Genomic DNA, 57671 nt, shown 5'->3' with positions numbered 1-57671 from the left:
AGATCGCTGGTCGGGCCACGCCACCAGGGAGCTCTTCCCATCGCGGCTTTGCTTGGTGCGATATTGCTCCTTGCCGCTGACACGATCGGCAGGGCCATGACAGATCCCATCGGCATTCCCGCCGGCATTGTTGTAAGTATCATCGGTGCGCCCTATTTTATGTACTTAATGGCTAAAAAATAGTTCATCTGGAGGAGAGGCACATGAAAAAAGATGGCCTGTACGATGTTACGATCATCGGGGGAGGGCCGGTCGGGCTGTTTAGCGCATTTTACAGCGGCATGCGAGAAATGAAAACCAAATTGATTGAATCCGGGCCGGAACTGGGCGGCAAAGTCTCCATGTTTTTTCCAGAGAAAACCATCAGAGATATCGGTGGCATCCCGGCAATCACTGGTGCTGATCTCGTCGAGCGGCTCAAGGAGCAGGCGCAAACTTTTGCACCGACAATCATTTGCGGACAGCGCATTTCAGGACTGGAACGGTTGGAAGACGGCACCTTTCTATTGACCAGCACCCAAGGAGACATCCACCATACACGAACCATTATCCTGACAGTGGGTCACGGTATTTTTGAACCGATCAAACTGGATATAGAAGGCGCGGAACGTTATGAACAGAGCAATTTGCACTATTCGGTGGGCGAATTGGACAAGTTCAAAGATAAGCACGTTCTCATTTCGGGAGGCGGAAACGCAGCGGTGGATTGGGCTAACGAATTGCTGCCGATCGCCAAAAAGGTGACGGTTATTCACCGCAGAGATGAATTCCGGGGCCATGAACAGCATGTCACCCATATGAGCGAAGCGGCAGTCACGTTGACCCCATACGCGTTGAAAGCGTTACATGGGGAGTCTGATCACATTCAAAAAGTGACGATTGAACACTTGGAAACAGGAGAAACGCGCGAGCTGGAGATCGATGAGTTGATCGTAAATCACGGAATCAGGGGAGATTTAGGCGGAATCAACAATTGGGGACTGGAAATGAAGGACGGGCATTTTGTAGTGAACAACGCGATGGAAACGAATATTCCCGGTATTTTTGCGGCCGGGGACGCAGTGACCTATCCCTACAAATTGAAGCTCATCACGGGAGGTTTCACAGAAGGGCCGGTCGCTGTGAACAGCGCAAAGAAACATTTGCAGCCGGAATCGCCATTGGCTGATTTATATTCCACCCATCACGATAAGTTCGTTGATGCCTGATGAACACCTGATTGGCTAAACGGCTCAAAACCTTCTATGGGAAAAGTGACAGGATTATAATCTTGTCACTTTTTTATTTTCATTTCGGGCAATAAGTCATGTTGAGCGCGCCTATGCGAGCAAATGCTATGTGCTATTGCAAAGCAATTACCTAGGCCATGTCAGTTGCATGACGGTTGTTCGATAGCGATTCACATTGCATGACAAAAACCACATCTTTTTCACGGACGTAAAAGATGAGAATGGAAAAAAAGGGCGAGTTGGGTATATCTTCCAACTTTGCCCTTTTGTTGTTGTGTCGAAGCTGATTTGAGCGATGGATTATTGAGAACGGATCGTTTTGACCAAGAGCAACACGCTGATCAGAAAAACGCAAGTGATGGAACTGCCAGCAATCAGCAAATGGGACAGCGAGACGCCTTTGTTCAATATCATAGGGATGAAGCCTTGGGAGATAGGAACCAATCCGGTTGAAGCCATGGTGAACAAGCTCATTACTCTGCCCATTTTGTCCATGTCAATGATCGATTGTAATGCGGTGACCATGGTTGTGTTGGCAAAAGAGGAAAAGATCCCCGTGAACAGCAGGGCGATAATGGCCGGAATCAGTTCTTTGGCAAAACCGAGCCCCATCATGCTGAAGCAGAAGAAGAGCATGAAGATATAGGACCACATGGCCCGTTGTTTCGTGATATTGATCATGCCGATGACGATCGCGCCGATCAAGGACCCGGCGGTCAAAGAAATTTCAAGGTAGGTGAAATCCATCGCGGTTCCGTTTAGTGTTTCCGTCACAAACGTGGGAATAGCGATAGACAAGGGACCGACCAAGAAAAAGACAGAAATGGCATTTGTAAGCAGAATGGAAAACTTGAATCGGTCCTCTTTTATGTAAAGGAACCCTTCCTTGATTTCTGCCAACATCGATTGTTTTTCCTCTGATACTTCATCTGGCGCCGATTGCTGTGGCTGATCGCGGACGCCCAGCAAGAACACGGAACCAAGCAGCAGCATGACGCTGATGAGGCCAAAAGACCAATCATATGAGCCCCAGGTGAGAGACATTCCGGCGATGACAGGTCCGACGAGCACGCCGACTTGCTGGATGGTGAAGTTGTAGCTGTTGGCCGCGCCCAATTGCGAATCGGGAACGATTGTCGGAATGATGGAGGATGCCGCAGGCCAGTAGAATGATTCCAAAACTCCGAACAACAGGGCAAAAATGATCAAGATGGTGAAGGTCAATTGATCAGAAAGAAATAGAAATGTCATGGCCAACAATAGCACAAATCTGAAGAAATCAGAGTAAAACATGATAAGGGACCGTTTGAAGCGGTCTGCTACCACGCCCCCCACACTCATCAGCAACAAGCGTGGGATCGCTGTGGCCATCAATACATAACCAAGCATCGAAGGCATTTGCAAATGTTTGGAAACATACCAAGTTTCAATCATCAGATAGGTGGAAGTGGCCAAGCTGCTAAAGATGATGGAAATGATCAACATCAAAAAAGAACGATTTTTTAACAGAGGAGTGGGCGACGGTTTCTCTTGTGTGACACTCATTTCTTTCGATAAGGATTCATTCATCATTTAGACCTCGCTTTTACAAAAGAAGTTGAGCCACATGACCAAAATCCGCCAAAATGTGAAACGCAAGATTGTCCAACGGAATCGAGCGTGTTGAAAAGGTAAATAGTCCTTGTAGGAGAGCGAATCTCTTCCCGTCCGCTCGTTTTTTCCTCGGGTATCCCTTCGCTGAATAGGAGTAGAAAACCATCGTGATGCATCAATACATGTTCCCAGTCAAGTGATAGGCGAAACCCACTTCAGGCAGATTAGCACACTTGTGGCGGAATGTGTTTATCTTCTAGATTATAGTGATAATATACATATTCTATATAGTTTTCGTTTATTTAAAAAATCCCGCTCCACACCAAATATCATATATAATAACAATTTAAAAAACAACAAAAATCTCCTTTTTTAATGAAATGAGAGTCTGCTTCATAATTGTTCCCTTGTATTTTTTTAATAAATGAACATTGGTCATTCATAAATTTTATGGTTTATTTAGGATGTGATGGTGGCATATAATAGCTGTTGGGTCTGATATGACTAGTTTTTTTAAAGAAGTGCTGTTCGCGAAGGAATTTATATGTAAAAAAACAATATTTCTTATTAATTGTCTGTTAAGTTGTTGACGAATGGAAATTTATATATTTAAATTAATGGTATCGAATGTAGTAAAGATTGTCTATGTAATTTATAACACAACTGCATGAATTTATGCTCATAACATCTCAGCTGTTAAGCAGAGGTGATGGTTTCTTATTACACTGGACTTACAGGCATACCCAAAAACGTGGAATTAGGGAATAATTGTTTTTGTTTGGTATGGGAAAGGTGGGATGGGAAACGGAAATGTTGAAAGAAATGGTTTTCTATTTTTGAAGATCACTGTCAGCCTGATTTAATATTGGCAAATAGGAAGAGCGCATCCCAGGCCAACTTTTCTTTGCCGAGTCTGAGCTTGGGGGGCTACGAAAAGATTGAATGGTACATATGGTTGGGCGCTCATCGAACTTAGAGCGGCATTTGTTTTTAGTGTTTTAATAGGAAATTAGAATACGGAAGATTGGATTTATTCGTAAAAGGCATATAAATGTGCATGGTGCAGGTTTGCTCTGATCGGGGGTGAGCGATTGATACGTTCTCAACCGGAAGGATTGCAACCTGTTTGATGATGCTTTTGGCGGTGGGGAGGATGGTTGTTCCTGTCCATATCTGTGCGCGAGATACTGCCAGTTGTTACGAAGATCATGTGTTGGAGGTGATGCACCACTACATAGACATCATGATGAATTGGAATGCCTTTAAGAAGAATCAAATCTGATCGCCGCCTTTGTTGGCGCGATTAGGCGTGTCTGATGAATAGCACAGAGAGGATAAAAAGTTAAGGGGTGGAAACAGTGTCGCCTTATACGCAAAACAAAGAGGTTTTGTCAAAGGATCAGGCGTATGATTGCGACTTGATCATGCAAGTGCAAGGCGAGGTAGATGCGGAATTATTCAAATACTTACTTGATGCATTATATAATGAACATTCCGCCGATGGGCGACCGCTAACATTTAGCGAAGATGACTTGCGCGGGCTGTCGGCGGAGCAAAAAGCGTCAATCATCCAAGCGCATCGGCGCGGTGAGGGGGAGAAGACGGATTCTGCTTCCCTGCAGGTGATTGTCGTTCAGGATGACGGCGGGATCAGCTGGCTCATTTTCCGATATGATCGGCAAGCGATCGACGGAAAAACGCTGAACCTGATGATCCGTAAAGCGTTTGGCGCCTACAACCAACAACGGTTGGGCCAAGAACCGAAGCACCTGTCCGCGTTTCATGAGCAACGGATGGAGCAGTCGCTGGAAGTGGCGAAAGCATACTGGAGCGGACGGTTTGCCGACTATGAACACAAACCGTTTTTCCCCGCCATACCCGTCGATTTGGAAAAGGATGGTTTGACGTCTCTCTCTGTAACCTTGCACTTGGACAGCGAACGAACGGACAAATTGTCGAAGGTCGCTGCCCAATTGGATGTGCCATTGCCCACCATCTTGCACGGGGTCTGGGGCGTTTTACTGCAAAAGTATGGGAACGCGGATGATGTGTCATATTTGTCCATGAAACCGGAGCGTTTCCCGTTGGCCCGGGATGTGCGTCAGGCGATCGGTCTGTGTGTTGACGCGACACCGGTTCGTGTTTACGGAGACAACCCATCCTTTGCGGCCATCGTGGCTGATTTGCACCGTGACTTGGCTAAGGGGCGGGAACACGGTGGATTGCATCTGGCTCAGCTTGCGGATTGGACGGGATTGGCCGTCGAATCGTTCGATCATTTCTTCGTCTGTGATCTTGACTCGGAGCAGCTCAGGGGTGTGCAAGACGATCTGACCCTGATCGGTGCCGAACGGTCGGAGCAAGCTTCATTTAAGCTCAAAGTGGTGGCAACGAAAGCTGAAGATGGATTAAGCATTGATTTCATTTATGATTCAGCAAGCTATCCCCAGACATTTGTGCAAAATATGGCTGGGCATGTGGAGCGGATCATCGAAGCAGTCATCCGGAATCCGCATGTACTGGTGAGTGAAATCGACCTCTGCACTGAAGAGGAAAAACATACCATGCTCTCGGGTTTCAACCCGGACCCAGTGAGTTATCCCAAGCATAAAACAGTGCAAGCGTTATTTGAAGAGCAAGTTGAACGACATCCAGAGCGAATTGCATTGAAATACGAAAACCAAACGGTTACTTACAATGAGTTGAATCGACAAGCTAACCAGCTGGCACGGGTGTTGCGCGCGCGCGGGGTGAAGCGGGGCGACAAAGTGGGACTGATGGCCAAGCGCTCTCCAGAAATGGTTATCGGCGTACTTGGCATCATCAAAGCGGGTGCTGTCTATGTTCCTCTCTCCCCCGATTATCCGGAGGAGCGCATCCGATACATGGCCGAAGATTGCCAAATGTCGCTGTTGCTCAAACAGCCGGAAGCCATGCCAGAGTTTGCCTACGAGGGTGAGATTTGCCCCTTGGTGAGGGATATCTGGATCGGGGAAGACGACAGCAATGTGGAAGATGTCAACACCAGCGACGATTTGATTTATGTGATTTACACTTCGGGATCGACAGGCAAGCCGAAAGGGGTGCTGATCCGGCATTACAACTTGACGCGCACGATGATTAACTGTGGTTACATTGAGATCGCAGAAGATGACACGATATTGCAATTATCCAATTTTGCTTTTGACGCTTCTGTGTTCGATATGTTTGGCGCGCTGTTGCATGGTGCCAAGTTGGTGCTTGTACCCGAAGAGGTGCTCATGGATCTCAAGCAGTTGACCCGGTTGATCAAAGAGGAAGCAATCACTGTCAGCTTTATGACGACCGCTTTGCTCAACACGTTGGTAGATTGGGACCCACATGCACTCGCTGGGCTTCGCAAAATTATCTTCGGCGGGGAGAAAGCATCACTCAAACACGTGGAGAAAGCATATGCCGTGTTGGGGGATGGGCAGTTGATGAATGCATACGGCCCCACAGAAACATCGGTTTTCACCACGATGTATCCGATTAAAGCATGGGACGCGCAAAAGGGCATTCCGATCGGTAAACCGATCAATCATTCCCGCGTCTATGTTTTAAACAGACACAATCAACTACAACCGATCGGTGTTGCCGGAGAGCTTTGCATCAGTGGCGACGGAGTAGGTGCCGGTTATTTGAACCGTCCAGACCAGACGGCACAAGTGTTTGTGGACGATCCGTTTACGCCGGGTGAAACGATGTATCGCACAGGGGATTTGGTTCGTTGGCTACCGGATGGCAATCTGGAATTTTTGGGCCGTATGGATGGCCAAGTGAAAATCCGGGGACACCGGATCGAGTTGACGGAGATTGAATTGAAATTGCTTGAACATCCGGCTGTGCAACAAACGATTGTGACCGCAGGCAAGGATGAGGATGGTCATTCTTTCTTAAGTGGCTATATCGTTTTGGACAAACCATGCGAGATGGCGGATATCCGCCGGCATTTGGCGACAACCTTGCCGGAATATATGGTGCCTACGTACTTGGTGGAACTAAACGCCTTGCCGCTGACGGCCAATGGCAAAGTGGATAAACGGGCATTGCCTGATCCGCGATTGCTTGACAGCGAGCCGACAGAAGAGCTATCCGCTCCCACCAACGAAACGGAACGCAAGCTGGCGGCCATTTGGGAAGACATTTTAGGCATTAAGCGGATTGGCATTACTGACCATTTCTTTGAATCGGGCGGGCACTCACTGAAAGCAATGCAGCTGATTGCGCGAATTCGAGATCAATTCGGTGTGGAAATGTCTTTCCAAGATGCGTTTGATTATCCGACGATCAAAGAGATGGCTTCGTATATTGCTGGAGCTAATCAATCACATGTCACCATGATCCAACGCGCTGATGAGCAAGATTATTATCCTGTGTCGGCTGCGCAAAAACGGCTGTATGCATTGCAACAATGGGAGAACGTGGGAACGGCGTACAACACACCGATCTTGTTGGAAGTGGAAGGTCGGTTGGATGTTAAAGCCTTGACGGATGCACTTAACGCCTTTGTCGATCGTCATGAAGCGCTGCGTACCTCCTTTACGTTTGTGGATGGAGAGCTGGTGCAACAGATTCATCCCCGCTTGGAAGTGGAGATGAAACACGTCACCGTGTCGGATGAGGCTGAGCTGGAGTCACTTGTGCAAGGAATGATTCAGCCGTTTGATTTAAGCCAGGCACCGTTGTTTAGGGCGGGTGTGTTCAGTCTGTCCGATGAGCGGCATGTGCTGGTGCTTGATATGCACCACATCATTTCAGATGGGATTTCGCACAGCATTTTGTATCGCGAACTGGGGGCGCTTTACCAGAAACAATCGTTGCCGGAACTGCCGATCCAATACAAGGATTACGCGGTATGGGAGCAAAGCCGGGATGTAGCGAACGAAGAGAAAGAGCGGTACTGGCTGGAGCAGTTTGCCGGGGAAGTGCCGGTGCTGGAATTGCCAACTGATTATCCGCGCCCGTCGATGCAACAGTTTGATGGGGAAGTGAAGACCTTTTATCTGCCAGAAGAGGTGGAAGCGCAGGTCAAACAATTGGCCAAAGAGCAGAAGAGCACCTTATTCATCACCTTGCTCGCTTCCTATTATGTGCTCTTGTCCAAGTATTCGGGGCAGGATGATATTATTGTCGGTTCGCCGATCGCCGGCCGCACCCAAAGCGAGCTGGAACCGATCTTCGGGATGTTTGTTAACACCTTGCCGCTAAGAGCTCATGTACCTGGTGAAGAACGTTTCACCAGCTTCCTGAAGAGATTGCAAGCGCAGATGCTGGAAGCATATGAACGGCAGGATTATCCGTTTGATGAGCTGGTCGGCAAATTGGGTTTGCAACGCGATCTGAGCCGCAACCCGTTGTTTGACACCATGTTTGTGTTGCAAAACATGGACTTGTCCATGATCCAAATCCCAGGGCTCACTTTCCGCCCGTATCCGATTCAGGCTAAAAAGGTGCAGTTTGATTTGGCTTTGGTGGTGACGGAGGAAGAGCGACTTCAGTTTCAGGTGGAGTACAACACCGCGCTGTTTAAGCGGGAAACGGTGGAGCGCATGATCGGCCATGTGGAGCAAGTGTTGCGCCAAGTGACGGCCAATCCGGAGATTCCTGTGCGGGAGATCAGCCTGATCACCGAGCAGGAGAAGCAACAGGTGTTAGAAGTGTTTAACCGCACTGAAGCGGAGTATCCACATGACAAAACCTTGCCAGAACTCTTTGAGGCGCAGGTGGCGCGGACACCGGACGAACCGGCGTTGGTGTTTGGCGAAATCCAGCTGACATACCGGGAATTGGATGAGCAAGCAAACCGCTTGGCCCGGGCGCTACGGAAGAAAGGCGTACAACCGGAACAATTTGTAGGCATTCTGCTGGAGCGGTCTCCAGAGATGATTATCGCTCTGTTGGGTGTGCTGAAAGCGGGGGCAGCTTATCTCCCAATCGATCCTGAGTATCCTCAGGAACGGATTCGTTACATGCTGGACGACAGCCAAGCCAAGTGGCTTATCACCCAGCAGGGAGTGGATGTGCCAGCGGAGTTTGCGGGTGAGACGATCCGCATCGAAGAGAGCGAATGGCGAGAGGAAGAAGGGACGCCACTTCCCGTAGTCAACACCCCTGAACATCTGGCATACATGATTTATACCTCGGGTTCTACCGGGAAGCCGAAAGGAGTCATGATCGAACACCGGGGTGTGGCCAATTTGCAGCTGATGGCTGAAACGTATGGCATCGGCCCGGGAAGTCGAGTGTTGCAGTTCTCCTCGATCAGTTTTGACGCGGCGGTGGGCGATATTTTCCACACCTTGCTCAATGGAGGCGCGCTCTATCTGATCAAGAAAGAACAATTGTTGGATGGAACCGGATTTGTGCAATGGTTGAAAGAGCAGCGGATCACCTCGATGCCGTTTATCCCGCCGTCCGTGTTGCGTACGCTGCCGTATCTGGATTTGCCCGACCTGACTACCATCAGTACTGGGGGAGAAGCGTGCTCACCGGATTTGGTGAAAGTCTGGGGACAAGGACGCACGTTCCTGAACGCTTACGGCCCGACGGAAGGGACGGTAGATGCGACGATCGGTGTGTGCTCTCCGGAAGCGGAAACGATCACGATCGGAACCCCGATCCGCAATAAGAAAGCGTATGTCTTAAGTCCAGAAGGACAATTGCAACCGATCGGTGTGCCGGGCGAATTGTGCATCGGTGGAGAAGGATTGGCGCGCGGGTATTGGAACCGGCCCGACTTGACCGCGGAGAAGTTTGTACCCAATCCGTTCCGTCCGGGCGAGCGGATGTACAAAACCGGAGACTTGGTGCGGTGGTTGCCGACAGGGGAGATCGAATACTTGGGACGGATCGACGATCAGGTGAAGATCCGTGGGCACCGTATTGAAATCGGTGAGATCGAGACCATGCTGTTGGAAATGGAGCAGGTGGAAGAAGCCGTGGTGTTGGCCAGAAACGACAAAGGAAGCGGTGCTTACCTCTGTGCGTATATCGTCTGGAAAACACCTGGTTCGGTCAAAACCTTGCGTGATGACTTAAGCGCTATCTTGCCGCATTACATGATTCCGTCCTACTTTGTAGAGATGGACAAAATTCCGCTGACCCCCAACGGTAAAGTGGACAAAAAAGCGTTGCCTGAACCGGAGGGACGGGTGCAGACCAGCGCGGAGTATGTCGCACCGCAAACGCCGATGGAAACACTTCTAGCACAGATTTGGGAAGAAGTGCTGGGCGTCGAGCGTGTCGGAATCGAAGACAACTTCTTTGAATTGGGTGGCGATTCGATCAAGGCGATCCAAATCTCAGCTCGGTTGCACCAACAGCAGTGGCAGTTGGAGATGAAAGGATTGTTCCGCCATCCCACCATTCGGGAGCTGGCACCGCGCATCACCAGCAAGGCGGAAACATCGGCGGAGCAAGGTGTTGTGACCGGCAATGTGCCACCCACTCCAATTCAACAATGGTTTGCTGAACTGAACAGCCAAGCATCGCATCACTACAATCAAGCGATGATGCTTCATCAGCCGGAAGGATGGGACAGCGAGCGAGTGAAGTCCACGCTGACTCGACTCGTGGTACACCATGATGCACTGCGCATGACTGCGGCGTTTACGGACGATGGCTTGGTGCTGATAAATCAAGGCTTGGAAGCAGACGGCTTCACACTGAGCGAGTATGATTTCACAGGTGTGGCGGACGTACGCGCGGCGATTGAACAGGAAGCCAACCGTCTGCAACAGTCTATCGACTTGGAGCAAGGCCCGTTGGTTAAAGTGGGGCTGTTCCACACTGCTGACGGTGATTATCTGCTGCTGGTGATTCACCATCTGGTGGTAGACGGTGTTTCTTGGCGCATCTTGTTGGAAGACTTCACGACTCTGTATGAGCAAGCAGACGCATCCTTGCCGCTGAAAACAAGTTCCTTCCAAGCATGGGCGCGGAAGTTGCGCGAATACGCTGTCAGCCCGCAGCTGTTGGCGGAGATTCCGTACTGGAAGCGGGTAGAAACGGCACAAGTGCCGGCGTTGCCGAAAGATCGCGAGCCAGCGACGGAAATCTATATGAAGGATCGCGATTCGGTGCGCGTTCACTTGTCAGACACGGAAACGGCGGCTTTGCTCACGCAAGCGCATCGGGCTTATCACACAGAAGCAAATGATTTGCTGATCGCCGGTTTGAGCATGGCCCTGAAAAGGTGGACTGGGCAAGACAAAGTGGCTCTGTATTTGGAAGGACATGGTCGCGAAGAGCTGTTTAAGGAGATCGACTTGACCCGGACAGTGGGTTGGTTCACGTCCCTGTATCCCGTGGTGTTGGACATGGCTTCAGATGAGATGGGGCGGATCGTGCCGACAGTGAAAGAAACCCTGCGCCAAGTGCCTAACAAAGGAGTAGGCTACGGGATATTGCGGTACTTGACTCCGGCCGAAATGACCTCCGACTTGTCTTTCAGTTGCAAGCCGGAAATCAGCTTCAACTATCTCGGTCAATTTGACCAAGGCGGGTTGGACCCATCATCGATGCCGACCGGGGAATGGTTCAGTCCGGAGACGCCAGTCGATGTGGCCATTGAGATCAACGGTTGGGTCACCGAAGGGCAACTTACGCTGGAATGCAGTTATGATCGCACTGCGTTCACTGAGCAAACGATCCATCAGTTGCTGAACGAAGTTAAACGAAGCTTACATGCGTTGGCCGAACATTGCTTGGCACAGCCAGAATCACTGCGGACGCCAAGTGATTTCAGCATCGGTTCCTGTTCGTTGGAAGATTTGGAGCTTGTACGCAACATCGTGGCCGAGGCAGAGATTCAAGATTTGTATCATCTGTCGCCCATGCAAGAAGGTATCTTGTTCCACGCTTTGAAGGACAAAGAGAGCGAAGCGTATTTTGACCAGATCACTTTCCGCATGGAAGGCGTTCTCGATCCTGAGCGGTTGAAGAAAAGCTTGGATTCGCTCATTCAAAAATATGATGTGTTCCGGACGGTGTTCATCTACGACAAGGTCAAAAAGCCGATCCAAGTCGTGTTGAAACACAAAGAGGCGACGTTCAGATATGAGGACATCCGTCATCTGGCTCCGGCGGAACAAAGCGCACACATCGAAGCGTTCAAGCGGCAAGATCGGTTGAAAGGATTTGATCTGACACGTGATGTGATGATCCGGTTTGCTTTGTTCCAAACGGGTGACCGTCATTATCAAATGGTGTTCAGTTCCCATCACATCCTGATGGATGGTTGGTGCTTCGGAATCATTGTGGAAGATTGGCTGAACTTCTATATCGACGCGCAGCAAACAGAAAGCGCCGCTCCCTACAGTGAATATATTCGCTGGTTGGAACGTCAGGATGACCAACAAGCGACCGCTTACTGGAAAGAGTATCTGCACGGATACGAACAAGCTGTCTCGATACCGCAAGATACGCTGGACGGGCGTCGAGGAAGCGAGCCCAAAGCAGAGCTGGACTTCCGTTTGGACAAGGAGCTGACAGAGCGGCTTACACGTACGGCGGCACGGCAACGCGTTACGTTGAACACGATGTTCCAAGCAATCTGGGGCGTGTTGTTGCAACGCTATAACGATACGGATGATGTCGTGTTCGGAGCGGTTATCTCTGGACGGCCGACAGAGATCCCCGATGTGGAAAAAATGGTCGGCTTGTTCATCAACACCATCCCGGTACGGGTGCAAGGGCAGAGAGACACCTCTTTCACCGATCTGCTGGCTGAGATGCAGGAAAATGCGTTGGCGTCTGAACGGTACGGTTATAAATCATTGGCGGAAATCCAAGCTGGTACTGATTTGTCCGGAGCGTTGTTTAACCACATTTTGGTGTTTGAGAACTATCCATTGGATCAAAACCTGTTTAGCAAGCGGGCGGATGAGCTCGGGTTTACCATTACGGGGTTGGATGTGTTTGAGCAGGAGAACTTTGAATTAAGCGTAACCATCTATCCTGGTGAGCAACTGCATCTAAAAGTGCAATATGACCAAGCTTTGTATTCGCAAGACAAGATCGAACGGCTGTTCACCCATTTGCAAACAGTTATGGAACAAGTGGTTACGACTCCTGAGATGAAGTTGGCAGAGATTGAAATCGTATCTGAGGCGGAGCGGACGCAACTTCTGACAGCGTTCAACCGCACGGACCGCCCTTATCCGCAGGACAAAACGTTGCATGAATTGTTTGCGGAACAGGTGGCTCGTACCCCAGATCACCCGGCGGTTGTCTTTGAAGATGTCAGCTTGACTTACCGAGAGCTGCATCAAAGATCCAATCAATTGGCAAGATCACTGCGTGATATGGGGGTTACACGCGACCAATTTGTGGGGATGTTGACGGAGCGCACGCCTGATATGATCGTCGGCCTTTTGGCGGTGTTAAAGGCGGGCGGGGCTTATGTCCCGATCGATCCCGATTATCCGCAAGAACGGATCGCCTTTATGTTGCAAGACAGCCAAGCCCGGTTGTTGTTAACCCACAGCCATATTCAGGTTCCTTCTGATTTTGCTGGCAAAGTGATCCGATTGGATGAGCCCAGCTGGTACGAGGGAGATGCTTCGGAGTTGGAGCAGATCAACCAGCCGACCGATTTGGCTTATATGATCTACACCTCCGGTTCCACTGGCAAACCCAAAGGCGTCATGATTGAGCATCTCGGGGTGTGCAATCTCAGTGCGATGGCTGACCTGTATCAAATCACTGAGGGAAGTCGGGTGTTGCAATTCGCTTCCATCAGCTTTGACGCTTCCGTATCTGAGATTTTCCCGGCCTTGCTGACCGGAGCGACACTTTATCTGGTTCGTAAAGAGCAGCTGGTACCCGACCGGTTTGTACAGTGGCTGAAAGAGGAGAAAATCAACTTCTTGGGACTGTCGCCATCGGCGTTACAAACGTTCCCATATGCGGAATTGCCGGATTTGCGGACGATTTTGACAGGTGGGGAAGCTGTCACCAGCGATCTGGTGAAGCGCTGGGCCCAAGGCCGAACCTTCATCAATGCTTACGGGCCGACGGAAGTGACAGTGGACGCCACGTTGGGATATTGCCGCGCTGAAGACGACAAACCGACGATTGGCACGCCATTCCCCAACAAAAAGGTATACATCTTAAACCGGCACAACCAATTGCAACCGATTGGCGTACCAGGAGAGTTGTGCGTCGGCGGGGTTGGCTTGGCACGAGGCTACTGGGGTCGTGAAGATTTGACGGCTGAGAAGTTTGTGCCCAATCCGTTTAACCCTGAGGAGAAAATGTATAAGACCGGCGATTTGGCTCGTTGGTTGCCCAATGGAGAAATCGAGTACCTTGGCCGGATTGACGATCAAGTGAAGATTCGTGGACATCGCGTGGAATTGGGAGAAGTGGTTGAGCGCCTCCTGCAATTGGATGGTGTGCGGGAAGCAACGGTCGTGCCTTATCTTGACCATCAGGGATATGCGTACCTGTGCGCGTATACGGTCTTGGCGGAAGGGATGACAGTGGCGCAGGTTCGGGAACAATTGGCGGCACAGTTACCCAATTATATGGTTCCGACCCAGTTTGTAGAGATGGACGCCCTGCCGCTCAACGCCAATGGCAAAGTGGACCGAAAAGCTTTGCCGAAACCCGATTCGCAATCCCAAACCCAGCGCGAGTATGTCCCACCTGCTGATGAATTGGAACACAAATTGGCGGAAATCTGCCAACAACTGATGGGGCTGGAACGCGTCGGGATGAACGACAACTTCTTCGAGCTGGGAGGACACTCGCTGCTGGCGATGAGCTTGGTGTCGCAAGTGCACAAGGTGTTGAACATTGAGATTCCGCTCAATGTGATCTTCACCAGCACCACGCTGAAAGAGTTGGCTCAATACTTGCGTGATGCGGACAAGGGCGCTTATGAGGCGATTGTGCCGGCAGGAGAGCGGGAAGCTTATCCGGTTACCTCAAGCCAAAGAAGAATGTTTGCCATTGACAGTTTGGGCAATGCTGGCACGGGTTACAACTTGACCGCCACCCTCATGATCGAAGGAGAGCTGGACCCCGAGCGCTTGCGTGCAGCGTGGAATCAACTTGTGGAGCGGCATGAGCCATTGCGCACCTCTTTCCACTTGTCCGATGGGGAATTGGTGCAACAAATCCACCCATCCGTCACTTGCGACATCGAACGGATGGAAGTGGAGGAAGCGAAGGTAGATGCCTTTATCGGCGAGTTTGTGCAGCCGTTTGAGTTGCATCAGGCGCCTTTGGCCAGAGTGGCTTTGGTTCGCCTCACTGAAACCAAGCACCTGTTTATCGTCGATATGCACCATATCATCACCGATGGTTTGTCTGTAGGCATCCTGTTTGATGAGCTGGCGCAATTGCTTCAAGGCAAATCGCTGCCTGAGCTCAAAGTGCAGTACAAGGATTACGCTGTATGGCAAAAATCTTTTGCCGCGTCGGAAACATACCAAAAACAAGAAGCGTTTTGGTTGGATGCGTTTAAAGGGGAATTGCCAACCCTGTCCTTGCCGACGGACTTTGTTCGGCCGCCGGTGAAGCAATTTGACGGGGGTTTGATCCGCTTTGAGTTGGATGAAGAATTGACCGCAGGGCTGAAACGCGTAGCCATGGAAAACGGGACAACCATGTATATGACGTTGTTGGCGGCATATAACGTGTTGTTGTCCAAGTACAGCGGACAGGATGACATTGTCGTCGGTAGTGCCATTGCCGGCCGGAACCATCCGGATGTGCAATCCATTTTCGGGCTGTTTGTCAATACATTGGTCTTGCGCAACCATCCACAGCCGCAACAAAGCTTTACCCAATTCTTGCAAGCGGTGAAGGAGCGGACGCTCCAATGCTTTGACCATGCCGATTATCCGCTGGAAGACCTGATCGACAAGTTGCAGCTGCGTCGGGACATGAGCCGCAACCCGCTGTTTGACACCATGTTCAACTATGAGGGAGATGATGCCCTGTCGGCGGAAGTTCCCGGACTAAAGCTGAGTCATTATGATTTGCAGGAGAAAGTAGCCGCGCAATTCGACTTGACTTGGACGGTTTATGAGGATGAGGACCGCTTGCGATTCGCTTTGTCTTACGCCACCAGCCTGTTTAAACAGGAAACGGCGGAACGGATGGTTTCTCATTTCATCCATCTTTTGCAACAAGTGGTTAATCATCCGGACAGCACACTGGATGACATGGCGTTGATCACCGAGGCAGAAACGCAACAGATCTTGCACGTGTTTAATAACACGCGGGTGGAATATCCCCCGGCCAAACCGTTGCCAACGTTGTTTGAGGAACAAGTGGCACGGACTCCCGACCGGATTGCGATTGAGTTTGGCGACGGGAAATGGACGTATGCCGAAGTGAACGCCCGTGCAAACCGCTTGGCTCGGATGCTGCGCGCCAAAGGTGTCGGTCCCAACCAAATCGTCGGCTTGCTGGCAGAGCGTTCACTGGAGATGATGATCGGCATCCTGGGAATTCTCAAAGCCGGTGCGGCGTATATGCCGATTTCGCCTGAATTCCCAGCAGAACGGATCGCCTACATGCTCGACAACAGTGAAGCGCGCTTGATTTTGTCACTGAGCAAGTTCCGTGACTTGGCCGGTACTTTCGACGCTGATGTACTCTATCTGGACGAACTTGCGTTGGAGCAAGGGGAAGCTGATAATCTGCCAGCCACGGCTACCGTGAGAGATTTGGCATATGTCATTTACACTTCGGGGTCTACCGGAAAGCCCAAAGGGGTCATGATCGAGCATTACACGGCGTATAACCGGATCGAATGGATGGCGCGCCAATATGCGTTTGGCCCGGAAGATGTCATCTTGCAAAAAACGCCGATCGTGTTTGACGTGTCGGTGTGGGAGTTGTTCTTGTGGTTCTTCGTCGGTGCCCGTGTGCACTTGTTGGAGCCGGGCGGTGAGAAAGCGCCGGAGATTATGATCAGCACGATAGAACGGTATGGCATCACCACCATGCACTTTGTACCGTCCATGTTCCATCTGTTCTTGGAACACCTCCATGAAGCCAACTTGCCTCGCTTGTCCAGCTTGCGGCGGGTGTTCACCAGTGGGGAAGCGCTGTTGCCCAACCATGCTGCCCGTTTCCGGGACACGATGCATCGTGTGAATGGAACCCGGCTGTACAATCTGTACGGGCCGACGGAAGCGACGGTAGACGTCTCTTATTACGATTGCCCGACAGACCATGATCCAGCTGTGATACCGATTGGTAAACCCATCGCCAATGTCCAATTGCTGGTGCTGGATGAGCGCAACCGACTGCAACCGATCGGTGTGCCAGGTGAGCTCTGTCTGTCCGGAACCTGTCTGGCCCGCGGATACCTCAATCGGGAAGACTTAACCCGGGAGAAATTTGTTCCCAACCCCTATCTCCCCGGAGAGTTGATGTACAAGACGGGAGATTTGGCACGGTGGATGTCCGATGGGAACATCGAGTATTTGGGGCGCATGGACCATCAAGTGAAGATCCGGGGTTACCGGATTGAGTTGGATGAAGTGACCGGTCAATTGATGAAGCACCCCGCTGTGAAAGATGGTGCGGTGATCGCCCGCCATGATGCGCAAGGGCAGGCTTACCTGTGCGCCTACCTGGTTAGCGAGGCGGACTGGGATGTGGCCGAATTGCGCAAGCATATGGGCCAAGGGTTGCCTGACTATATGATTCCGGCCTACTTTGTGGAACTGCCCGAACTGCCGCTCAATGCCAATGGTAAGTTGGATCGCAAAGCGTTGCCCGAACCGACCGAATACGTTGTGAGCGGAGCGGAATATGCGGCGCCCACCAATGAAGTGGAAGCCCTGCTGGCTGAGGTGTGGCAGCAAGTACTGCAGATCGGGCGGATCGGGATTCATGACAACTTCTTTGAATTGGGCGGAGATTCCATCAAAGCGATTCAAATCGCAGCCCGTCTGGCACAACATCAACTGCGCCTGAACATCAAAGACATCTTCCAGTATGAGACGATTTCTGCACTGGCGCCGTTTATCGAACGGAATCAGTTGGTTATCGATCAAGGGCCGGTCACGGGCGAAGTACCGCTCACTCCGATCCAGCGAGATTTCCTCACGTTGCATGCGGAGGCACCGCATCACTTCAACCAGGCGATGCTGTTGACCCGTCGCGGTGGTTGGGATGAGGAAATGGTGCGGACCGTGTTCGCCAAAATCGTGGAACACCACGACGCTTTGCGCCATGTGTTCACCCAAACGGACGGACAATGGGTGCAAACTGGACGCGAGCCGGAAGCGGACGCGTTTACGCTGGAACTGTTTGACCTGGCCGGGGAGCCGGATGTGGCCGCCCGCATCGAGCGAGAAGCCGACCGCTTGCATGCCAGCCTAAATATCGAGGCAGGTCCGTTGATTCGATTGGGATTGTTCAAGGCACCAGAAGCTGACCATCTGTTGATCGTCATTCACCACTTGATTGTGGATGGGGTGTCTTGGCGGATCTTGGTCGAGGATTTGGAGGCGGGGTATCGCCAAGCGCTCACGAATCAACCGATCAAGTTCCCGGATAAAACCCATTCTTACCAGGCGTGGAGCCGGATGTTGCGTGAGTATGCCAACAGCAAAGCGCTGTTGAAGGAGATTCCGTATTGGCAGGAGCTGGAGAGCCAACAAGTCGCGCCGTTGCCACGGGAAGGTGCGCAAGACGCAACCCAGGTGTACGGGGATCAGGACACAGTCGTCGTGCGATTGCCTGAGTCGGTGACCAAACAGCTTTTGACAGATGCCCATCAAGCATACCGGACCGAGATCAACGACCTGTTGCTGGCCGCTTTGGGCTTGGCGCTCAAAGATTGGACAGGAGCAGAACGTTTCGTGGTTCATTTGGAAGGGCATGGGCGTGAAGAGATCATTGAGGATATCGATTTAACCCGCACGGTGGGTTGGTTTACTTCGATTTATCCCGTAGTGGTGGATGTAAGCGGGGGCGACTTGGCAGAGTCGATCAAACAGGTGAAAGAGCACTTGCGCAAAATCCCCAACAAAGGTGTCGGCTATGGTATCCTGCAACATCTGACGGCGCCGGAGCACAAGCAAGACCTAGCTTTTTCCCTGTCTCCCGACATCCTGTTCAACTATTTGGGACAATTTGATTCCGATGAAGAGGAAGGGGAAGTGGTGATCAGCGACTTGCCGACGGGACAAGCAGTAGGGGCTTCGATGCCAAACCGTTACCTGTTGGAAGTGAATGAATTGATTGTGAAAGGACAATTGGAGATACATCTTACTTACCACACCCACCTTCACCGGAAGGAAACCATGGAGGCCCTTGGCGAGCGTTACCGGCAATACCTGATTGACTTGGTTGATCACTGCCTGTCGCAGCAAGAGCCCAATTACACGCCAAGTGATTTCAGTTCAGACGATTTAACTTACGACGAACTGGATAGCATTGCTGAACTTCTGGATGATCTGTAAGACATGACGTTTGTATGGGAAGGAAACGGGGTGGCGCAATCAGTGGCGCTACCCTCCCCTCCCCAAGTACTGATCACTTTGATTTGGGAGGTAAGGCATCGATGGATAAAAAGCAAATTGCAGATATTTACTCCCTTTCACCCATGCAGGAAGCCATGTTGTTCCACTCCATCCACGACGAGGGAAACGCTTATTTCGAGCAAATGGCGCTAACCATCGAGGGTAGCCTGGATATCGACAAGTTTGCGGAGAGCGTGCAGTGGATTGTGGACAAATATGAAGTGTTCCGGACGATTTTCAGTTACAAGAAACTAGCCAAGCCGCGGCAAGTGGTTTTGCGGCGACGCAAAGCGACATTGGATTACCATGACATCAGCCAACTGCCCACGGAAGAGAAAGAAGCATTTCTCAGCGAATATAAGCGCAAAGATCGCGAAAAAGGGTTTGACTTGTCGCGGGATATGTTGGTGCGGTTTGCCATAGTGAAAACGGAGGCTAACCGCTACGAATTTATTTTCAGCCACCACCATATCCTGATGGACGGTTGGTGCTTGGGTATCGTGCTTGATGAGTTGTTTGATATTTATGGGCAACTGCTGTCGGGCAACAAGCCGGTGCTGACAAAAACGACCCCTTACAGCGAGTATATCCGCTGGCTGGACAAACAAGATCATGATGAGGCGAAGGCGTACTGGAAGGCGTATCTGGAAGGATACACGCAGATGAGCGAGATTCCGCGCCAAGGCTATCACACGAGCGGTGACGAGTTCCAGCCGGAAGAAATCGTCTGCACATTAGATCAAACGGTAGTAAAACGCTTGACCAAATTGGCGCAACAACATCACCTCACCTTGAACAACCTGTTCCAATGCATTTGGGGTGTCCTGTTGCAACGGATGAATCACACGGATGATGTGGTATTCGGGGCAGTTGTGTCAGGCCGCAACAAAAACATTCGCAATATCGAAAACATTGTTGGCTTGTTCATCAACACGATTCCGGTTCGCGTGCGTACCAAAGAGGGTGCTTCGTTCATCGAGTTGGCGCAAACGGCCAAACAGTCGACGATCGCATCCGAAGAGTACGATTACTTGTCCTTGGCGGATATCCAAGCCAACAGCGCGTTGAACAACCATTTGTTTGATCATCTGTTCGTGTTTGAAAACTATCCCTTTGATGCTGACGCCATGGATGAGAGCACGGCCAAAATGGGTTTCAAAGTGGTCGGTTCCGAGGCGTATGAACAAACCAACTACCAGTTTAACGTGTTGGTCATTCCTTATGATGAGGATCGGATTGAAGTCAGATTTTCATTCAACCGAGCGATGTTTGATCCGGTGTTTGTGCAAAATCTGACCCGCAACTTTCGCCATGTGATTGAGCAAGTATTGGCAAATCCACAGGTGCCGGTAGCCGAGATCAGTGTGATCTCCGAAGAAGAGAAGCAACAAGTGCTGACAGCATTTAACCAAACAGATGCCAACTATCCGACCGCACAAACCATTCATCAACGCTTTGCTGAACAAGTGGCACGGACGCCGGACAACATCGCAGTGGTGTTTGAAGAAGAGCGGCTTACTTACCGCGAGTTGGAAGATCGCGCTAATCAATTGGCCGTCATGCTGCGCGAGCGCGGGGTGAATCGGGATCAAATCGTGGGCTTGATGGTGGAACGTTCCATCGAAATGATCGTCGGCATGCTGGCGATATTGAAAGCAGGCGGCGCATACATGCCAATCGATCCGCTGTATCCGCAAGACCGCATCACCTACATGCTGGCAGACAGCGGCACGAACCTGTTGCTGACGCGGAAAGGGCTGGAAGTGCCGGGCTCTTACACCGGTGAAATCATTTATTTTGACGATATTGTTTGGCAAGAAGGAGCAGAAGCGCCCACCTCGGTGAATGAGCCGCAGGATATGTGCTACATCATCTATACCTCCGGTTCGACAGGCAATCCCAAAGGGGTGATGGTGGAGCACCGCAATGTGATCCGCTTGCTGTTTAACGACCGCAACCTCTTCGATTTCTCCGAGTCCGATGTGTGGACGATGTTCCACTCCTTCAGCTTCGACTTCTCGGTGTGGGAGATGTACGGGGCCCTCTTGTACGGCGGAAAGTTGGTCGTGGTGCCGGCGTTGATGGCCAAAGATACCAAAGCGTTTTTGGATCTCCTGAAGCGGGAGCGGGTAACCGTTTTGAACCAAACGCCAACCGCGTTCTACCAATTGTCCAACGTGGAGATGATGGGACCGAAATCGGACGAAATGTCGGTGCGGATGGTGATCTTCGGCGGGGAAGCCTTGGCACCGAGCATGTTGAAACCGTGGCGAGAGCGGTATCCGCAAACGAAATTGATCAACATGTACGGGATCACGGAAACGACTGTGCACGTGACTTACAAAGAGATCACGGAACGGGAGATAGAGTCCAATGTAAGCAACATCGGGGTGCCGATCCCGACGTTGAAAGTGTATGTGTTGGATGAACAGATGAATCCGGTGCCCATCGGGGTTGCAGGAGAGATGTATGTCAGCGGGGCAGGTGTAACGCGGGGGTACTTAAACCGGCCGGAGTTGACAGCGGAGCGTTTCATCGAGGACCCATTTAACCCTGGGGCGCGGATGTACAAATCGGGGGACCTGGCGCGTTGGCTGTCTGACGGCACGTTGGAATACTTGGGCCGGATCGACCATCAAGTAAAAATCAGAGGACATCGGATCGAGCTGGGAGAGATTGAGACGAAGCTGCTGGAACATCCAGCGATCAACGAGTGCGTGGTGATGGCGCGGACAGATGAATCCGGTGCCGCTTATCTCGCTGCATATGTCGTGGCGAGTCAGGCGTGGACGGCAACTGAGCTGCGTCAACATCTGGGAGTGACCTTGCCGGAGTACATGGTGCCTTCATATTTCGTAGAGTTGGACAAGTTCCCGCTCACGTCAAACGGCAAGGTGAACCGTAAGGCGTTGCCGGTGCCGGAGAAAGTATCCACGGCCAATTATGTTCCTCCCACCAACAGAATTGAAGAAGCGTTGGTTGGCATTTATCAAGAAGTCTTGGGCGTGGAGCGAGTTGGTATCGAAGATCATTTCTTTGAATTGGGAGGCCATTCGATCAAAGCCATGATGCTGACTTCGCGCATCCTGAAAGAGTTGGACGCGGATGTTCCACTGCGGGAAGTGTTCGCCCGAGATACGGTCAAAGAGTTGGCCGCTTATATCAAAAAAGCGAAAAGCAGCTCGTTTGCGGCGATTGAGAAAGCAGAAGAGATGGAATATTACCCTGTGTCTTCGGCGCAAAAGCGCTTGTATGTGGTAGAGCAACTGGAAGAAGGAGGCATTGGGTACAACATTCCGATGACCTTGGAACTCATCGGGAAGCTCAATCGGGAGCAATTGGAACATGCGGTAAGACAATTGGTTGTACGCCATGAATCGTTCCGCACCTCTTTCCACATGCGGGATGGCGAATTGATGCAAAAAATTCATTCGGATGTCACGTTGCAAGTGGAGTGGGTGACGGCGAAAGATGAATCGGAAGTGCAAGCGTTGATCGATGCGCGCATTCGTCCTTTTGATCTGAGCCAGGCTCCATTGTGCCGCATCGCGGTGATTCAGGTCGAGGAAGAGCGCCACATCATGTTGATGGATATGCACCACATCATTTCCGATGGCGTTTCTACTGAAATTCTCTATCGTGAACTGGTTCGCTTGTACCATGAAAAAGCATTGCCCGTGCAAAAGATCCAATACAAAGATTATGCAGTGTGGCAACATTCGCTCCTGCAATCGGAAGAGTGGAACAAGCAGGAAGCATTCTGGTTGCAAGAATTCCAGGATTCTGTGCCGACCTTGGAGTTGAAGACGGACTTCCCGCGGCCTGCGGTACAACAACTGACCGGAAAGCTGATCACCTTTGCGGCCGATCCGGACCTGAAAGAAAAATTGCAGTCCTTTGTGGCTGAGGAAAAAAGCACACTGTATATCGTGTTGCTGTCGGTCTACAATGTGTTGCTGGCAAAGTACACAGGCCAAGAAGATATCGTGGTGGGCGCTCCGATCACGGGCCGTTCTCATGCCGATCTGGAATCCGTTGTCGGGATGTTTGTCAACATGTTGGCCCTGCGCAATTTTCCAAAACAAGACCAATCCTTCACCGAGTTTGCAGCGGATGTGAAAAAGCGGGTGCTGACCGCTTTTGAACACGGTGATTATCCATTTGAAGAATTGGTTGAAAAATTGCAAGAGCAACGGGATTTGAGCCGTCATCCGATTTTTGACACGACCTTTACGATCCAAAGCTTTGAACCGGATCAAGGTCAAGATGATACCCTCCGGTTCGAGGCGTATGAGACGGATTGGAATACCGCTAAATTCGATATGAGCTGGACATTCGACGAAACCGATTGGAGCCTTTCCGTCGAATACGCAACCCATCTGTTTAAGCCGGAAACGATTAAACGCATGGTTGGCCATTATTTCCATTTGCTCAAACAAATCATCGACAATAAGACGGTGAAATTGTCTGAGTTGGAGTTGGTGACCGACGAAGAAAAACAACAATTGCTGGTCGAGTTCAACGCAACCGAAGGAGCAGATCCGACCGTGCAGAATGTTGTTGCGTTGTTTGAAGAACAGGCGCAACGCAATCCTGATCATCCCGCAGTGGTGCATCAAGGCCAGTCAGTAACTTACCGCGAGCTGAATGACCGGGCCAATCAATTGGCGCGTCGTTTGCGTCAACAAGGTGTGGACAAAGAACAGATTGTTGCTCTCATGTTCCAACCCTCGGTTGAGATGCTGGTGGGTATTTGGGGCGTGTTGAAAGCAGGCGCCGCATATTTGCCGATCGACCCCAATTATCCGGCCGAGCGCGTTCGGTATATGCTCGATGACAGCCGCGCGAACTTATTGCTCACGCATGCTTCGGTTCAAATGCAAGTGGACTGGGACGGGGATATGTGGCTGATCGATGATGCCTCTTTCCGTCAAGGAGAGACAACCAACCTGGGCATCCAGGCAGAAGCGGATGATCTGGCTTATGTGATCTACACGTCGGGGTCCACAGGTCAGCCCAAAGGGGTGATGGTGGAGCATCGGGCACTGATGAATTTGTGCCTGTGGCATGTGGAGCGCTTCAATCTGACGGTGGATGACCGCAGTACCAAATACGCGGGCTTTGGTTTTGACGCTTCTGTATGGGAGATTTTCCCGACGATGGTGGCGGGTGCAACACTGTATATGGTGGAAGAAGATGTTCGTTACGACGTAGCTGCCTTAAATGAATTTTTCCAAGAGCAGGGCATCACGATCAGCTTCTTGCCGACTCAATTTGCTGAGCAGTTCATGAAACTGCCCAATCAAACGCTCAAAACCTTGTTGATCGGTGGCGATCGTGCTCAACACATCGTTCCACAGTCGTATGAAGTGGTCAATAACTACGGCCCCACCGAAAACGCTGTTGTTGCCACCAGCGGACGGATTGATGAAAACGCCAAAGTGATCACGATCGGAAAACCGATCACCAACAATCGCGTGTATATCTTGAATGAACACCATCAATTGCAACCGATCGGTGTGCCAGGGGAACTTTGCTTGAGCGGTCAAAGTTTGGCTAGAGGTTATCTGCACCGCCCTGACCTGACTCAGGAACGGTTTGTGGACAATCCGTTTGAGCCGGGGCAAAAAATGTACAAGACAGGGGATTTGGTGCGGTGGTTGCCGGACGGTACCATTGAATTCTTGGGGCGGATCGACGATCAAGTCAAAATTCGCGGTTTCCGCATCGAGACAGGGGAAATCACCAGCCGTCTGATGGCGCATCCCGCAGTGCAAGAAGCGGTAGTTGTAGCTCACACGGATGAGCAGGAGACGGCGCTTTGTGCCTATGTCGTAACCACCGACGGCGAATGGACATACGCAGACATGAGACAGCACCTTGCTCAGACCTTGCCGGATTATATGATTCCTGCGCACTTGGTAACTTTGCCGGCTCTGCCAATGACAGCCAACGGCAAAGTGGATAAGAAAGCCTTGCCCAAGCCGGATCGTACAGCGAGCTCCGACCGGGAGTATGTAGCGCCGCAGACGGATCTGGAACGCGAGTTGGCCATGATGTGGCAAGAGACCTTGAATGTAGACCGTGTGAGTGTTCTTGACCACTTCTTTGAATTGGGCGGTCATTCGCTGAAGGCCATGGCCTTGGTGTCGCAAATTCAAAAGAAATGCGATGTGCACCTGTCTCTGCGCGATATTTTCAGCCATCCGACGGTGAAAGAGTTGGCGACTTTGATCGAGCAGGCGGATACCCGCAAATATACTGAGATCAACCCGGTTGAGAAACGCGATTATTATCCTGTCTCCTCGGCGCAGAAACGAATTTATGTCACGCAACAGTTGGAAGAAGGCGGAATCAGCTACAACATGCCGATGGTGTTGCGTGTGGAAGGGCAGCTTGATCTGGCTCGCTTGACCGAAGCTGGCACTCGGTTGATCGCCCGCCATGAGTCCTTGCGCACATCGTTTGGTTTTGTAAACGGAGAATTGGTGCAATGGATTCATCCTCATGTGGAATTTGCCGTGACTCAGCAGAAAATCGCCGATGAATCCGAACTGGATTCCCTCCTCTCTTCTTTGATCCAGCCGTTCGATTTGGCGCAAGCGCCATTGTTCCGGATGGCATTGGTCGAAGTGGAAGAAGATTTGCAGTATCTGGTTATGGACATGCACCACATTATTTCGGACGGCGTCTCTGTGAACCTGATGCTTAAAGAGCTTTGCAGCTTCTATGATGGGGCTGACTTGCCTCCGCTCCGCATTCACTATAAAGATTTCGCGGTGTGGCAAAATGGGCACAGAGAAACAGAACAATGGCAAGCGAAAAGAGCGTATTGGTTGAAAGAGATGGGCGGGGAACTGCCTGTGCTGGAATTGCCGACAGACAAACCGCGTCCGCCGGTGCAACAGTTCGACGGAGATTACTTCACCATGGCAATCGATGCCGCGTTGATGCAAAAGCTGGATCGTTTCTTGATAGAGAACAATGTGACTTTGCATATGGCGTTGATGGCAACCTATCATGTGCTTCTGTCCAAATACGCAGGGCAAGAAGATATCATCGTCGGTTTCCCGGTGGCCGGCCGAGACCATCCCGACTTGGAGCAAATGGTGGGCATGTTTGTCAACACCTTGGCGATCCGCACTCAGCCGCAACCGGACAAAACGTTTTCCGCCTTCTTGGCTGATGTGAAGGAACGCATGCTCAAAGCGCTGGAAAATGGCGATTATCCGTTTGAAGAGTTGGTCGATCAACTGGACGCACACCGCGACTTGAGCCGCCATCCGCTGTTTGACACGATGTTTGCCGTGCAAAACATGGAGATGTCTGATATGCGGTTGTCTGGCTTCCCGCTGACGCCTTATGAATGGGAATGGAATAAAATCAAATTCGACTTGAGCTGGACAGTGGAGAAAGATGATGCCACACAGTTGACCATCGGCTACAGCACACATTTGTTTGAGCAAGCGACGATCGCTCGCATGGCTGGCCACTTTGTCCGCCTGTTGGAGCAAATCGTGGAGAACCCGGATTGTCGTCTGGCCGATTTGCAACTGGTGACAGCAGAAGAACAGGAACAACTGCTGGTCGCATTTAATGATTCTGAGATGGAGTTCCCAGTAGATCAAACCATTCACTCCCTGTGGGCGGAGCAAGTAGCTCGCACGCCAGACAAGCCGGCGGTCGTATTTGGTCAAGAACAACTCACTTACCGGGAATTGGACATCCGCTCCAATCAGTTGGCAAGATTGTTGCGCGGCAAAGGTGCCGAACGTAACCAGATCATCGCCTTGATGATGCCTCCTTCCTTAGAAATGATCGTCGGCATGCTGGGCGTTCTCAAAGCCGGTGCAGCTTATCTTCCGGTCGATCCCAATTACCCGCAACACCGGATTGAGCATATGCTGTCTGACAGCGAAGCCGCCTTGTTGCTCACATTGGGTGAACCGACTGTCCCTGAAGCTTATGCGGGAGAAACCATCCGGGTTGAAGAGATCCCATGGACCGAACTCGACGGCAATGCGGTGGATAATGGCAACGATGCAAGTGATCTCGCCTATATGATCTATACCTCGGGTTCAACCGGAAAACCGAAAGGGGTCATGATTGAACACCGTTCCGTCTGCAACTTGCAGTTGGTGGCCCATGCGCTTGGCATCACGGAAGATAGCCGCGTCCTGCAATTCGCTTCTTTCAGCTTTGACGCATCTGTATGGGAAATCTTCCCGTCCTTGCTCCATGGTGCAACGGTGGTGATGGAGGAGAAAGAGAAACTCTTCTACGACTTCGCCGGTTGGTTAAGAGCCCAAGAGATCACAACCATGACCTTGCCGCCTACGGTGCTGAAGTCGTTGTCACCAGAAAACTTGCCGGCTTTGCGCACTGTCGTTACCGCGGGAGAAGCTTGTCCACAAGATTTGATCAAAGTCTGGAGTAAAGACTTTACCTTCATCAACGCTTACGGTCCGACCGAAACCACGGTTTGCGCCACATTGGCTAAGCTTTCACCGGATATGAGCAAACCGCCGATCGGTAAGCCGATTGCAAACCAAAAAGTATATATCGTCAATGAGTACAACCAGCTCCAACCGATCGGTGTGCCAGGAGAGTTGTGCGTCAGTGGAGCCGGTCTGGCACGGGGTTACTGGAACCGTCCGGATCTCACCGCAGAGAAATTCGTCGACAATCCGTTTGTGCCTGGTGAGAAGATGTATCGCACCGGCGACTTGGCTAGATGGCTGCCAGATGGCAACATCGAGTATCTCGGACGGATCGACGAACAAGTGAAAGTGCGTGGCTTCCGGATTGAGACCGGGGAAATTGAAGCGAAGTTGCTGGAGCATCCCGCCGTCAACGAAGCGGTCGTGATCACGCGGGAGATAAATGGAGAAACGGTGTTGTGCGGGTATGTTATTGCTCCAAGTACAGTGGGTGATGCAGACTTGCGCGCGCATCTGGCGACAGAGTTGCCTGACTATATGATCCCGTCATATCTCATTCAGTTGGATCAGTTCCCGCTTACACCCAATGGCAAAGTAGACAAAAAAGCTTTACCGGAGCCAGAGGGCGCTCAAACAGGCGACACCTACGTGGCCCCGGCAAACAAAGTAGAGAAACGATTGTCCCGGATATATGAAGAAGTGCTCAACGTGGAGCCTGTCGGCGCAATGGACCATTTCTTCAAGTTGGGCGGTAACTCACTCAAAGCGATGCTGTTGACAGCGCGGATTCATCAAGAGCTGGGTGTGCAAATTTCCTTGCGCGAGGTATTCTCTCGCCCCGTCCTGCGCGAGCTGGCGCACGTGATTGGCCAAGCGGAACAAACGGGCTTTGAGGAGATCCGCCCTGTAGAAGAACGCGACTACTATCCGGTTTCTTCGGCACAAAGACGTTTGTATGTCACTCAGCAATTTGAGAATGTGCATGTCGGCTACAATATGCCGCTTATCTCGGAGATCAAAGGAAATCTGTTCATCGCGCAACTGGAGAGCGCATTCGCCCAGTTGGTTCAGCGGCACGAATCTCTCCGCACTTCATTCCACTTCCATGAAGGGGAATTGGTGCAAAAGATCGCTCCAACCGTACCTTGCCAGATCGAGCGGGTAACTGCCACCAACCTGGAGGAAGCGAAGCGCATGGCCGAGTCGTACATCCGGCCATTTGACCTGAGTCAAGCCCCGCTGGCGCGCATGACATTAATTTCGTTGGCTGAAGATCATCACATCTTGGTGTTTGACATGCATCACATTATTTCTGATGGCATGTCGATGGATATCCTGATGCATGATCTGATGAGCCTGTACCAACAAAAAACGTTGCCAGCGCTCAAGGTTCAGTACAAAGATTACGCCGTATGGCAAGAGCGCTACATGCAAACGGAGCAGTGGAAAAAAGATGAGGCTTATTGGGTGAACCAATTCTCCGGTGCTCTGCCGGTGTTGGAATTGCCCACCGACTATCCGCGTCCAAACGTGATGCGCTTTGATGGAAACCAAGTGGGCTTCCAACTGGATGCTGCGTTAACCAGCCAGGTGAAGCAATTCGCGTCTGAGCGGCAAGTTACGTTGCACATGGTTTTGATGGCCGCTTATCAGTTGCTCTTGTCCAAGTATTCAGGGCAAGACGACCTGATTGTGGGTTCCCCTGTTGCGGGACGGCCACATCCGGATCTGCAATCGACAGTGGGGATGTTTGTTAATACCCTGGCTATCCGCAACCGCCTGCAACCGGAGCAAACGGTTGAGTCTTTGGTCGACGCCGTCAAACAGCAGGTGTTAGAAGCATATGAGCATGCGGAATATCCCTTGGAAGAGCTGTTGGAACGGTTGGATGTGCAGCGCGATCTCAGCCGCCAGCCATTGTTTGATACCCTGCTCACCGTGCAGAACATCGACATGAGCGAGCTGGAGTTGCCCGGCCTTCATATCGAGCCAGTCGACATGGATTGGAAAGCAGCTAAGTTTGATATGAACTGGGTGTTTGTCGAAGCAGATCAATTAGAATTGACGGTAGAATACAGCACCCGCCTCTTTAAACAAGAAACAATCGAGCGAATGGTTCGCCATTTCACTCATCTGTTGGCACAAGTGGTAAATCAACCGTCTGCGCGGTTGGCCGACTTGGAGCTGTGCACGGAAGAAGAGAAACGGCAAATCTTGGTTGACTTTAACCAAACGCAAGCGGAATTCCCCCGCGAAGCGACTGTGCATCAACTGTTTGAACAACAAGTGGCCCAAACGCCTGAGCGCATCTGCTTGGAGTGGGAGAACCGCACCATGACGTATGCGGAAGTAAACAGACGGGCAAACCAATGGGCTCGCGTATTGCGCGCCAACGGCTTGCAACCCAACCAACGGGTGGGGGTCATCGCCGATCGCTCCTTCAATCAGATCATCGCCCTGCTGTCCATTCTCAAGGCAGGCGGCGCGTATGTTCCGATTGATCCCACCTATCCCGTGGAGCGCATTCAATATATGTTGTCTGACAGTGATGTGCGACTCTTGTTGATGCAACCTGATTTGAGTGTGCCGCAAGGATATAATGGAGACGTGATTTTCATCAACCAATCCTTTGGCTTGGATGAAGAGGATACCAACTTGACCAACGTGAACACGGCGGATGATTTGGCTTACATCATCTATACGTCCGGTTCTACCGGTAAGCCGAAAGGAACGTTGACCATTCACCGCAACATCGTCAGAACGATTGTCAACAACGGATATATTGAAGTTGGGGAAGAGGACACCTTGATGCAACTCTCCAACTACGCTTTTGACGGATCAACCTTTGACATTTACAACGCTTTGTTAAACGGAGCGAAGTTGATTCTGGTGCCAAAAGAGTTGCTTATGTCGCTGGAAGATCTGACAAAACTCATCCGGGAGCGGGAAGTTACTATCAGCTTCATGACCACGGCTCTCTTCAACACCTTGGTCGAGTTTGATCTCTCCTGCTTTGACAAGATGAAGAAGATTGTCTTCGGCGGTGAAAAAGCATCGCTGGCCCATGTGAAAAAAGCGGTTGCCTATCTGGGCGACGGTCGGTTAATCAATGGTTACGGCCCCACAGAAACCACGGTTTTTGCTACGACGCACGCCATCACGCAAGAGGTAGCGGCGACGAACCGGGTGCCGATCGGCAAACCGCTGAACAACACCACCGTGTATGTGCTGAACGAGCGGAACCAATTGCAACCGATCGGGGTTCCGGGAGAACTTTGCGTCGCTGGAGACGGTGTGGCTCTAGGGTACTTAAACAATCAGAAACTTACTGAGGAACGGTTTGTACCCAATCCGTTTAAAGAAGGAGATCGGATGTACCGCACCGGAGACTTGGTTCGGTGGTTGCCGGATGGCAGCATTGATTATATCGACCGGATTGACCAGCAAGTGAAGATTCGCGGACACCGCATCGAATTGGGAGAGATTGAGAGCAAGTTGCTTGAACATCCCGGTGTCAAAGAAGCGGTTGTGCTGGCGCTGGAAGAAGAATCCGGCCAAAACCCATCCTTCCTGTGCGCGTATGTCGTTTGCGAAGAGCAGGAAGAAGCGGCTGACCTGCGCCGTCACTTGGAGCAGTCGTTGCCCGATTACATGGTTCCATCGCATTACATCCAACTTGATGAGTTGCCGCTGACATCAAACGGAAAAGTGGATAAGCGCGCGCTGCCTCGCCCGGAAGCGAACACCGATGCAGGTGTGGAATATGTGGCTCCGACAACCGCCACAGAGAAGTTGCTGGCCGAAATATGGCAAGATGTCCTCAAGCGTGAGCGTGTTGGCATCCATGACAATTTCTTCACCTTGGGCGGGGATTCAATCAAGGCTATTCAGATTGCTGCCCGCGCCAGCCAACAGCAATATCGCTTGCAGATCAGTGATTTGCTCAAGCATCCGACGATTGCGTCTTTGGCTCCATATGTGTCAGTCAAGGGCGAAAACATGGAAAATCATGTGGTGGAAGGGCCGGTGCCCGTCACACCGGTGCAACAATGGATCTTCGGTTTGTCCGACGTTCCGGAACATTGGAACATGGCTGTGGTGTTGCACCGCCCGGAATGCTGGGATGCGGATGCCTTGCGCAAAGTATGGAGAAAGCTCGTTCAACACCATGATGCATTGCGCATGAGTTATTCCTTCCAAGATGGACAGTGGACGCAATTCAACCGAGGTTATGATGAGCAAGAGGCAGATGCTTATTTCACTGTGGAAGAGTTCAACCTGATGGACGAATCAGAGGAAGTGGATGTCGCCACAGTGATTGAGCGGGAGGCCAATCGTATGCACGAAAGCTTGTCGCTCACCGATGGGCCACTTGTCCGGTGCGGGGTGTTCTACACTCATGACGGGGACTATCTGCTGATCATCATTCATCACTTGGTGGTTGATGCGGTCTCCTGGCGCATCCTGTCGGAAGACTTATACTCTGCTTATGAGCAGGTGTTGCAAGAAAAAGAGATTATGCTACCCGATAAAACCACCTCCTTTAAAACATGGAGCGAATCGTTGCGCGACTATGCCAACAGTGACGCCTTCATGCAAGCCGAATGGCCGTATTGGCAAAAGGTGGTGGAACAGGAAGTGGCTCCGCTGCCTGTCGATATGGAAAGTGACGGCAAATATCTGATTCGGGATGTAGGCGTCGCGGAGATCACCTTCTCCAAGGAAGAAACCGAGGCGCTGTTGACAGAGGTGCATGATGCATATCAGACGGAGATCAATGACATCTTGTTGACCGCGTTGTCACTGACAGTCAAAGAATGGACGGGTGAGCCCGTGGCCGTTCACATGGAAGGGCACGGTCGGGAAGAGATCGCGGAACACGTGGATGTGACTCGCACAGTGGGTTGGTTCACTTCCATCTATCCCGTGGTATTCGATCTGACCGCGTTGGATGTCGCTAAAGCCATCCAAGAAGTGAAAGCGACGATTCGGTCCGTACCTAACAGAGGGATCGGCTATAGCTTGTTGCGGTATATGCTTGAACCGAGCAAGAGAGAGGCGCTTTCCTTTGTCCTGAAGCCGGAGATCAACTTCAACTATCAAGGGCAATTTGTGCAGGATGTAGAGGCGGGAGAAACAGAGTTGACGTCCGTTTCTGTCGGACAAGGGGTTAGTCCGCTCAACCAATGGCCGTTTAAACTGGATTTCAACGGGTTGGTTGAAGAGGGTCAATTGCTGATTTCGGTTCGTTATCCCAAAACGGTGTATCATCATAGCACCGTGGAAGGTCTGGTGCAACGTTATCAGGAGCACTTGCGCAACATCATCGCGCATTGCCTGAATAAACGTGCGGAACAGAAAGGACAACGAGTATAAGGTAGTGCGGCGATTGCCTTGGCAATCGCCGCTTTTTTTATGCATCGGTGTTGGAATTGGGTGTTTTTATCTCCTTTTTTATTTATCCAATTTGATTCTGCCTTCCGTGTTGATGGTCAACTTGCTTGACCCACCGCCGCCGTTCAGCGAGCCCTCCATGGTGAAGACGCCTTCGTTATCTTTCACCGCCGGGGCGGAAAAGCTGGAAGAGATCCCTTGATCGGAGCGGAGGTTTACATGGACGGCTTCGGTGCCCACATTTACTTTGACGTCACCAAAGCTGGAACGAATTTGGCTGTTACCAATGATGCCTTTGGCCACGGAGACGTTGACTGCACCGGAAGAGGAGCTGATGGAGAACGGTGCATCAATTTGTTGCAAGTTGAAGTTGCCATGTGCTGTTTTTCCGGTCAGTTGATTACCTTTGAATCCATTAAGTTTGAAGTCGCCTTCGTTGGTGTTTAAGTTCAACTCAGCTGCTTCCAAGTTCTCGGCGGTAAAGTTGGCGTTTTGCGAATGCAGTTTGATGGATTGATAAGATTTTTTCGGCACATAGATGTGAAGTGTGGGGGTGGTGGTGTTAAGGCCAAACACGGAAGGGCCGGCACCCATTTTTACTTGCAGGGTATCACCACTCACGTTTGCATCTAACTTGGTATCATTATCTACATTAGTTAGCAAAACCTTGATCTCATTGCTATCAGACTGATGGAGTTGTACGCCAATCTCTTTGGAATAAATGTCAAGCACGGAAACATTGTCGGCGAGAAAACTTTTTTGAACTTGTCCCTTTTTCGAAGTATCAATGGCACCAGCGTCTAACTTGATGTTGCTGTTGGAATTGGAGTTGTTGGTGTCGAAGTCTGGATCGTCCAGGTCCAAAGAACATCCTGACATGACGGTCAATGAAAGTACCAAGCCAGCGATAAAAGAAGTTTTTCTCATGTTTACATCCTCCTAATAATTTTGTGTATTTGGTTTGTTTGAATTGTGGATCATGTATATCATCATCTTCCAACGAGGTGAAAATTGGAAGCGGTTTTAAGCATTCGATTGCTTTTTCTTCAAGAACAAGGCGGTTGCAAGCAGTACCACCGTGCATAAGAAATAGAACCAGGTCAATTTGGACGTCAGATGCAGTCCATAAAAATCAAGTGCTGATTCGTATTGCATTGGTCCCATATACCACAATAGCAGGTAAATGACCTCAAACACATTCTTGGTGCCGCTGATTACGCCAGATAGCAAGGCAAGTGTTGGCGCAAAGCACATTCCCACCACCCAGGAGAGCAGAAAGTCCCAATCGCCAGCCATGATTGTATTCAGCGTGACGCCGATTCCTAGGGCAAAGGTGGCTAACAATCCGGCGATCCAGATGGAGATGGTTTGGAGCAAAGGTGGACCGCTGGATGTAACCAGTGCTGTCATGCGGTAGCGCTTTTCGCGAGTGGCCATTTGCGACCACAGCGCGATGGGCCAAACCAGCAATAATCCCATCCAATCCTTCAGTTCGTTGTATGGCAGAAACAGGCTTCCTGCGATCAACACCAGGGTGACAATGTACCACCAGCGCGGAAAATCTTTTGACATGAGCTTAAGTTCTACACGAATGTGGGGAATCAAGCCATACCGTTTTTCTCCTTGCAATGGGCTCAGGGCCATGGTTCCCGGAGTGAGCTCCTGTTGTAGCAAGGGTTTGACCGCCGGGTTCCCCAGTTTGCTCTCAGCGGGAGCGTGGCGATTCAGCAATGAATTGCGGCGAAAGATCAGAAGAGCTACCGCAAACAGCCCAATCGCCCAGACGAACCAAGTCAGGCGGGATTGGATGATGTCGGGAGTCCAAGTGATCCCGTCCCAGACAAAAGTTTGCAACTTCCCGATTTCGTTGTATCCGAAGCCGAAACTTTCGTCAGCCAGCGGAACGTGTTGTTTGGCATCGGCGATGATGGCAGAGAATATGAATTGCACTCCCATCACATCGGCCCAAGTATATTTTTCCAGACTGAACGCGCCGAGAGCGGCCCAAAGGAAGAAGTAAATAAAATTGCCCAATGCTCCCTTCAATCCAGGAATGACGTCAAAGAGGATCGTCAAGGCGGCCAGCACTGCGAAAGAAGGGACGATTACGAACAGAAACGGCGCGAAATAATCCCACACATTGATGATGATGCTCTCCCGCCGCACCAGTTGCATCGCCATGAATGCGAAGATGAGTGCCAAGTGCATCATCAGCAGGAGCAGCCAATTGCTAAGCGCTTTGGTGAACAGATAATGTCCATTTCGATAGGGAGAAGGGACAATCAATGTGCCGATGTTCAATTGCCGGTCTGTGGAAATGTTGCTTCTCAGCAGATAAAAGCCGAACAACCACAACAGTGTGGCAGAGGCCACGGTGGCCATCGCGCTCAACCAAGCGGAATTGTAAATCCCGCGCACGCCGCCGGTGTGTAGAATCGTATACCCGGCATCGCTGGTCGGCACTAGCGCGTATCCCATGAAGATGATCAGCGCGAGGGTGATCATAAATGGGTAACTGCGGATTTGCCGCAACATTTCAGTGCGAATAATGGTGAAAGTGTTCATGGCTTTCCCCCTTTCTTTAGGTCATGGTGTAATAGAGGTAAACGTCTTCAAGCGAGGCCGGGACATTTTCGGCGTCCGGGGCCGGCGGTTCATCGGAAACCACGCGAACCAAAAGTCCGTCGCTGCGATGGACAGCATGGCTGACGATGAAGTTTTTCTGGAGTGAATCAAGCTCTTCTGCCGGGATGACGCACTCCCACACCTTGTAGGCCAGCATTTCCAAGAGCGTTTCCGGTTTGGCGTTGGCGATCAGCGATCCCTGACGGATCAGGATGATCTGGTTAGCGATCGTTTCCACATCGGAGACGATATGGGTTGACAAAATGATGATGCGGTCTTTTCCGATCTGGGAAAGCAAGTTTCGGAACCGGATTCTCTCCGTTGGGTCCAGCCCTACAGTGGGTTCGTCTACAATCAGCAATTGGGGGTCGTTCAACAACGCCTGTGCAATGCCGACACGTTGCTTCATCCCGCCCGAATAACCGCCGATCATGCGCTTGGCATCATTGGTCAGGTTTAACAGCTCCAACAACTCATCGATGCGTTTGCGCGCTTGCTTCATGGGCAACCCTTTGATGGCGGCCATATATTCTAAAAACTCAATGGCATTTAAATTGGGATAAACGCCGAAGTCCTGTGGCAAGTAACCGAGCTCAGACCGCAGAGCCAACGGATGCTTGACGATGTCGACTCCGTTCCAAGTGACAGTGCCTTCAGTAGGTTGGTCAATGGTGGCCAAAATCTTCATCATGGTTGACTTGCCGGCACCATTGGGACCTAAAAATCCCCAGACCCCTTTGTCCAGCTCCAGGTTCAATTGATGTAGGGCCCGTTTTTTGCCGTAATGTTTACTCACATCTTTGATGGTCAAATTCATGTATCATTCGCCTTTCAAGTAAGTGATTGGTTATAGCATAAGAAATGAAAGTAAAAAGAAAGTAAAATCAAAGCAAAAGGTTGACAAAATAAAAACAAGCAGGTAAAACCCTGCTTGGCTGAGTGAGTTAAGCGCTGGCCAAATGGCGAGGTAGGGAAATGGTTACGGTGGTTCCTTTATTTAATTGACTGTGGACGTCAATCGTTCCTTTGTGTACAGAAATCAGCTGTTTGACGATGGACATGCCTAAACCGGTCCCTTCTGCCGGCGCGTCGGTGGGAGTGCCTCGGTAATATTTGACGAAGAGGTTATCCACTGTTTCTTTGTCCATGCCTTTGCCATTATCTTGGATCACGATCTGCACTTGGCTGCTTACACGGATCGACACTTGAATGGTTGTTCCCGGCGGATTGTGGATGATGGCGTTCATCATCAAATTTTGCAGGGCTCGTTTAAAAAGCTTTTCGTCGATTTCCGTTTCTGCGCGTTCGTGATAGGTATAAAATTCAATCTGGTCATCTTTGGCTCTGGGGTCGTTGGCCGCATCGGCGACTACCCGACGCACAAACTCGATGATGTCCACCTTTTTCAAATTCAGAGGAATTTTGTTTTCATCCAGTTGCAAGGACAGATTGAGATCTTGGATCAATTCTTGCAAATGGATTGATTTGGCGTGGATTTCTTTCAAAAACTGCTCTTTTTCCTCTTCCGTCCATTGGTAATGTGGTGACAGTAACATGGTTGTATAACCGTTGATGTAGGTGAGTGGCGTTTTTAAATCATGGGAGATGCCAGCGATCCATTCTTTTTTTAACTCATCTAATTGTTGTTTTTTTAATTCATTTTCTTGCAAGGTGTTTGTCAGCGTCCACACATTGAGCAACACATCCTGATAGAGTTGGTAAGGCTTTTTCATTTGATGGTTGTGGGGTTGATAACTGCGCTGAATTTTGTCAGGAACTGAGTAGTCTCCTTCAGCCAATTGACGGATCCAACTTATCAGGTGGCGGAGAGGCCGTCCCAGGTACCAACCGTAACTGATCGCAAACACCACAAACACGATGATGCCGAACAGCGGCGCTTGATTGAAGTTCTTATTGGATTCCGGGACGATTTCTTCGATGAACATCATGGACAATCCCAACAGGAACAACATTAAGAGCAAACTTAAGACGAAGTGCAGTGCGATGCGAAAGCTCATTTTCATGGACGTTCACCTTCCTTAGGGGGAACGAATTTATATCCGATACCCCGTAAGTTCACGATGAATTGGGGATTTTTGGGGTCGGGTTCGATTTTTTTACGCAGTTTGGAAACGTGGACGGCCACCGTTTTTTCGTCTCCCATCAACACGGAGTCCCATACTTGCTCATACAACTGGCTGGTTGTGAAAATCTGATTGGGATGTTCGCACAGAAAGATCATCAGGTCATATTCTTTTGCTGTGCAACGGACTTCTTTGCCATTAACAAACAATTGGCCCGTCTCTTTATTTACTGAAAAAGAACCGAAATCCCATTTGGTCGGTTTGGCTTGCATCGATTTTTTGAGGATGCTGCTTCGACGCAGATGGGCGTTGATGCGGGCGACCACTTCCAAGGGATTAAAGGGTTTGGTGATGTAGTCGTCGCCGCCGATCCCCAAGCCGGTCAACTTATCAAAATCGCTGGAGCGCGCCGACAGAAACAGAATCGGTGCTTCGGTCACATTGCGTAATTTGCGGCACAATTCAAAGCCATCGGTATCAGGTAGCATCACATCCAGCACAATGATGTCAAAGGGAGTCGTCTCCACAGCTTGTAAGGCTTCTTTGCTAGACGTAGCTTTCACGATGGAGTGAAACCCTTCTTTCAGCAAGATTTTTTCCAACATATTAAGAATGCCAACTTCATCATCTATTAAAAGAATTTTTTCTGTGCGCATTCATTCACCCTCACTTTGCATATCATTCTCCACCGTTCATTATAATTGTTTGGCAAACCTATGTCTTAAGTCTATGATAAAATTAGACAAATCGGCTACAGGTTACAAAGGCGGGTGGGTGAGAAAATGGCTATGCGAAGGGGGACTTGAGGAAAATGCGCTGTATTAGGAAGGATAAACATGCATGTTGGCTTAAGCACACAAAAGAAGGACAATTGAAAAAGCATAAAAGGTAAATGAAATGATAACAAAATCGCCATAACATGGTCTGGGGACTGATCCTTGTGAGGTAACGTGAGACGATAAAAATATAGCAGACTTACTCAAACAAAGGAGAACACCATGACAGAGCAACAACTGTTAGAAAAATACGCTGGGATTGTGCAATTTCAAGTTAGCTTATTCAACGATAAAGGTGAAGAGATACTGGAGCGTTTAGCGCCATTGATAGATATTCCTTTTGACAAACAAGCCTATATAGAGGCTAAAGGCAGAGAGAAAACTTCCATCTATCTCAAGCGAAGTCAAACTGACGCCCGATGTTTGGTTTTGGTTGAATTCATGACATATACTCACACGATCATCGTCCGATGCAAAGAAGAAGTGGGAGAAGCGGTTAGAGAACTGCTAGGTCGGGAAGAGAATAAAAATATCGAAAACACGTTGATCAAGCATAGCAAGATGAATACGATGGTGCGCCGGTACGGACTAAAAATCGATATCGTCGATGAGTTTGATCTGTGGAACACCGTGTTTAAAGACCGCAGGTTCTGGTGGGAGTATGTTCATTTTGAAACATATGAGTCAGATGATGATGACGATAGCATTTATCCTGAATTGGTCGATCCCATTCGCTTTCCTGTCACTGACGATGCGGGATTGATGGTATGGATCGGAGACTGCATTGACATGTCCACACTCCAACTGTTTCACCCTTCATTAGCCACTTCTTTTGAATTGGGATGGGATGACTTGTCTAGATGGCATCCGCATGTGCTCAGATGGGAAGAGTTTGAAAAGCTGTACCTCTTTCTCACCCTGCGTCATCCCGAGCAGTTTGTTGTTCCGTTTTTGCTGATGCTTCGGTTCGCGGTGGTGACACGACATGAGGATGCCAAGGCGATCGCCCGAAAAGTGAAGGCAGCATGGCGTTCATTGGGGCTGTTTTCTGAGGAGGAAATCGAACAATTCGATCGGATGGTTTGGTTCAAACCGCATTTTGAATGGACGCAAGATCCGGTTCATGGATGGTATCACGCATGCGATTCGCCTTTTGATGTGTATTCGATGCGGCATGTGTGCACTGATGAGTTTCCATTTCAAGCGTTGGCGGAGGTAATGCAAGCCATTGACCGGCAGATGGACGAGGCGTCCTGGAAAGAAGCAATGGCGAAATGGGATGCGTTGGTGGAGACATATTCAATAGACGATGATGAAAATTGGTTGGAACGGCGGCAAGGGGAATGCTGAGAGAGAATGCCGTACTGGATAGTTGTCTAAATCCGTTCTTGCTTTGAGGCTGAGGCACAGCGCGGATGCCTGAGTGCTCCGAAAAAATGAGCTCACAGCGAAGGCGTCGACCTGCCACTGGCTATGTGTGTGACATCGGTTGACGCCTTTTCTCTTACGAGCAATTGATACCACAGAATTGGTATAGACAATCCTACCAATATAAGATACATTATAAATATATAGAATATTCTATTAATATTGAATGAGGAGGTTGAGATGATGCGTGCTTGGAAAAAAATTGCGTTGCGGATGGCTCTGTTGGTTTTGGGATGTGGGTTGAGCGTGGCGGCGTTTGCCGAAGGTGCTTTTGCCCATGGTTATATCCAGTCTCCCGCCAGCCGTACGTATCTGTGCCAACAAAAGCAAAACACGGATTGCGGTCAAATTCAGTGGGAACCGCAAAGCGTGGAGGGGATAGGGTCATTTCCGCAATCGGGTCCGCCTGACGGATAGATTACAGGAGGCGGCCGTTATCCGGAGTTGTACGCGCAAACGTCAACTCGTTGGGCCAAAGTTACTCTGCGAGGGGGCAGCAATTCGTTTACTTGGTATCTGACCGCGCCGCATAGCACCAGAGAGTGGAAGTATTACATCACCAAGAAGGGATGGAATCCGGACAAGCCGATTGCTCGGTCCGATCTGGAATTGTTTTGTTATGTCTATGACGGGGGAAAACGACCGCCAAACACCGTAACCCACCAATGCAACGTACCGACCGATCGCACCGGGTACCATGTGATTTTGGGTGTTTGGGAAATTGCCGACACCGGCAATGCGTTTTATCAGGCTGTCGATGTAAACCTGGTTAACAGCAAGGTTACCCATGCTTCATGGTTGTTGGAGAGATCACGCATAGTCAATGCCCTATCTCAGTAAAAAATGGTTAGGGCGTGTCTGGTGAATGATTAATTGAGCCACATGATCAAGGAAATCAAGGTAATGGCGGCACAAAAATAAACCGCCCGTTTTTCATAACGAGTGGCGAAGCCACGCCATTGCTTCAGGCGGTTAATACAGCGTTCAATCACGTTTCGGCGTGAATATTGTTCTTTGTTGAAGGTCAGAGGACGCCCCGGCTTTTTGGCCCGACGCTCCGCCTGATCTCTGCGTTCGGGGATGGTATGGGAAATCCCACGTTTTTGAAGAAATCGACGACAAGACGGATAACTGTAGCCGCGATCGGCAATCAGATGATCCGGCCTCTTGCGAGGCCTTCCTTTTCCCAAACAGGGAACGGAAATGGAATCGAGTAATGCTTGTAATTGGGTACAGTCATGCTGTTGACCGGGAGTGATTGTAAAAGCAAGCGGTCGACCTTTTCCGTCACAAGCAAGATGGATTTTGGTCGTCAGACCTCCGCGGCTTCGTCCGAGTGCCTCATTCTGGAAGCGAGGGTCCCCCTTTTTTCGGCGCGCCTGCGGCGTGCTGATGAGCTCGGACAATCGTGCTGTCAACGAAAACAACCCAATCGACATCGGAAACGGCGTGGGAGTAAGTCTGAACATGCTTAAGCAAGCGATCCCACGTCCCATCCTTTTGCCAACGTGTAAAACGATAGTAGCAAGTTTTCCAAGAACCATAACGTGCAGGCAGATCCCGCCAGGGAGATCCCGTCCCAAACTTCCACAGGATTCCGTTCAAAATGGTTCGGTGGTCTTTCCACTGTCCGCCTCGTTTCCCATTCGAAGGCAATAAAGGCTCGATCTTTTCCCAAGCCTCATCTGTAATCTCATAACGCCGTCTCATCATGATGTCTCCTTGCTTTTGTTGTTATGAACATTCTAACAGGAAATCATGATGGATTCACCAGACACGCCCTAGAAGCTTTTCATCCCTGTCCCCACGGGGGTTATTGATCTGACCTCATAGGTATCTGGCCCATGCCATCCAAACGCAACGGGTGGCATGGGCGTTTTTTTATTTTTTTGTCGAGGTTTGAAAAAAGGCGTCATAACACAATTTCGCAAGTGATAAATATTATTATGCGGGAAAGGGGGGAAATGGAGAAACGAACATGAAGTAATGAATTGCAAGGGGAGTGTGAATGTGATGAAAAAGAAATGGAAATCCATGATTCTGGCGATCGTGTTTGTGTTGGCTGTTACCTTGGGAACCGTGTCAGTTAGTCCTGCTGAAGCCAGAACGGTGGTTCCGCTGGAATATGATTTGAGCCATGTCCAATACCAGATTGTGGACATTGATGGAAAGACGTACAGTTACAAAACCAGAGCCGAGTATGAAATCGCCGAAAAGAAGTTCAAACAAAAATGGGCCGTTCAGCAAGAGGGGATTAAAGCACAAGCTTCTGACTATGCGACCGAATCATTCCAACATGCCGACTTCCGTGGTTGGAAATACACGACACCCGTAGGATATTATACAAACTTCAACAACAGCTCTTACAATGATGAAGTTTCATCGCTCAAAACAGCTAGAAAAAGTTCGGGAACACGGGTTTGTTATCACAAAAATGGGGGCGAACCTTGCAAAACGTTTGGACCTGGACTGGATATTAGATATGTTGGTGATGGTTGGAATGACCAAATTTCTTATATTCAAGTATACCGTTAAGCTATTTCCCGCCCTTTGGGTGGGTTTTTTGTTTGCTGGAGGCGGATTTCGTCAGTTTGATTTGCTTAACAGGCGTACATGAGACTTGAGGCGGTTGCAAGACTTGCTTGGCGAAGGGTGGGTTGAATGTTGCATTTTGCAATGGCGGGGCATAGAGGTGAAAAGTGATGAGGCGTTGAGGTCCTGGATTGTACAAGGAGTGAACTTGTCCATAATCGCAATAAAGGAATTCCCCTGCTTGTTTTCGTTGTTCCTGATCGGGGGCGGTATCCGACGGAGTGGCGTAGATTCGGTTCACCACTGAGCCGGAGACAACATACAAGCAACAGATCGAATCGCCGTGATCATGGATCGGCGTTTCTGTGTATCCAGGCAAATGGATGACAATCGCTTCTACAGACTTGGAACGGTAGATGACGTTTCGGCCGTAGGGAAGAGGGGGAGCAGGAGCAGGAATGTGCGCGCTTATGCGTTCCAACGTGCATTCGGCCTGTTCAATCGCCTGTTTTAATGCCGTGAAATCAAGGTTCGGGCGGTTGCGCAGGGACATGGCGATGCATTCGATCATATTCATGCAATCTCCTCCTGTGTGATTAAAGAATGTCGTTCATCATGAGTAACTTACTCGAGATTCAAAAGGGAAAATGATCGGTGGGCTTTCTAGTATAGTGATGGTATCATTCCGTAGCCCGGGGACGTGTGAGAACGCGGGTTTGGGGACAGTGCTGTGGGTATGGAGGTGTGTGACGATGCTTGGACTGTTAGTTATATTATACCATTTGGCAATAGAATAGATCTTCTTTATGTAGCAAGAGGCTAGCCATTTGTTGGCTGTGATGGCGGTCGGTATGCGTTTTTCTTGAAAGAATTGATTGTTGATTAACGAAATTACCCTTTTGTTAACCAATAGAGAGGGGTTTTTCAAGTATTCATGTTGATTGATATAAAATGGTTGATAGCGAAGTCGGAAGCTAGTCCGAGCTAGGTGCGCCAATCTTTTTCCTGTCCCCTCCAGCATGAAGTGAAGAGGTAATTTTCATAAAAATTTATCATTTACATAATTATTCATTAATATTTACAATATTTCGGGTGTTCGTTAGCCGTTTTTTGTATAATTGTATTTAAGTTGGTAAATTAATCGGGTCTTTTTAGCATTAACATGGTATAATACATGATGATGTATTACTGAATGAAACAAATGTCTTTTGGGGGAGGACGAAACGGGATGGCAGAACAACATTTGAAGAAAGATATCGGCTTTATGGTGGCGTTGTCGATCGTGATAGGGACGGTGATCGGATCAGGCGTCTTCATGAAGCCGGGCGTTGTGCTTGGCCAAACCAGCGATTCCACGATGGGGTTGTTGGCTTGGCTGATCGGGGGAGTGATTACCCTGGCAGGAGGATTGACCATTGCAGAGATTGGGGCGCAAATCCCCAAGACCGGTGGTTTGAATGTCTATCTGGAAGAGACATACGGCGAACGTTGGGGGTTTTTGTGTGGATGGATGCAAACTGTCATTTACGGACCCGCTGTTATTGGTGCCTTGGGGCTATACCTAGGTAGCCTTATTGTTCACCTGTTTGGTATGGATCATGCCTGGTCGACCTTGATTGGTGTTGCGTTTGTGATCTTTTTGGCGTTGGTGAACATGATCGGTACCAAATACGGTGGTCAGGTGCAATTGGTGTCAACGATTGCTAAATTGTTGCCTATCGTTTTGATCATTGTATTTGGATTGTGGAAAGGGGAAGCCACCATTTTCGGCGTTGCCGGGTCTTCCTCGATGGAGATCAGTTTTGGAGCTGCGGTTGTTGCTACCTTGTTCGCTTATGACGGGTGGATCATGGTCGCGTCGGTGGCCGGTGAAATGAAAAATCCCGCCAAGATGTTGCCGCGGGCGATTATTTTTGGGATATCAGCGGTGACGCTGGTTTATCTGTTGGTCAACCTTGCGATGTTGCACATTCTGCCAGCAGGGGAAATCGTGAAGCTTGGGGAAAATGCAGCAAGCACCGCCGCTACGTTGCTGTTTGGAGACGTGGGTGGGAAGTTGATTCAAATCGGTATTATTATTTCTATTTTTGGCTGTCTCAACGGCAAGATTCTCACATTCCCCCGCATCCCGTTTTCTATGGCAGAACGGGGCCAATTGCCTGGTTCCCGTTATTTGAAACAAGTCCACTCTACGTGGAAAACACCCGTAATGTCCATTTTGTCCCAAGTAGTCTTGGCCATCGCCATGATGCTGTTGGCTGATCCGAACCAATTGTCGGACATTGCTGTGTTTGCGACGTTCCTGTTTTATTTGATGGCTTTTGTTGCTGTATTTATTCTGCGCAAGCGCAAAGGGAACGCTGAGCTTCCTTACCGCGTGCCCTTGTATCCGTTTGTGCCGATTGTGGCCATCGTCGGCGCGTTGTTTGTGATTGTCAGTGCGCTGACGAATGACGTGGTGGGCAGTTTGTCCGTTGTAGGGATTACCCTTGTTGGATTGCCGATTTATTGGCTTATTCGCCGTTTTCGGGCGGTGAAGAGCGGGCAGGCTGCTTGAGGAAGACAGATAAAGGGAAGGGATTGTCCAATAAACGGACAATCCCTTTTTTTGTATGTTGAAGTTAGTGCCTCTTTTGCTGTTTAATTAATTTGTCAATTCCTTTATTCTTAACAAAAGACCAAAGTTTGGTTGTAAATTTATCAATTTTTTGCAACAAACTCTTTACTTTATTAGTGTAAATGAATAAAATCGAATATATTCAATCGTCGGCATAATTATACTCTTAATAAAAATGGGGGAAATCATGAGGAAAAAGAGTTTGTTCATCGCGTCAGTTGTTTCTTTGTCTCTGTCGTTATTGACCGCATGTAGTATACCGTGGCTGGAATCAAACGAAGCCGTCCCGGAAAACAAGATTTTGCGTATCATGGAGAGCAATCAAATCTCCAACTTGGACAGTGCCAGGTATGTAGACATCGTTTCATGGAACATTTTGTATAATGTGAATGAAGGATTGATGCGGTTAGGGCCAAACAACCGGCTCGTCAATGGCATGGCAGAATCAGTAGAAGTGAGTCCCGATAAAAAAACCTACACTTTCAAATTACGCGATGACGCGGAGTGGAGTGATGAAGAGCCAGTCACTGCCCATGATTTCGAATATGCATGGAAACGGGCGCTCGATCCCCGGATTAAATCGGAATACGCGTATATCCTATATCCGATTATGGGCGCGGAAGAGTATAACAAGGGAAGAGGTTCCGCGGATCAAGTCAAAGTGAAAGCGATTGATGACCATACGTTGGAAGTACGCTTAAAGCAACCAGAGCATGAATTTCTGAGCTTGACCACGCAATCCACCTACTTTCCGCAACGAAAAGACATTGTAGAAAAATTTGGAGAGGATTACGCCAAATCTCCCGACAAGATGGTTTATAACGGGCCGTTCATCATCGACTCAGTCACACCTACCCAAGTACGGCTGTTGAAAAACAAGCGGTATTGGGACAAAGACACGGTTCAGCTGGGACAAGTCGATGTGCAGGTGCAAGCGGATACATCAAAGCGCATCAATTTTTATAATTCCGGAAAAGCGGACATCACCAAAATTGATTCCGAATTTGTCTACGCATTCAAACAAACGACAGATTACACCAGTTTGGAATTGGCCTCTTCACAATATCTGTTGATGAACCAAAGCAAACCGTTTTTTAAAAATCCTAATATTCGGCGTGCGATCAACTTGGCTATCGATCGCAATGAGATTGTAGACCAAGTGTTGAAAGACGGATCAAAACCAGCGGGAGCGCTAATCCCGCCAGCGCTGTCAGTAGAGGGACAATCATTCCGCCAACGGGCTGGTGGTGAAGTCGTTGCCCACAATCCGAGCTTGGCGCAGACGTACTTTAACAAAGGATTGCGGGAACTGGGGTTAACCCGGCCTCCGAAGTCGATTGTGATGCTCAGTTTCAACGACCAACGAAGTTATGTGGCGTTATCAATCAAAGAGCAACTCAAGACAAAATTAGGGCTGGAGATCAAATTGAACACTCTCCCGCGCAAAAGCAAAGTGGATCACGAGTTGAAAGGTGAATTTGATATGACCATGTCCAGCTGGTTTGCCGACTACAGTGATCCCATTGGTTTCTTGGAAATATGGACCGCCAATTCCGGGTTGAATTACATGAAATTTAACAACGAAGCTTATGATCGGTTGATCAAACAAGCCAAAGCGTCAGCATCGCACAATCAGAAAACCTCCTTGATGATTCAGGCAGAGAAACTATTGGTTGGAACAGGTGAGGGCCAACAGGCGGCGCTTGTCCCCTTGTATTATGAGACCAATTCATTTTTGCAAAAGCCATATGTGAAAGGTTTACATCGTCATCCGTATGGAGCTGAATATGACCTTAAATGGGCTTCGGTTGACGGGAAACAGTGAAGCGGGCAGAAGTGTGGTTACTCAAAGAAGTAGCCGCACTTTTTTTTGATGTGATCGGTGGCGATGAGAGTGATTCGTGTGTGTAAACAGAAAAGATTTTTCCGCTGTTTCTATCCACCCACTTGATTTGATTGGCCTACCCTAATATTTTTGAAAAGAGGGAATGTTCCATGCAGAATTTGAAGCATTGCCCACACCAGCATCACGATTGGACAGGAGGCGGAAGTAGTGAGGAAATTATTTACAAATTTAACTTTTCAAGTACTAAGCGCAATCACCATCGGGATCATCCTTGGCGCAATCGCACCAAACACGGCCAATTACCTGAAACCGCTCAGTGATATCTTTATTAACATGGTTAAGATGGTGATTGCGCCGATTATCTTTTTTACGATTGTGCTCGGCATTGCCAAAATGGGCGACATGAAAAAAGTGGGAAGGGTTGGAGGAAAAGCGCTACTCTACTTTGAAATCGTGACCACGTTTGCGTTGATTATCGGCCTGGTGGTCGCCAATGTGGTCGAGCCGGGTGAGGGAGTGCCCCTAAACAGCACACAATACAACAAACAAGTGGATGGATATGTTCATGAGGGCGAGAAAATGGATATGGTGGATTTCTTGATCCATATCGTCCCCTCCAATGTGGTAGATTCGTTCGCAAAAGGGGATATTCTTCAGGTCGTCTTTTTCGCTGTCCTGTTCGGCTTCGCTTTGGCGTCCCTCGGGCAGGCAAACCAGCTGGTGATTGAAGTGTTCGAGCGGATCAGTCAAGCTTTTTTCAAACTCGTCAATATGGTGATGCGGGTGGCGCCGCTGGGGGCGCTTGGAGCAATCTCATACACGATTGGGCATTATGGCTTATCTTCTCTTATCCCGTTGGGGAAATTGATGTTGGCCGTCTATCTGACCATGATTTTCTTTGTGTTTGTCATCCTTAATCTGATTTGTAAGATATATGGATTCAGTTTATGGAAATATTTGAAATTCATCAAAGAGGAAATATTGATCGTTTTGGGCACTTCTTCATCGGAATCCGTCTTGCCGCGGATGATGCATAAAATGGAAGCGTATGGGTGTTCCAGATCAGTGGTTGGGTTGGTCCTTCCCACCGGCTATTCGTTTAACTTGGACGGGACTTCGATTTATTTGACCATGGCTGTAGTCTTTTTGGCGCAGGTGAGCGGGGTGGACTTGAGTCTAACGCAAGAATTGACAGTCATCGCCATTCTCATGTTGACGTCCAAGGGGGCAGCCACAGTGACCGGTGGAGGCTTCATTGTGTTGGCATCCACATTGGGGGCGATGCAGGTCATACCGATGGAGGGATTGGCGTTGTTGCTGGGCGTGGATCGTTTCATGTCTGAAGCACGTGCGCTTGTCAATATGATCGGAAATGGGATCGCCACCATCGTTGTGGCCAAAAGCGAACAAGAATTTGATGAGGCCAAACAGCTAGCGGCGGAGCAGAAAGTTGTTGCATCTTAGGATGCACGCAGCTTCCGGCGGACACGGGCGATTTGCCGCTTGCTTATGAAAGAAATTTCAATTAAAATGGAAAGTGCGACAATACTGATCAACGACAAGGAGGTGAGGGTTCATGAGCTACGCATGGCAGAATTGGCTGGGTTGGTTGGTGGTGGAAATTGCTGCCATTACCCATGGTTTGGCTGAAAACGGGATACGTGTGCCCTTTTTTAGCCAAATACCAGCAATTCAAGCGTAGCATCAGAACCCCACTATTCTCAGCATAGATGTGAGAAAGCCATCAGCGGGTGTGTATGCTGATGGCTTTTTTGCGTCCAAAAAGGAGTGTTTGTCGATGATCGTATGCGCATGTCATCAATTGAAAAAAATGTCGGGTGCCAAATGGGTACTAAAACAAATAGATGGCGAAATACATGAACGCGCTCGCATTGGCTTGGTTGGTGCCAACGGGAGCGGGAAGACCACCCTATTGAAATGTTTGGCAGGGATTGAGCGGCCAGATGAAGGAGAAGTCTTCATCCGCAAGCAAGCGAAAGTAGGCTATCTGGCACAATTGCCAGAGACGGATGAGAAGACCACGGTGGAGGACGTGTTGCGGCAACCGTTTGCCAAACTGACTGCCATGGAGCGTAAAATGAATGAATTATCGTTGCAAATGGGTGAAACGGACTCTCCCCAAAAACTAGAACGCTTGCTCAGCCAATGGGATGCGTTGCGCGAACGCTTTGAACAAGAAGGCGGGTACCAGATCGACTCGCTAATTATCCAGGTAGCTACTGGATTGGGTGTGCCCAAAGAGATGTGGAATCTGCCATTTCACAAGTTGAGCGGTGGAGAAAAGACAAAAGTTGGTTTGGCTACATTGTTACTGTCCCGGCCGGGCTGCTTGTTGCTTGATGAGCCGACCAATCATTTGGATTTGCCGTCGGTGGAATGGTTGGAAAACTATCTTGAAAAATATCAAGGCGCCGTGTTGGTCGTCTCTCATGACCGCTACTTTCTTGATCGGGTGACCAATGAGACATGGGATTTGGAAGATGGAGAGATTCAAATATATCCCGGTAACTACTCCCGGTTTACCAAACTGAAGGAAGAACGCCTGCTGGCTGAATTCAAACAGTATCAAGAGCAGGAGAAGAAAATCAAAAAAATGAAAGAAACCATTAAACGTCTGAAAGAATGGGCCAACCGCGCTAATCCTCCCAATGCAGGCATGCATCGGCGCGCCAAAAGCATGGAAAAAGCGCTGGAGCGAATGGAGAAGGTGAAAAAGCCTGTTTTGGAGCGGAGGAAAATGCGTTTGCAATTTGATGTTGCCAAGCGGAGCGGCAAAGATGTGATCGTTGCCGAAAATCTTGGCAAGTTGTATGGTGACCGCTTGCTGTTCGCGGAGTGCAAGATGTTGGTACGTTTCGGGGAAAGATGTGCCATTGTCGGCGCAAATGGAACAGGCAAATCCACGTTGTTGCGCATTATCTTGGGACGGGAGCAAGCGGACGATGGCTGGGTGCGGTTGGGTGACAGCGTGAAAGTGGGCTATCTTTCCCAAGCGGGCTATGAAGGCGATCCCGAGCAAACGGTGATCAACGCCTTCAGAGAGGAAGTCGCGGTGACAGAAGGAGAAGCTCGCCATTTGTTAGCCCGGTTCCTTTTTTATGGCCACTCTGTCTTCCGCAAAGTGGGTAACTTGAGCGGTGGGGAGCGGATGCGGTTGCGGTTGGCACAGTTGATGCATCAGGATATCAATTTGTTGGTTATGGATGAGCCGACGAATCACTTGGACATCGACTCGCGGGAAGTTCTTGAAGAAGCATTGGCGGAATTCCCCGGCACCATCCTCGCCGTTTCCCATGACCGTTATTTCTTAAATCGCTTGTTCGGCACCATTTATTGGTTGGAAAATCAGCAACTTCACCGCTACGATGGTGATTATGATTGGGCCAAAGGCAAACGCTTGGAGGGCGGTCGATCACAGGTATGACTTCAGCACAAAGGAGCCTTTTGATGAAAAAAGGCTCCTTTTTATGTTTGGCTGAGTTGGGGCAGTTCACACCGATTCCTGCTTCGGGTATCTTTAAAAGAGAACGCGGGGAACAAAAGAGGGGGAATAGGAAATGGATACGATTCGCAACATTTATTGCGTGGGCCGCAATTACCGTCTGCATGCGGCGGAGCTTGGCAATGCAGTGCCCTCGTCGCTGATGGTTTTCTCCAAGCCGACCCATGCGTTAGCGTTTGCCGATGGGCGCTCCATCAGACTGCCTGTGGGTCAAGGGCGGGTGCACTATGAAGCGGAGTTGGTCATCCGAATCGGCAAACCGTATCAAAAAGGGCTATCAGTTGATGAATTGATTGACGCTTTTGCGCTCGGTATCGATTTTACGTTGCGTGATTTACAAGAAGATTTAAAACGGAAAGGTCATCCGTGGCTTCAGGCCAAAGGATTTCCCAACTCAGCCCTGGTCACCAAGTTTTACCCCTTCCCGGGTGTAGAGACCTGTGCTGACAAGGATTTTGCCCTTGCCAAAAATGGGGTTGAGGTGCAACGTGGCAACATTCAGGACATGGTGTTCGATTTGCAGACGATCGTCGATTTTTGCGGAAATCATTTGGGACTGGGAGCAGGGGATATCATTTATACTGGCACGCCGGCTGGTGTCGGTGAGGTGCATGCGGGTGACAGGTTGCAGTTGCTGTGGGGAGACGACGTGCTCGGGGAGTGTGTAATTGCCGGCACGGATCAGTAAATCACCAGCGGTCATGCTTGGTGCGGTTTGATAAATTTGTAAGTTTCAGAGAGAAAAGCTCACTTGTAGCTTTACGTATATGTATAGAGTAACTACATATGTTGCTAAAACAGGCGTAGGTCATGATTATATTGTGATCACAGGCCCATCTCCGGAATGCTGCTCTTGAAGGACTATAAATAAGCAGTACATAGCCGTATTCCAATCGGGATACGGCTTTTAAGTTGCAAAATGTCGCGAAGTCCCGCTTGGTGAATCCTCTCCATTTACCATCATGATCGTGGGTTGATAACATGCTTTTTATCGGCAAGGAGTAAGGCCCACAAATTGAAACCATTCCCAAAATGCTTTCCGTTCCGCGGTACTGACTGGAAAGTTGGTTCCTTTGGGATTGCGCAGGATGGACAGATTGGCGAATTCAGGATCTTGCGACAAATGCTTGCGCAAAACGGGTTGGTTTAGCATATAGTCAAACCGGACATAACACTTCACTCCGCCGAATCGATTATATTCATGAATGGTGAAGGGATCGCTCATCACCCTTCCAATCACGTAAATTCCTGCGTTGGGTTGCGTTTTCCAGAAATAGATTTCATCTCCTTGTTTGATTCGTTGACGATGCTGATTGACGCTCCAAGTATCGGGTTCGCTGGGGAGGAAGTCCCGCTGCTTGAGATGTTGCATCAAATCAAAACCAAGCTTGGGATTGTATTGAAAGATCCATGCCGTAAGGTTCTGTTCCACCATCTTGAATGGTCCCTCCAAGAACTGCGTTTCCTTTTATGATAAGCCAGCGGAAACCCACTTGCGAGAAACATTTCCCGGGGAATGGACAACACGACACATAAAGTGTGGTAGAATGGGGTCAGTTCTTTAAATACATACCAATGGGAGTGTGTTTCATTATGCCAATAGGCCAACCTGATTATGTCAACCAACTGTTGATCCCCTTGGGAGCAGACTTGTTGCTGTTCATCCTCAAAGGGGTGGTTGTTTTGCTGTTGGCGGGCTTTTTTATGAAAAAGTATGTTGCCCCTTTGTTCAAAAAAGAGACCAAAGTGGTTGAAGAACCGAGTGCGCCGGTGGTAACATCAGAACAACAATCATAGGTGAAAACAAGCGGCCCTCCTGTATGGTGGGCCGCTTTACACTTTGTTGTTGGCAAGCGGCGGTTCATTTACCTTTTCACGAATTTGACAGCATCAGCGATGACATAACCGGTGCCTGTCGTCCATCGCGACACGGCAATCCGGTTGGCATCGCCCGCCGCAAAGTTAAAGGTTCCCAGATGGTTCCAGACACCTCCGCTGGATTGTTGGGAAACGTGGACGGTCTGGCTACCGCTGGTGGTGTTGATCACATAAGGTGTCCGGTCATTGTAGATGGAGCCTGACGGCCACCAAGCATATACATCATAGCTTCCAGAGGTGGGGAGGTTTACTTTGTACCAAGCTGCATCACTGATCGTTTCAGGCTTGGCGTACCGGTAATCCGCTCCGTATTTTTGGGCATTGGTCGTGCCTATCGCCCAATTGGCGCTGGCAGTGAAGCGGTTTGAAGTGGCGTTATCAGTGACTAACTCGGCACCGCCGCCTGACTGATTGACTAAGCTCATGTAATAGTTCCAATCCCAATTGGGACCAGGGTCGGTGTGGGTGGCGCCTGGAACTTGGTTGTGGCCGATAATGTGACTGCGGTCTTTGGGAATCCCGTACCTGTCGCACAACCAGCGGGTCAGCTTGGCAGAGGCGCGGTACATAGCGTCAGTATACCAGGCTGGATCATTAACATACCCTTCATGCTCGATCCCCACGGAGTGGACATTGTAATTCCAGTTGCCCGCATGCCAAGCGATGTCTTTGTTCTGCACCATTTGGGTCACTTGCCCATCATTGGAGCGGATGACATAATGCGCGCTCACTTGGGCAGAGGGATTTTGAAACCAACTGATCGTCCCATTATATGAGCCTTGCGTGGTGTGGATGATCACGTAGTTGATGGCATTACCGTCGGCTTCCCTGTTGGCGGCCGTATAGTTGGCACTGGATGCGGCCACCCAGCGTGCTTCAGGATAATCAGGGGTGGCTTGGCCGGACGGATCGCGAGGCTCACCGTATTCTCCGCGGTTGGGTGTGACCGGTGTGGGTTCTAATCGCACCTCTTGGCCGTTGATAACACGAGAGACACCGCGGTTGATCAGCGCATATACATCATCGGCATACCATGCTTTGGTTTGGTGGCTGGATAGTCCGCTGTATTCCGCTACAACAGTGTACCAATCGGCCAGCTCTTTCGGCACTTGCCCTTGGTTTTGTTCTTTGGCTATATGCTCTAACACGGCTGCCGCGCCGCGGATGTTAGCCTGGATGTCCCGGGTCAGCACTTGTTTATCTATGCCTAGCAATTGGCTGGCTTGTACCAATGAGTCATTGGTGGGGTTTTCGGCCAAATGCATAATGCCGTATCCGTTGAGCTGGCTGGGTTGGCCCTGATGATCCATCCACCTCGTCTCGGCATAGCCAATTGCTAACAACACTTCAACGGGCACCTCAAACTCTGAGGCGGCCATATCGAAAACATGGGACAAAGATGGCTGTTCCTCAGCTGCAACGGGCGGTGGAGCTGACAGGAAAGGCAGAGTGAGCAGACAGCAAATAGCTAACCAAGAGAGCAAACGCTTTCTCAAATGAAGACGCCTCCTTTACAAATAGATGGATTGGGATGTGTAGGAGTTTAGTGCGAACGTTTGCATGAAAAAATAAGAAGAGATCATTTTTGTAAATGTGACAGGATAACTAATGTTATTATAAATAATAATATTCTGATAGTAAATAATATTATGTTTTGTGTTTGATCGTGCGGGATACATAAAAATTGGCCGGGAGAGGACAGGTGATTTGTCCTCCCGGCCAAAGGGATTTGGGTGACATTATCTTTCAACAAGAAGATCCCAATTTGGTTCATCGGAAGAAGATTGATTGTAGATAAGCGAGTTGGCCGATTCTTGTTTCTTTTCGTGGCCCATCGACAGAATCTCTTCGTCTGAGGCGTCCCATGCTGGCCGCGGTTCTCGGTTCATGATTCTCACCTTCTTTCTTGATGGATGCCGACGGTTATCAGTAAGGAGTTCCATCCCACTGTAAGGAGTTGATTCGCTCCAAACAGGTACGAAAACGTTTATAGCCATTGGTGTCACCATATGGTTCAGACAGAGGATGGAACAGAAGAAAAAGATTCACTTGCTGAATGATCACCGTCGGTCTTACTTTGGTCATTTTTTTAATATGGATGGATGATCTCTTCCTCATACGAGAGGGATTAAAAAGCTGGTTCAGCGCACATGGTTTTGTTAAACTGTAATTGGATGGTTCTGAAAATAAAGAATAATTCGGTTTGTGTTTGGGGTTCCCGCTTCAAGCTCCTGACTAAACAGATGAGGGAGAGATGGTTTGGTGAATCAGAAGAGCATCCGGTCCGGGCTTTTGTGCATCGGTGGAGCCCACTTGGACCGCAAGGCGATGAGTCAAACCACCGTCAGATTGGGCTCTTCCAATCCGGCGGTAACGATTGAAACATGTGGCGGCGTGGCCCGCAATGTGGCAGAAGCGGTGGCGAGGTTAGGGGAGCGCGTTTCTTTGGTTTCCCGTGTGGGCCGAGATCGCATCGGCGAAAGGGTGATCATGAGTACAAAACGGGCGGGGGTCAATGTCCAGTATGTGGACATTAGTCCTACAGCCCGGACGGGAACTTATACGGCGCTAATTGATGCCAATGGAGAATTGGTCGTCTCGTTCGCCGACACAATGATATATGAAGAAATGACCGTGGCTTGGATTGAGCCGCATTTGCCGTTGTTCGCTTCGGCCGCTTTGGTGTTCCTTGACACGAATCTTCCTGAACAGACGCTTCAGTATGTGATCGGACGATGTCGGCGAGAACAGATTCCGGTGTGTGTCAATTTGGTTTCCGCTGCCAAAGCTCCCAAAGCAAAAGCACATTTGGAAGGGTTAGAGATGCTCTTTTGCAACCTTGAAGAAGCGGAAGCATTGACTGGCAAGCCCATTGGTTCTCCGGCAGAAGCGGAAACGGCGGCCAACTCTTTGCTGGAAAGTGGCGTAAAGCAGGTATTTCTCACATTGGGCGGACAGGGGGTCATCTGCGCGTCGGCGACGGAATTGTTGCGGTGGCCTGCGACGGCTGCCGCAGTGGTGGATGCGACTGGGGCCGGGGATGCCTTTGTGGCTGGCGTACTGGTTCAATGGATGCGGGGGACAGTAGGTGCAGAAGCGGTTCGATTTGGATTGGCTATGGCGCAACTCGCGGTGCAAACCGTCGATAATGTGGCTTGCGATTTGAGTTTTGAACGGATTCAGCAGCAGTTAAGAGGGGAGAGCGCATGAAAGAAGAGATGTGGCACCTGTCTGCGGAAGTAAAACGGGCACTGGATGAAGGCAAGCCCGTCGTCGCTTTGGAAAGCACCATCATTTCCCATGGCATGCCTTATCCGCACAACTTGTCCACGGCCCAGGAAGTGGAACGGATTATACGCGAGCAAGGTGCTGTTCCGGCGACGATCGCTATTTTTAACCATAAGGTGAGAATAGGATTGGATGACGAAGAACTGGCGTTTTTGGCCACGCGCAAACAGGTGGAAAAAGTGAGCCGCCGCGACCTTCCCTATGTGCTGGCGATGGGAAAGGTTGGCGCGACCACGGTGGCGGCGACCATGATCTGTGCGGCGACGGTCGGCATTCGCGTCTTTGCCACCGGCGGGATCGGCGGAGTGCATCGGGAAGGGGAACAGACGATGGATATTTCCGCTGATTTGACCGAACTGGCGCGCACCCGGGTAGCTGTGGTCAGCGCCGGTGTCAAGTCGATTTTGGATATTGGGCGAACGTTGGAGGTATTGGAAACAAATGGTGTTCCGGTCATCGGCTATCAAACAGACGCCTTTCCTTCCTTTTATGCTCGCGATAGTGGATACGGCGTGGATTGCCGTGTCGACGCGCCTGAGGATGTCGCCCAAATCATGCGCGCCAAATGGAGGTTGGGATTGGATGGGGGATTAGTGGTCGCCAATCCGGTGCCGTCGGAAGCTGCTTTAGATTTTGATGAGATGGAAGCGATCATTTGCAGAGCACTCAAGGAAGCGAAGCAGGAAGGAATCACTGGAAAGCGGATCACCCCTTTTTTGTTGGATCGGATCAAAGCGTTGTCGGGAGGAGAAAGCTTGGCGGCCAATGTCGCGCTGGTGAAACACAATGCCCGAGTCGCCGCACAGGTCGCGGTGGCTTATCATGCGTTGATCAATGAATAAGTGCAAGGAGAGCCCGCTTCAGGCCTATCGTGCCGGAAGGGGGCTTGTTTACTTTCGGAGTCGGATTAAGGGAGACACGAATTGACCACAATGTGGGGTAAGGAGGTGATGGCATGCGCAGGCAGTTTTGGGGCGCATTTCTTTTTGGTGTCGGTGTGACGGGGATGCTGGACGGCATCATTTTTCATCAGCTGTTGCAGTGGCACAGTATGGTTATGTATCATGCCAAACCCGACCAAGTAGTGAGTGATGGTTGGTTCCATTTGGCCATCACATTGGTGTGGTTTGTAGCCACGGTGTTGATTTCACGAAGTGACCCGCTCATAATGCTAAGGGAAAGACGGCGCTTTTGGGGATTTTTTTTGCTGGGCGGGGGATTGTTTAATTTGCTGGAAGGGATCATCAACCATCATTTGTTGGGTGTACATCATGTGCATGAGTATGTGCCCAACCCGCTTGGCTACGATTTGTTATTTGACACAGTGGCGCTGGTGATGATTGGCTGGGGTTGGTTGCTGGTACGCAAGGGAGCAGAGAGATAAAAGCCAACTCCTGCTGATCCAATACGGCCAAGGTTGAGTTGCCTATCGGTTTTCTCCACCGTGTTGCCCTATGGTTTCATCTACATTGATGCACAGATTATAGATTGTACGAGATGGATAATCTCCGCCTGGGACGGGGTAAGCTAACCTCATCAGCCTTTATGATAGGAGGAAATTACTGTGGAGAATAAGAAGCAACAGAATGAGCCGGCACAAGAAGATACGGAGTTTGCAGAAGAGGTTGGATTTGAAGACAAACAACAAAACGTCTCTGCTGCCATTTATGAAGCGCATAGTCAAATCGGCGAATCGAAAGTGAAGCGACAAGGTGAATAATCGCGTACCATCGGCCCCAAAAGGGGCTTTTTTGATGGAAAGGTTTTCACTGATAAGCGGCGGAAAAAAGAGGAATATCACACCTGTGGCATGCGGATACTGAGATTATCATTTGGAATGCGAGAGGTCGGGTGAAATGGAAAAAGTCGGAGTAGCGTTGAGTGGCGGCGGCATCACCAG

At 49.9% G+C, this 57671-nt stretch carries 30 protein-coding genes and 1 pseudogene (2 of these 31 cut by a window edge); 20 read left to right on the top strand and 11 right to left on the bottom strand.

The features are described 5' to 3' along the window. Positions 1 to 183, top strand: the end of a protein-coding gene (locus NYR52_RS10615) for a FecCD family ABC transporter permease (protein ID WP_259436754.1). The gene continues 825 nt to the left of window position 1, outside the view; 183 of the gene's 1008 nt are visible here — the last part of the coding sequence; its start codon lies off the left edge, out of view; its stop codon occupies positions 181 to 183. Positions 184 to 203: 20 nt separating this feature from the next. Further along, positions 204 to 1208 (top strand): NAD(P)/FAD-dependent oxidoreductase, encoded by a 1005-nt coding sequence (locus NYR52_RS10610; protein ID WP_259435612.1) that lies wholly within the window; start codon positions 204 to 206, stop codon positions 1206 to 1208. Between the two features lie 321 nt (positions 1209 to 1529). Here the strand turns inward: NYR52_RS10610 and NYR52_RS10605 are convergent, their stop codons facing one another. Further along, positions 1530 to 2801 carry an MFS transporter gene (locus NYR52_RS10605; protein ID WP_132222184.1) on the bottom strand — a complete coding sequence of 424 codons (1272 nt, stop codon included), beginning with the start codon at positions 2799 to 2801 and terminating at the stop codon, positions 1530 to 1532. 1147 nt (positions 2802 to 3948) lie between these two features. On the opposite strand from NYR52_RS10605, the gene NYR52_RS10600 reads away from it, so the two are divergent. The 3 genes from NYR52_RS10600 to NYR52_RS10590 all read left to right on the top strand — a co-directional run bounded on the left by NYR52_RS10600 (position 3949) and on the right by NYR52_RS10590 (position 33156). Further along, a complete protein-coding gene (locus tag NYR52_RS10600; protein WP_259435611.1) occupies positions 3949 to 4104 on the top strand; it encodes a hypothetical protein in 156 nt (51 codons plus the stop codon). Between the two features lie 76 nt (positions 4105 to 4180). Beyond that, positions 4181 to 19279 (top strand): non-ribosomal peptide synthetase, encoded by a 15099-nt coding sequence (locus tag NYR52_RS10595; protein WP_259435610.1) that lies wholly within the window; start codon positions 4181 to 4183, stop codon positions 19277 to 19279. 101 nt (positions 19280 to 19380) lie between these two features. After that, entirely contained in the window at positions 19381 to 33156 is a 13776-nt protein-coding gene (locus NYR52_RS10590) for a non-ribosomal peptide synthetase (RefSeq protein WP_259435609.1), read from the top strand. 78 nt (positions 33157 to 33234) lie between these two features. On the opposite strand, the gene NYR52_RS10585 is transcribed toward NYR52_RS10590, so the two are convergent. From NYR52_RS10585 to NYR52_RS10565, 5 genes are all read right to left on the bottom strand, one after another. Beyond that, a complete protein-coding gene (locus NYR52_RS10585; RefSeq protein ID WP_154987921.1) occupies positions 33235 to 34101 on the bottom strand; it encodes a DUF4097 family beta strand repeat-containing protein in 867 nt (288 codons plus the stop codon). A 96-nt stretch (positions 34102 to 34197) separates the two neighbouring features. After that, the gene (locus tag NYR52_RS10580; protein ID WP_259435608.1) at positions 34198 to 35739 is read right to left on the bottom strand and encodes a hypothetical protein; all 1542 of its coding nucleotides are present in this window, start codon (positions 35737 to 35739) and stop codon (positions 34198 to 34200) included. A 16-nt stretch (positions 35740 to 35755) separates the two neighbouring features. Beyond that, positions 35756 to 36616, bottom strand: coding sequence for an ABC transporter ATP-binding protein (locus NYR52_RS10575; protein WP_259435607.1), 861 nt, complete (start codon positions 36614 to 36616; stop codon positions 35756 to 35758). A gap of 127 nt (positions 36617 to 36743) precedes the next feature. Next, positions 36744 to 37823 (bottom strand): HAMP domain-containing sensor histidine kinase, encoded by a 1080-nt coding sequence (locus NYR52_RS10570; RefSeq protein WP_132222174.1) that lies wholly within the window; start codon positions 37821 to 37823, stop codon positions 36744 to 36746. After that, positions 37820 to 38539, bottom strand: a complete 720-nt coding sequence (locus tag NYR52_RS10565) for a response regulator transcription factor (RefSeq protein ID WP_259435606.1) — start codon at positions 38537 to 38539, stop codon at positions 37820 to 37822. Before NYR52_RS10565 ends, NYR52_RS10570 begins: the two co-directional genes overlap by 4 nt. A 342-nt stretch (positions 38540 to 38881) precedes the next feature. Between NYR52_RS10565 and NYR52_RS10560 the strand changes: the two genes are divergently transcribed. Beyond that, positions 38882 to 40009, top strand: a complete 1128-nt coding sequence (locus NYR52_RS10560) for a hypothetical protein (protein WP_259435605.1) — start codon at positions 38882 to 38884, stop codon at positions 40007 to 40009. A gap of 291 nt (positions 40010 to 40300) precedes the next feature. Then, positions 40301 to 40927, top strand: a pseudogene (locus tag NYR52_RS10555) (lytic polysaccharide monooxygenase). A 29-nt stretch (positions 40928 to 40956) separates the two neighbouring features. On the opposite strand, the gene NYR52_RS10550 reads toward NYR52_RS10555, so the two are convergent. Then, positions 40957 to 41797 (bottom strand): IS5 family transposase gene (locus NYR52_RS10550; protein ID WP_375163146.1). Its coding sequence is split into 2 segments (ribosomal slippage): positions 40957 to 41460 and positions 41462 to 41797, totalling 840 coding nucleotides; the frame shifts between segments, so codons are not numbered across the junction. 303 nt (positions 41798 to 42100) lie between these two features. Between NYR52_RS10550 and NYR52_RS10545 the strand changes: the two genes are divergently transcribed. Then, positions 42101 to 42622: a hypothetical protein gene (locus tag NYR52_RS10545; protein ID WP_259435604.1), complete on the top strand. Its 522-nt coding sequence runs from the start codon at positions 42101 to 42103 to the stop codon at positions 42620 to 42622. Between the two features lies 1 nt (position 42623). Here NYR52_RS10545 and NYR52_RS10540 read toward each other — a convergent pair whose 3' ends face one another. Next, on the bottom strand, positions 42624 to 43196 hold the full coding sequence (locus tag NYR52_RS10540; RefSeq protein ID WP_259435603.1) for a cysteine dioxygenase: 573 nt from the start codon (positions 43194 to 43196) through the stop codon (positions 42624 to 42626). A 651-nt stretch (positions 43197 to 43847) separates the two neighbouring features. Between NYR52_RS10540 and NYR52_RS10535 the strand changes: the two genes are divergently transcribed. From NYR52_RS10535 to NYR52_RS10510, 6 genes are all read left to right on the top strand, one after another. Then, on the top strand, positions 43848 to 45176 hold the full coding sequence (locus tag NYR52_RS10535; protein ID WP_132222164.1) for an APC family permease: 1329 nt from the start codon (positions 43848 to 43850) through the stop codon (positions 45174 to 45176). Positions 45177 to 45423: 247 nt separating this feature from the next. Continuing rightward, positions 45424 to 47061 (top strand): peptide ABC transporter substrate-binding protein, encoded by a 1638-nt coding sequence (locus tag NYR52_RS10530; RefSeq protein ID WP_158283339.1) that lies wholly within the window; start codon positions 45424 to 45426, stop codon positions 47059 to 47061. Between the two features lie 228 nt (positions 47062 to 47289). Then, a complete protein-coding gene (locus tag NYR52_RS10525) occupies positions 47290 to 48546 on the top strand; it encodes a dicarboxylate/amino acid:cation symporter (RefSeq protein WP_132222160.1) in 1257 nt (418 codons plus the stop codon). A gap of 112 nt (positions 48547 to 48658) precedes the next feature. Next, entirely contained in the window at positions 48659 to 48784 is a 126-nt protein-coding gene (locus NYR52_RS10520; RefSeq protein ID WP_259435602.1) for an RAxF-45 family protein, read from the top strand. Between the two features lie 96 nt (positions 48785 to 48880). Next, positions 48881 to 50527 (top strand): ribosomal protection-like ABC-F family protein, encoded by a 1647-nt coding sequence (abc-f, locus tag NYR52_RS10515; RefSeq protein WP_259435601.1) that lies wholly within the window; start codon positions 48881 to 48883, stop codon positions 50525 to 50527. Between the two features lie 133 nt (positions 50528 to 50660). After that, positions 50661 to 51293: a fumarylacetoacetate hydrolase family protein gene (locus NYR52_RS10510; protein WP_132222156.1), complete on the top strand. Its 633-nt coding sequence runs from the start codon at positions 50661 to 50663 to the stop codon at positions 51291 to 51293. 300 nt (positions 51294 to 51593) lie between these two features. Here the strand turns inward: NYR52_RS10510 and NYR52_RS10505 are convergent, their stop codons facing one another. After that, positions 51594 to 52040, bottom strand: coding sequence for an EVE domain-containing protein (locus NYR52_RS10505; protein ID WP_132222154.1), 447 nt, complete (start codon positions 52038 to 52040; stop codon positions 51594 to 51596). A gap of 158 nt (positions 52041 to 52198) precedes the next feature. Between NYR52_RS10505 and NYR52_RS10500 the strand changes: the two genes are divergently transcribed. Next, on the top strand, positions 52199 to 52402 hold the full coding sequence (locus NYR52_RS10500) for a hypothetical protein (RefSeq protein WP_132222152.1): 204 nt from the start codon (positions 52199 to 52201) through the stop codon (positions 52400 to 52402). 68 nt (positions 52403 to 52470) lie between these two features. Here NYR52_RS10500 and NYR52_RS10495 read toward each other — a convergent pair whose 3' ends face one another. Both NYR52_RS10495 and NYR52_RS10490 read right to left on the bottom strand, forming a co-directional pair. Next, positions 52471 to 53979, bottom strand: a complete 1509-nt coding sequence (locus tag NYR52_RS10495) for a golvesin C-terminal-like domain-containing protein (RefSeq protein ID WP_211341923.1) — start codon at positions 53977 to 53979, stop codon at positions 52471 to 52473. A gap of 243 nt (positions 53980 to 54222) precedes the next feature. Continuing rightward, positions 54223 to 54372, bottom strand: a complete 150-nt coding sequence (locus tag NYR52_RS10490) for a hypothetical protein (RefSeq protein ID WP_158283338.1) — start codon at positions 54370 to 54372, stop codon at positions 54223 to 54225. A 373-nt stretch (positions 54373 to 54745) separates the two neighbouring features. Here NYR52_RS10490 and NYR52_RS10485 point away from each other — a divergent pair, with 373 nt between their 5' ends. The 5 genes from NYR52_RS10485 to NYR52_RS10465 all read left to right on the top strand — a co-directional run. After that, on the top strand, positions 54746 to 55693 hold the full coding sequence (locus NYR52_RS10485; protein WP_259435600.1) for a carbohydrate kinase family protein: 948 nt from the start codon (positions 54746 to 54748) through the stop codon (positions 55691 to 55693). Next, the gene (locus tag NYR52_RS10480; RefSeq protein ID WP_132222148.1) at positions 55690 to 56613 is read left to right on the top strand and encodes a pseudouridine-5'-phosphate glycosidase; all 924 of its coding nucleotides are present in this window, start codon (positions 55690 to 55692) and stop codon (positions 56611 to 56613) included. Before NYR52_RS10485 ends, NYR52_RS10480 begins: the two co-directional genes overlap by 4 nt. A 113-nt stretch (positions 56614 to 56726) precedes the next feature. After that, on the top strand, positions 56727 to 57155 hold the full coding sequence (locus NYR52_RS10475; RefSeq protein WP_132222146.1) for a DUF2243 domain-containing protein: 429 nt from the start codon (positions 56727 to 56729) through the stop codon (positions 57153 to 57155). Between the two features lie 180 nt (positions 57156 to 57335). Continuing rightward, complete coding sequence (locus NYR52_RS10470) at positions 57336 to 57491, top strand: hypothetical protein (RefSeq protein ID WP_158283336.1); 156 nt, start codon at positions 57336 to 57338, stop codon at positions 57489 to 57491. A 136-nt stretch (positions 57492 to 57627) separates the two neighbouring features. Beyond that, positions 57628 to 57671: the 5' end (the start) of a patatin-like phospholipase family protein gene (locus tag NYR52_RS10465; protein WP_132222144.1), read on the top strand. It continues 823 nt past the right edge of the window; the window shows 44 of its 867 coding nt (coding positions 1-44); it begins with the start codon at positions 57628 to 57630; the stop codon falls past the right edge of the window.

The organism is Laceyella sacchari (assembly GCF_024927925.1).
Lineage (GTDB): Bacteria > Bacillota > Bacilli > Thermoactinomycetales > Thermoactinomycetaceae > Laceyella > Laceyella sacchari.
The sequence above is the reverse complement of the archived record's forward strand: the minus strand, read 5'-3'. Positions and strand labels throughout refer to the sequence as shown.

Bases quoted from the DNA above. Each gene is read 5' to 3' on its own strand.
- NYR52_RS10610 (WP_259435612.1), top strand. From the start codon at position 204: ATGAAAAAAGATGGCCTGTACGATGTTACGATCATCGGGGGAGGGCCG.
- NYR52_RS10605 (WP_132222184.1), bottom strand. From the start codon at position 2,801: ATGATGAATGAATCCTTATCGAAAGAAATGAGTGTCACACAAGAGAAA.
- NYR52_RS10590 (WP_259435609.1), top strand. From the start codon at position 19,381: ATGGATAAAAAGCAAATTGCAGATATTTACTCCCTTTCACCCATGCAG.
- NYR52_RS10585 (WP_154987921.1), bottom strand. From the start codon at position 34,101: ATGAGAAAAACTTCTTTTATCGCTGGCTTGGTACTTTCATTGACCGTC.
- NYR52_RS10580 (WP_259435608.1), bottom strand. From the start codon at position 35,739: ATGAACACTTTCACCATTATTCGCACTGAAATGTTGCGGCAAATCCGC.
- NYR52_RS10575 (WP_259435607.1), bottom strand. From the start codon at position 36,616: ATGAATTTGACCATCAAAGATGTGAGTAAACATTACGGCAAAAAACGG.
- NYR52_RS10570 (WP_132222174.1), bottom strand. From the start codon at position 37,823: ATGAAAATGAGCTTTCGCATCGCACTGCACTTCGTCTTAAGTTTGCTC.
- NYR52_RS10565 (WP_259435606.1), bottom strand. From the start codon at position 38,539: ATGCGCACAGAAAAAATTCTTTTAATAGATGATGAAGTTGGCATTCTT.
- NYR52_RS10560 (WP_259435605.1), top strand. From the start codon at position 38,882: ATGACAGAGCAACAACTGTTAGAAAAATACGCTGGGATTGTGCAATTT.
- NYR52_RS10545 (WP_259435604.1), top strand. From the start codon at position 42,101: ATGAAAAAGAAATGGAAATCCATGATTCTGGCGATCGTGTTTGTGTTG.
- NYR52_RS10540 (WP_259435603.1), bottom strand. From the start codon at position 43,196: ATGAATATGATCGAATGCATCGCCATGTCCCTGCGCAACCGCCCGAAC.
- NYR52_RS10535 (WP_132222164.1), top strand. From the start codon at position 43,848: ATGGCAGAACAACATTTGAAGAAAGATATCGGCTTTATGGTGGCGTTG.
- NYR52_RS10530 (WP_158283339.1), top strand. From the start codon at position 45,424: ATGAGGAAAAAGAGTTTGTTCATCGCGTCAGTTGTTTCTTTGTCTCTG.
- NYR52_RS10520 (WP_259435602.1), top strand. From the start codon at position 48,659: ATGAGCTACGCATGGCAGAATTGGCTGGGTTGGTTGGTGGTGGAAATT.
- abc-f (WP_259435601.1), top strand. From the start codon at position 48,881: ATGATCGTATGCGCATGTCATCAATTGAAAAAAATGTCGGGTGCCAAA.
- NYR52_RS10510 (WP_132222156.1), top strand. From the start codon at position 50,661: ATGGATACGATTCGCAACATTTATTGCGTGGGCCGCAATTACCGTCTG.
- NYR52_RS10505 (WP_132222154.1), bottom strand. From the start codon at position 52,040: ATGGTGGAACAGAACCTTACGGCATGGATCTTTCAATACAATCCCAAG.
- NYR52_RS10500 (WP_132222152.1), top strand. From the start codon at position 52,199: ATGCCAATAGGCCAACCTGATTATGTCAACCAACTGTTGATCCCCTTG.
- NYR52_RS10490 (WP_158283338.1), bottom strand. From the start codon at position 54,372: ATGAACCGAGAACCGCGGCCAGCATGGGACGCCTCAGACGAAGAGATT.
- NYR52_RS10480 (WP_132222148.1), top strand. From the start codon at position 55,690: ATGAAAGAAGAGATGTGGCACCTGTCTGCGGAAGTAAAACGGGCACTG.
- NYR52_RS10475 (WP_132222146.1), top strand. From the start codon at position 56,727: ATGCGCAGGCAGTTTTGGGGCGCATTTCTTTTTGGTGTCGGTGTGACG.